The sequence below is a fragment of the Paenibacillus taihuensis genome, from assembly GCF_003386535.1.
Lineage (GTDB): Bacteria > Bacillota > Bacilli > Paenibacillales > Paenibacillaceae > Paenibacillus_Z > Paenibacillus_Z taihuensis.
The window spans coordinates 1-57,671 of record NZ_QTTN01000030.1 but is presented as its reverse complement, the minus strand read 5'-3'; the positions used below and the strand labels follow the sequence as shown (position 1 = coordinate 57,671).

The following is a 57,671-nucleotide window of genomic DNA, read 5'->3' as shown; positions in this document are numbered from 1 at the left end:
TTGCATCAGACAAAGAGTAGGGGAGAAACGTAATGAAAAAAGGGTTTTTGCTAGTAGCGGCACTTATTTTATTGTCTTCGTTGTTCGTCGGATGTTCCAAGAATGATAATTCTGCTTCCAATAATGGAGCGAAGAATGAAGCGGCGAATGCAAGCACGAATGCAGGCGGCGATGCAGGTAACGGGGCAGCTGACGCACCTAAGAAGAAGGTTGCGCTCGTGCTGCCGGAGAAGATCGGCGTTAACGCGTTCTTCGTACAGATGGACGAAGGCTTCAAGAAAGCCGGCCAAGAGTTTAATGTAGACGTGAAAACAATCGAATCGACAGACCCTGCCGCATTCGAGCAGAACCTTCGCGCTACGGTTGCTGAGAACTACGATCTGATCATTACAGCTACATTCCAAGCGGAAGATGCACTGAAGAAAGTGGCTGCTGAAAATCCGGACAAGCCGTTCGCGATTATCGATACCGTCGTTGATCTGCCTAACGTTCGCAGCGTTGTGTTCCGTGAGTATGAAGCTTCGTACTTGCTCGGCGCAGCTGCAGGCCTTGCGACTAAGACAAACAAAGTCGGCATGGTTGTTGCAATCGACGCACCGCTTCTGAAGAAATATACAGTAGGCTTCCAAGAAGGCCTGAAATATACGAACCCGAATGCAGAAATGCTCGTGAACTACGTTGGCGGCTTCACTGATCCAGCGAAAGCGAAAGAGCTTGCATTGCTTCAATTCTCCAAAGGCGCTGACTTCATCGCTGGCGCATCTGCAGTAGGCGACCTTGGCGTGTTCGAAGCAGCGAAAGAGAAAGGCTTCCACACTTCCGGCCAAGATATCGACAACACTGGCGTTGACCCAGATCACGTTGTACTCGCACAGCTGAAAAGTACAGATACAGTTGCATACGAAACGGTTAAATCGTTCGCAAACGGCGATTTCAAATTCGGTGCAGTTGACTACGGCTTAAAGGAAGACGGCGTTGGTCTTACTTACGTAACTCGTGACAGCAAGACTCCGCTTAACGCATTCATCGGTCAAGCGAACATCGATAAGCTGAAAACAATCAAGGATGATATCGTTTCGGGCAAGCTTGTTGTGAAGAACCCGCTCGCTCAATAAGTAATCGTTGCCGGCTGCGTGCATGATGTGATGCAGCCGGTTTCTTTCGATTTATAGATCTGCTAGTTTCGGGATATTTCGTTTGATAGAGATGAAAGGAGAGCGGGCGCATGTTGTTAAACATGGAGAACATATCCAAGTCGTACGGTCCTGTAAAGGCGAACTCGGACATCAATTTCACGCTCGGCAAAGGCGAAATTCATGCGCTGGTCGGCGAGAACGGCGCTGGCAAAACGACGCTGATGCGCATTCTCTACGGTATGGAGAAGCCGACGAGCGGATCCATTCTCGTAAACGGGAAGCCGCAGTCCTTCTCGACGCCGGCAGATGCGATTAAGAGCGGAATCGGCATGGTGCATCAGCACTTCATGCTGTTTCCGTCCTTCACGGTGGCGGAAAATATCGTCATCGGCCAGGAACCGGGCAAGTGGAACGGTTTTGACCGCAAAGCAGCGGTTGCCGCAGTTGAGGAGCTTTCGCGCCAATACGGCATGCCAGTTGATCCGAACCAGAAGGTAGAGAGCTGCTCGCTTGGCGTTCAGCAGCGAGTCGAAATACTAAAGGTGCTTTATCAAGGCGCAGACATCATCATTCTCGATGAGCCGACAGGCGTACTGACACCGCTGGAAGTAAAAGAGCTGCTTGTGGCGATTAAGCGTCTGGCGAGTCAAGGGAAGAGCTTCATTCTCATCAGCCATAAGCTGCAGGAGATTATGGAAGTGGCAGACCGCATCACCGTGCTGCGCGATGGTCGCGTAACAGGTGTTGTCGATGCGAAGCACACGGACATTGAACAAATTTCGCGGCTGATGGTAGGCCGGGATTTGGCGCAGATGCAGCGCAGCACTCCAAAGCTGGGCGCTCCGGTGCTGGAAGTGAAAGGCCTGACCATGCCTGGCGACCGAGGCAAGCCGCTTGTAGACGGCGCGACCTTCAAGGTGCATGCCGGCGAAATCGTCGGCGTCGCAGGCATATCGGGCAACGGCCAATCGGAGCTGATTGGCGCGATTGCCGGCTTGCAAGCCGCGAGCAGCGGACAGGTTACGCTGACAGGGCAAGACGTGACAGGCGCGCCCGTGCGGAAGATTCGCGAGCTTGGGCTTGCCCATATTCCCGAAGACCGCTACCAATGGGGCGCGGCGAAGGATGCCACGGTCGTCGAGAACGGCGTCATGGGCCATGCCCGCCGGCAGCAGCGTTTCGGCTTGATGCGCGGCCGCAGCATTCGCAAGATGGTCGAAGGCTGGGTGAAGCGCTTCGAGGTGAAGACAGGTTCACTCGATACGAAAGTGCAGTTCCTATCCGGCGGTAACCTGCAGAAGCTCATTGCTGCTCGTGAGCTGGCGCAGGGAACGCCATTTCTAATCGCGGCCGAGCCGACGCGCGGCGTCGATGTCGGGGCGATGGAGATGATTCATGGCGAGCTGCTGAAGCGCCGCGATGAGCAAGGGGCGATACTGCTCGTCTCCTCCGAGCTGACGGAAATCCTCAAGCTGTCCGACCGTATCCTCGTTATGAACGAAGGTCGGATCGTTGGCGAGCTGCCTTCCGATGAAGCGACGGAAGAACAAATCAGTCTATTAATGGCAGGAGGCAAGCGCCAGTGAACATCAGCAAACTTAAGAATGGCATAGGCGCGCTCGTTCAGCCTGTCGTTGCGATCCTGCTAGGTCTATTAATCGGTGCGATTGCGATTGCAATCGTTGGCGGCGACATCTCGCAGACGTATGCCGAGATGTGGAAAGGCGCCTTCGGAAGCTTCTACTTCTTCACGAATACATTGTCCCGCGCGACTCCGATCATCTTGGTCGGCTTAGGCACGACGCTCGCTTTCCGCGCTGGATTCTTTAATCTGGGTGCAGAAGGCCAGATGATTCTCGGCGGTCTATGTGCTGCGATCACAGCGCTCTATCTCCCAGGTCCAGGATGGGTAAAAATGATTGCCGCGCTCATCTCCGGTATCGTCGCAGGCGGCATCTGGTCCGCTTTCGCAGGCTGGATGGACGCGAAGTTCCGCATGAATTTGCTTATTACAACGCTCCTACTCAACTATATCGCATCGCTGTTTGCCGGCTATCTGGTTGCGTATCCGCTGAAGGATAATACGGGCTCGGCGGCGATGGCGCAGACGAAGATGATCGATCACAGCGCGTGGCTGCCGAAGCTGTTCCACGGCATGAGCCTCCATGCTGGATTCTTGATCGCCGTAGTTGGCGCGGTGCTGCTTTTCTTATATATGAGATTTACAGTCAGCGGCTATGAAGTGCGCATGCTCGGCAGCAATCCGCTGTTTGCCGCTTACGGCGGTGTGCAGCGCGGCAAACTCATGCTGTACAGCATGATTGCAAGCGGCGGCTTCGCCGGTCTTGCCGGCGCTGTCGAGGTGCTCGGCACGCAGTACCGTTACCTCGACGGCTCGCTGTCGACGCCAGGCTATGCGTGGTCCGGCATTATGGCGACGCTGCTCGCAGGCTCCCATCCGCTCGGAACCGTAGCGTCTTCATTGCTGCTTGCCGCACTGCAAACCGGCGGCATGGGCGTAGAGCGGAACACGGAAGTGCCGCTCGAGATCGCGAGCGTCATTCAAGCGACACTCATCTTGTTCGTCTCGGCGAAGATCAGCTATTCCTTCATTAAACGCAAGAAAGCGAGGGCTCAAGATGGATCAGTTGTTTGATGTGTCGCTGTTTAACTCAGCGCTGCGGATGGTTACGCCCATCCTGCTGGCCGCGCTTGGCGGCGCAATCTGTTCACGCGCAGGGCTGTTCAATGTCGGACTTGAAGGGCTCGTCCTCTTCGGGGCATTCTTCGCCATCGTTGGCAACTTTTTGACAGGCAGTGTATGGCTTGCTGTGTTGTTCGCTGTCGTGTGCGTCATGTTATTTTCGCTCATATTCGGTTATCTCAGCATTCATTTGAAGGCGAACGCCATAATCGTCGGTATATCACTGAACTTCCTGGCGCTTGGACTGACCTCGTTCTGCTTGCGGGCGATCTTCCATGTCAAAGGCGCTTACTACGATAAAGATATGAAGGGGTTGCCGCAGCTCGATATCCCGCTCATCAAGGATATTCCGTGGGGGGGCGGAGTGATTTCGGGACATTCGCCGCTCGTGTATCTTGCCATCATCCTCGTATTCGTGTTTCAATATTTCTTGTTTAGAACGGTTCGCGGCTTCCGCTTGCTGGCTGTCGGGGAGAACCCGGTGGCGGCGAAGAGCCTTGGCATTAAAGTAACGCGCATCCAGTACGGTGCCGTGCTGATCTCTGGCTTGCTGTGCGGCCTTGCAGGTGCGCAGCTGTCGCTCGGACAAGTAACCATGTTTACCGAAAATATGACGTCCGGACGCGGCTTCATCGCGCTCGTGGCGACGATGCTCGGACAGTCGAACCCGCTCGGCGTAGCGGCTTCGAGCATGCTGTTCGGCTTCATGGACGCGGTTAGCATCCGGCTGCAGGGGTTCTCGATGCCGACGAATTTTACGAACATGCTGCCCTATGTCGTGACGCTTGTGATGATGTTCTTCTTCAAGAACAAGAGCTATGTGCAGGAAGCGCGCAAAGCGAACGAAAGCTCCAGATAAAACGAGAAGCAGGAGGAATGCAGCTTGCATAATAAAGCGGAACGTTTGAAGAACGCGAGGGTTGTGGAAGTGGATCCGAATTTGGACCCGGAGCTGGCGCGTCGTCTGCCTCCGGGCCAGGCGCTGACTGAGCGTTTTCCTATTCTACATGAAGGTGAAGTGCCTCAATATGATCTCGATGCATGGACGTTCCGTGTATTCGGGGAAGTGGAGAAGGAGCTGACCTTCTCGCTCGAGCAGCTGAAGGCGATGAAACAAACGGATGTCGTCATCGACATTCACTGTGTAACGCGCTGGTCGAAGTTCGATACGAGGTGGGAAGGCATTCTGTTCAAGGACCTGCTGCCGCTGCTTGGCGTCAAGCCGGAAGCGCGCTACGTCATGGTTCATGCGGACAATGGTTATGAAACGAATGTACCGCTCGAGGATCTGATGGGTGACGAGGTTATGCTGGCGTTCGAATTCGACGGCAAGCCGTTGACGCCGAAGCATGGTTTTCCAGTAAGGCTGGTCGTCCCGCATCTGTATTTCTGGAAAAGCGCCAAGTGGGTGCGCGGTTTCGAGTTTATGAAGGAAGATCGGCTAGGCTTCTGGGAGCGTAATGGCTTCCATAATGTTGCTGACCCGTTCCGTGAAGAACGCTTCTCCGGCGAGGACCTTGGCCTGCCGGAAGATCTATGGGTGGATGTGGATTTTGACTAATGACACTTATGCCGATTTTGCAAATTGATACGGAAGACGCTGCTGAGTACGCAATCGTATGCGGCGATCCGAAACGCGCTGCACGGATTGCAGCCAAGCTAGAGCATGCGAGAGAGCTGGCGTTCAGCCGCGAGTATCGCACATTCACGGGCGAGATTGACGGCGTGCGCATTCTCGTGACGAGCCACGGCGTCGGCTCCGCTGGAGCAGCGGTCTGCTTCGAGGAGCTCATTCGCGCAGGCGTGAAGACGCTGATCCGCGTCGGCACAGCCGGCTCCTACTCCGAAGAGCATCCGGCCGGCAGCCTTATCGTCAGCACCGCGGCAGTTCGCGCGGAAGGGCTGACTCGTGCGCTCGTGCCGGACGGCTTCCCGGCTGTCGGCGACAGCGATGTGGTGAACGCGCTCTACGCGTCGGCGCAGGAGCAGGGCGGCATCGTCAAGAAAGGGCTGACCGTCTCGCTCGACGTCTTCTTCGCAGGCGTGGAGGAAGTGCCGCACAAGAAGTACAAACAAGCAGCCGTGCTCGCGGTCGAGATGGAGATCGCCGCGCTTTATGTGGTCGCTTCGCTGCGCGGCGCGCGCGCGGGCGCAATCGTGGCGCTGGACGGCTACGCGGACAGCGATCTCGCCGCCACGTACGATCCGCACACGAATGTCGTCGCGGATGCGGTCGAGCGTGAGATTAACGCGGCGCTTGGCGCGATTGTGAGACTGGCTAAGCAAGAGGCTTAGTCTCGGAGTCTATGGCTGAGACGTTCTGCTGTATATTGGATAAATCCAATATAGAAGTCCCTTTTTAAGCAAAAGTGGTGTCTATGTTGGATAAATCTACTTGCATTTGCTCAAAACCGCCATTTTTCGCCTATTTGCCCAAAAATGAGTGGAGAAATCCAATGTAGCTTAGCAAAAATGCTCATTTCGGATAATAAGAGTGGAAATATCCGACATAGCCAATATTGCATATGAGGAAGCGTACCTCTAGGTAAGACGAAGGTTGCTCCACTCTACAATCCAGAAAGGTATGTCCCCGCGGCCCGCGGGGCATACCTTTTTTTTAATAATTCGCCAAGGCATAACCGCCTGCTCAATCGGCAGCATGTCGGCATAGGATGATCACATTACTGGACAATGGAGCTGATAGATTTGGCCGTACAGATCGATGTGCTCATCCCGGCGATAGAGAAGGACCTTACGACGCTGCCGTATGTAATCAATGCCGTCCGCAAGCAAGTGAAGCATCCGATAGGCCGCATCCTCATTGTCTCGCCGAAGAAGTCCCGCATCATTGCGATGTGCAGGCGCAAGGGCTGCCGATTCGTCAACGAGAATACGGTGCTGCCGATCACGAAGAACGACATCAACTACCGATCCAAGCGATGGGAGCGCTCAGGGTGGCTCTTCCAACAGCTGTTGAAGCTGAGTGGCGATAAACTGTGCAGCTCGAAATACTTCCTGACGATCGACGCCGATACAGTGCTTATTCGTCCGCATGTCTTCCGGACCTCCAAAGGCCAAACGGTGTTTTACAGCCGCAATTGGAGCCAGCCGGAATATTTTCGCACCTATAGGAAGCTGATGGGGAGAAAGGAAACAGCGCCAAGATCGCTGGTCGCCCACTATATGCTGTTTGAGAAGACGAAGCTGCGGCAGATGAAGCGCATGATCGCGGCGAAGCACGGCATGAGCTGGTATCGCGCGATTATTCGCAAGATGGACCGCACGAAGCAGTTCGCGTTCTCCGAGTTTGAGACGTACGGGAACTACGTGTATACAGGCAACCCGAAGGCCGTGCAGCTGCGCAAGACGCTTAACCGCAGCTTTAACATGAGCATTACCCAGATGCCGCAAAAACGGATGCAGGCACTTTCGCGCAAATATCGCTCACTCTCCTTCCACAAGCGCAAAGGCTACTCCAGAAAGACGACTTCGAAGAAACGCCGTTAAGGGAGAGGGGGTGTGAGAGATGCGAATTGTTTTGCTGTGCGGCGGCTCGGGGAAGCGGTTATGGCCGTTGTCGAATGAGGTCCGTTCGAAAATCTTTCTGAAGCTGCTTCCTGCGAACGCTTCTAACGCAGGTAACGCGGAGCCAAGCAAGGAGTCGATGATTCAGCGTGTGTGCCGGCAGCTGGAGGAAGCCGGACTGCTGACATTCGCTTCTGTTGTGGCGCATCGAAGCCAGGCGGAGATTACGCTCCACCATATCGGCAACCGCATCCCGTTTATCGCGGAACCGCATCGGCGGGGGACGTTCTCGGCGATTGCGTTGGCCGGAGCATACTTGCATGCCAAGCAGCTGGCAGAGCTGGATGAGACAATTTGCGTCATACCGGCGGACCTGTATGCAGATGTCGATTTCCTGAGCACGCTGTGCCAGTTTCCGTCTGTCCTTGCAGCGTCGGGAGCAGAGCTCGCCCTCCTCGGAGTGAAGCCGAAGCATCCCTCCACTCAGTTCGGCTACATTGTTCCAAAGCCAACGAAACAGTCCGATCCCGCACTCGTATCAGATGCCGCTTCTGCCGCCCCATCAGCCGGTTATGCCATGGTCGAGCAGTTTACAGAGAAGCCGGACGAAGCGACAGCCGCCCGGCTCATCGACCGCGACGCCATGTGGAACTGCGGAATATTCGCATTCTCGCTCCAATTCCTATTAGATACGATGGTACGCAAAGCTCTGCCGACCGACTACGACGAGCTGCTCGCCTGCTACGAACAGCTCCCTGAGCAAAGCTTCGATGTTGAGGTGGTGGAGAAGATCGCAGCAGCGGCAGTCATTCCATATCAGAGAGAGTGGAAGGACTTAGGGGACTGGAACGTGCTCCCTCATTACTTGGGCAGTGGCGACTCGAATGTGGTAGGCGCAGGGAGCGTGTCGGATGATTCGACCGGCACGCACATCGTCAATGAGCTGCAGCAGCCGATCCATGTCATCGGCGTGCCGAATGTCATTGTCGCTGCCAGCGCAGACGGCATTCTTGTCGCCCACAAGCAGGCAGCGAACCGGATCAAGTCGCTGCGCCAGGATGGGCAGCGGCCGATGTACGGCGAAGAGCGGTGGGGCAGCTACAGCGTTCTCGATTATACGTTGCCGGGGCAGCAGCCTCAGACGGTGACGCGCATGATCGAGATGCTGCCGCTGAAGCATACAAGCTATCATGCGCATCAGCAGCGGGAGGAGTGCTGGACAATCCTCTCCGGCACAGGGGAGTTTATTATGGAAGCGGTCAAGCGCCAGGTGCAGGCCGGGGATATGCTGCGCATCCCGGCTGGGGCAAAGCATGCGATACGCGCAAGCTCGGCGCTTGCCTATATCGAGGTGCAGATCGGGACGGAGATAGCCGAAGGAGATGTGCTTCAAGTTACAGCAGACTGGGACAGCATATTGCGCAGCTGCAAGCAGGATGGGGACGATCCGTTCAGCACCAAGACATGAAGGGGAACTACGGCATGAGCCGCAGGTCCCTTTTTTCTTTTGACAAAGAAGATTCTCACATGCTATGTTAGGTTTAAATTGTTTAACAAAAAAGGGGGTTGCTGCCATGTTAGTCGTAACAACAGAAGGGATTGCCGGACACCGGATCGAGAAAGTGCTCGGACAGACGTTTGGTGTTGTTGTACGAAGCCGCGGACTTGGCGGGAATATTACGGCGTCATTCCGCAGTTTATTTGGGGGGGAAATTAAGGAGTATACGGAAATGATCGAGGACGCTCGGAAGGCGGCGATCGATCGCATGATTCAAAATGCGCATGCAATGGGAGCGAACGCGATCGTCATGATGCGCTTCGATTCCGGAGAGATCGGGCAGACGATGTCCGAGATCGTTGCATACGGTACAGCTGTAATTGCGGAGAAGGAGTAGCAATGTCGTACTTTTTGAGCATATATTTCGGCATTCAGCTGCTCATCGTCATCCTTGCCGCCGCAGGCACGATCTGGTTTCGGCGCAGACGGCTGGCCAAAAGGTCGAACCAGCCGCCAAGCGGATTTCAGCGCACGGCTGAAATCTTCATCGATCCGACGACCGGAATCAAGCAGCAGGTGTGGTTCAACCCGAGGACAGGCGAACGATTCTATCAAACACTCGAATCGTAGGCAATGATCTCGATCGGCACAGCTGTATGCCCATTGTTTGCGGCAGTAACGAAAATAAGCGACTATTCAACTGGAGCGTACAGATGGAATTCCTCATTTATTTTGCACAATGCAGCGCTATTATCGTTACTTATGTCTTTCTATTAAGGTGGATCTATCCATTCTTCGAGCGGCTCCCGGTGAAGATGCAGCCGATTCTGTCCGGTCTTATCTTTACGATTATCGGAGTCGTCATTATGCAGAAGCCGCTTGATCTTACGCATGGACTGCATATGGATGTGCGGCATGTCAGCATTATTTTATCAGGCGTGTTCGGCGGTCCAATATCCGTCCTTGTCACGACAGTTTGTATTGGTTTATACCGGCTATCGATGGGCGGCGAGCTGCTGACACCGCTTGGATCGCTCGTGGTTACGGCATTGATTAGTGTTGCTGCGTATCGAATTAAGCAGCGGCGCGGGGAAGCTTTTGACAAGTACATGTGGCTGTTCGGGTTTGCCATCGGCCTGCAAATTACGCTGTGGTTCTACTTCTTCTCTCCGGATGAGTCGTCTAGCTATTATATGAAGCATTTTGCAGCTACATTTACGCTGTTCCATGCCGTTGCGATTCCGCTTTATTATTCTTTAATTTCTCGGGAAATAAAACGGTTCTGGGCAGAAGAGACGCTTGTGCAATATAAGGATCATCTGGAGGAGCTTATTACGGCTCGGACGAGCGAGCTTGTAGCGAATAACGCTCAGCTCATTCAGGCGAAGAAGGCTGCGGAGGAAGCAAACCGGGCGAAGGGCGAGTTTCTGGCGAACATGAGCCATGAAATTCGGACGCCGATCAATGCGGTCATCGGCCTCAGCTATTTGCTGCAGCGGACGGAGCTTGAGTCCATGCAGAAGCAGTACGTCGAGAAGACGCTTATCTCCGCGAAGAACTTGAATACGCTCGTGAATGATATTTTGGATTTTTCGAAAATCGAGTCCAAAAAGGTTACTCTGGAGCAGGTCGACTTCGATCTGTACGAAGTGCTCAGCCAAATCTCGAATCTGATCAGCGTTCGCGCTTATGATAAGGGGCTGAAGCTGCATTTCTCCATCCATCATGAAGTGCCGCAAATGCTGGTGGGCGACCCGTTCCGGCTCAGTCAGGTTCTGCTCAATCATTCGAATAACGCGGTGAAGTTTACGGAGGAAGGGGAAGTCTTATTCGTGGTGTCTGTTGCACGGCGGTCTGAGCGCGGCATTACGCTTAAGTTTACCGTAACCGATACTGGTATCGGAATTACAGAGGAGCAGCAGAAACGGCTGTTCCACGAATTCAGCCAAGCGGATATGTCGACGACACGGAAGTATGGCGGTACAGGGCTAGGGCTTGTCATTAGCAAAAATCTTGTCGAGCTCATGGGCGGCACAATCGGTGTCGTGAGTGAAGCGGGGCAAGGCAGCAGCTTTACGTTCACAGCCAAGTTCGGCCATAGTACCGGCGCAATTTATTCCATGCATACGGCGAAGGCGCTGAAGTATTTGAGAGTGCTGCTCGTCTGCGAAGATTCGGATATGCGGCTTGTGTTGAAAGGACAGCTGGAGCAGTTCCAGTTCATCGTCACGGTGGCGGAATCTGGAGAAGATGTCATCGAGCTAGTTTATACGCAAGGCAGCCGCTTTGACCTTGTCATTCTGGACTGGAAGCCGACCAATGAAGCGGCGATTCCGCTTGCGGAACGAATTAAGCATGAGTTCGGGGGAGCGGTTCAGGTGATCGTCCTCGTGAACGCATACCATGATCCGGAGCTGACCCGAAGCTTGCATTCGAATGTAATCGAGAAGGTGCTCTATTATCCGATTAGCCATTCCAGTTTGTTTAATGAGCTGATGGGGCTGTTCCAGGAGCATTTCTTCACCAGCCAAGCTGCTGCTGCATTGGAAGGCGAGCAAGCGGGCGCGTTCGCTGCGCTTAGCCAAGCACGGATTCTGATTGTAGAAGACAATGAGATTAACCAGCTCGTCATCAAGGAGATTTTGCACGGGAAGCATATTAACGTTGAGGTAGCCGAAAATGGTGCCGAGGCGGTTGAGCGCGTGAAACAGCATCCGTTCGATGTGATCTTGATGGATCTGCAAATGCCGGTCATGGACGGCTACGAGGCGACTCGGCGAATCCGGGATATTCCGTACGCGATGCATACGCCAATTATCGCGATGACGGCGGATGCGATGAAGGGCGTCGAGGAGCAGGTGCTCGAGGCGGGCATGGATTTCTACGTGACGAAGCCGTTTGATCCGATGCAGGTGTTCAGCATATTGCAGCGGTTCATTCAGCGGAAGTAGATGTAATGGATTGTTATGGGATAGAGAAGAGAGCACCTTGAGTGAGGTGCTCTCTTCTGGTTTGTTGCGCGTTTGCGCGGATGATCATGATTTCATCTTCGTCTTCGCTGCTCTCTCGGACGGGGAAACCGCCGAAAACCGTGCCCGGGATTCGCAGAGAGAGCAAATACGTTCTCTCTGCGCTTTCCGCAGCAGGGAATTCCTGTCCCTGCGGTTAACTATATAGCGAGGTGATCGCGATGCAGGACAATGTATATAAGTACAACTTCGCGCGCTGGGAGTCGCTGGCGCGGGAGAAGGCTCTATTCACGCGGCCAAGGCTGGACCTGACGCCAGAATCGGCGCGCGAATATTTGGAGCTGGAGCGGCTCGGCATTGAGCCTGCGGGGAAGCGAGTGCTGTGCCTGGCGAGCGGCGGCGGGCAGCAGTCGGCGGCGTTCGCGCTGCTTGGCGCGGATGTGACCGTGTTTGACTTGTCGCCATCCCAACTAGAGCGCGACCAAGCTGCAGCAGACCATTACGGCATGAAGATCCGTACGCAGCAGGGCGACATGCGCGACTTAAGCTGCTTCGAAGCGGACTCATTCGATCTTGTCTGGCAGCCGTACTCGCTCAATTTCGTGCCGGATTCACGCGTTGTTTTTGCACAGGTGTCTCGGATTCTGCGGAGTGACGGACTTTACTACTTCATGTGCGCCAACCCGTTCTTCGCCGGATTGACTCATGAAGCGTGGAATGGTGAGGGCTACACGTTGAAGCATCGTTACGAGGATGAGCGTGTAACGACTTATCCCGATCAAGAGTGGGTGTATGACCAATCCGCTGCTGAGCGTCGAATCGAGCAGCCGGTGGAATATACGCAGACGTTAAGCCGGATGATGAACGCGCTTATTAAGGAAGGCTTCCAGCTCGCGTATTTCGGCGAAATCACGAGCGATTATCCAGGCTCGCAGCCGGGGGACTGGGGGCATTTCACAAGTATTGCTCCGCCGTGGATTGAATCGGTGTGGCGGTATGCGCCGCGTACTCGCTAACAAAAAGGTGTTTACCATTGCGCTCAAGCTCTGCAAAGGAGCGCGCAAACGGTAAACATCTTTTTTCTAACTTTATGGGCTTTAATCATGGGTCTGCGATTCCTCGCGGAACCTTGCAGGCGTGACGTGCATCAAGGCGCTGAACGTGCGTGTAAAATAGTGCACGGAGCCGAACCCGGTCTTCTCGGCGATCTCTTTGATCGACAGCTCCGAATAGCGCAGCATCTCTGCCGCTTTCCGCACTCGTTGCTTGCGGACGTAGTTCGTATACGATTCATATACGCCAGAGGAGAACAGGCGGGACAGATGGCGCGGCGATAGATTAATCTGCGCCGCGACCTTCTCCAGCGACAGCTCGTCATCGCTCAGGTTATCGGTGATGAACAGCTTCGCCTGCTTCAGGAGCGCCGATGAGCTGCGCCTCGGCGCCGTCCATTCAACTTGAAGCGAGTCCGCGAATACGCCAGGAAGCGCAAGCAGCAGCGAGCAGGCGATCTGCGGCAGCACTGCTTCTGGCAGCGATGGCGCATCGCCGCTGCGGCGAATGATCGACCGCCACAGCTGGGCAGCGGGGAGATTGTCTCCATCGTAGACGACAATCTGATCCGACACCGCCATCGCTTGAAAAGCAGCGCGGACCGTCTCCGGGCTGCTGCTTTCATCAAGCTCGAAAGCGACGTACAGGATCGCAAGCGTTGGGTCGCATTGAATCGTATGGTTAATGCCCGGACGCGAGCAGAACATCGTGCCGCTCCGAAGCTCATAAGTGGTGCCGTTATCCGTATAGGTGCCTTGACCGCCCAGCACATAGCAAATCTCGAAGAAGGAATGTTTATGAAGAAAGTTGGAGGTCAGCTGCTCGTTGACGCCCCAATAATGGACATTAAATACCGCGTCTGACGACTTTAACCGCAGCGCGTATTGATTAAGCCACGTGTCGCTCTCATTCCATAGATACATAGCTGGCATCCCCTTGTCCGTGTTCAGATGGCGTGAAAAGACAAAAAGCTGGCTTCTCTCTCTAAAGACCAGAACCCCTTGATTCTACTACAATTAAGCTATAAGAAAGTTACTAATCTTACGGAGGGTTGTAACATGATTACACCACAAGATGTAGATTTTTACAATGAGAATGGCTACTTGCTCGTTAAGGGAGTCTTCAATAAACAAGAAATTATAGAAATGCGCGAAGCTGTCGACAAGATTATTGACCGTGCCGCACGCGCGAACATGGACCAGAACCACCAATGGCAAGGCGACTTCCTGCCGCCGGAAGAGCTGAAGAAGCTCGTGCTGAAGGGCTTCCACGATGTGCAGTATCATGATGCCGCTTTCATGCGCGCAATGGTTCATCCGAACATGGTGGCTGTATTGTCGCAGCTGATCGGTCCTAACGTTCAACTCCACCATTCCAAAATGCTCGTGAAGCCGCCAGAGAACGGTGCTGCATTCCCGATGCATCAGGATCACCCGTACTTCCCGCACGATAATCACACGATGCTTGCGGCAAGTGTGCACATGGACGATGCCGATCTTGAGAATGGCTGCCTGCACGTCATTCCAGGCTCTCATAAGCAAGGGCCGCTGCAACATGTTGGCAGACACTATCTGAATGCCAAAGAATATCCGGTTTCTGAAGGCACGCCTTGTATTGCAGAAGCGGGCGACGTGCTGTTCTTCAACTATTTGACGATCCATGGTTCGCCTGCTAACAAGAGCGAGCGGACTCGCCGTAACGTGCTATACCAATATCGCAGCGCGACGGACTTCCCATCGAACAGAGAGCATATCAATTGGGGCAGCGGCATTATGGTATGCGGCGAGAACCCGAACTTCAATAAAGCAAGACCTGAGTTTAATCTTGTATCTTTGTAAACTCATACGGAACGTTTCCACCAAGCCGGCAAGCGCGCATGATGCGCCTTGCCGGCTTTTTCTATTTCACTCGCGCCTTGCGGGCTTCTTCACATGGATTTCATTTATGAATGCTATTGTGAAGCGTGTAACAACAAATAGAGAGGTGGAATTTCAACCTTATGGATCGTTCTAACATTAAATTAATGGCTGCAGCAATGCTGTTCTCTGTCATGCTGACGGGATGCGGCGCGAAGGACGATGGCCAGCCAGCAAATAATGGACAAGCGGCTGTCAGCAGCGTAAATGATGGTGGCAGCGGCCCTGTGCAGCCGGACCGTACGGCGGATTATTTTGCAAAAGTAGTCAGCGTCTCGGGTAACACCATTGTGCTTCAGAAATCGACGATGAAGCCGAGCGATATGCCCGGAGGCGGCGGATTCGGCGGCCGTGGAGGCGGTAAGGGACAACGTCCGAACCGGAATGGAGACGGGCAGCAGCAAGGCGATAACGGTGCTCCGCCGGCAGACGGCCAGCAGCAAGGCGATAACGGTGCTCCGCCGGCAGACGGCAGTCAGAACGGGCAAGCCGCAGGCGGCTATGGTAATGGCAAGGGCAACGGTGGCAACCGACAAGGCGGAGGCCGCTTCGGAGGCGGCGGCTTCATGAATCAGATGAAGTATGAAGATGCGCAAACTTCCTTGGCTGTTGATGGCGACACCCAGATTGTGTCCATCAGCCGCGGACAAGACGGCATGACAACCAATACGCTGCAAGCTGCCGATCTGAAGGCAGGCGATGTGCTGAGTGTATGGCTCGCGTCTGACAACAAGACGGCTCAATATATCATGCTCCGCTTTAATCCGGCGGCAATGCAAGGACAAGGAAAGGCAGGAAACGGACAATGAGAAAATGGTGGGTGCTCGGCATCGGCGTGCTGCTCGTTGCAGCAGCAGTTGTCGTCTATTTGAAGATGGACAAGAGCAAAGAAAAACCTTTGACGCAAGCCCAAGCGACAACTCGGGTTGTGAAAGGAACAATCGATGTCAGCGTCAGCGGCACTGGCAGCTTGGCGCCGGTTGACCGGCAGACGATTAAAGGAGCCGAGCAAGGCACGGTAGATAAGGTGTACGTGAAGGAAGGCGACATCGTCAAGAAGGGCGATGTGCTTGTCTCCATTGAAGGAGAAGACAACACTGACAAAATCAAGTCGGAGCAAGTGAGCCTCGAGAGCAAGCAGCTTGACCTGCAGGATATGCAGTCGAAGCTGAAAACAGCGACTGAGGAGAATGATATCGCCAGCATTAAGCTGAACCTCAAGAAGCAGCAGCTGTCGATCGATCAATCGGTAGAGACGATCGCTGACCTCGAAGATGCGCAGAATGGCGATACCATCATGGCACCAATCGGCGGAAAAGTAACCACATTGTCCGTTGCGGCAGGCGACTCGCTCAATCCTTCCACGGAACTGATGGAAATCGCTGACTTCCAGCATTTGCAGATCGCAGTTGGCATCGACGAGCTTGATATTGCGAAGGTCAAAGTCGGCCAAAGCGCGACTGTGACTGTCGAAGCGCTCTCCAATCAGGCATTCACAGGCAAAGTAACGAAGATTGCCGATGAAGGTACTTCGAGCAATGGCGTTGCATCCTTTGATGTAACAGTAGCCATTGATAAGCCGGGCGAGTTGAAGAGCGGCATGTCGGCAGAAGCGAACATCCAGATCGAGAAGAAAGAAAACACGCTCATGCTTCCGATCGATGCTGTTCAATCGCTAGGCGGCCGTTATATGGTTATTTTGCCTGAGGGCACAGCAGGTACTGGCACAGGAACAGGTACAACTGGACAAGGCAATGGTGCCAATACGCAAGGACAGACTGGCGCGCAAAGCGGCGGTGCTCAAGGCGACAAGGCAAGCCAAGGTACCCAAGGCCAAGGTCAAAGCGGTAGCGGCACGCGAGGCCAAGGTACTCGCGGTCAAGGCAATTTCGGCGGCGGTCAAGGCGGCTTCAGTGGCGGCCAAGGCGGAGGAACCGGCCGTACAGGTTCGAGAAACAATTTTGCCAGCCGTCTTGGCGGTGTTCCAACGATGGTTCAAGTTGGTATTCATAACGAAGATTATATCGAAATTCTTTCCGGCCTCAAGGAAGGCGATCGCGTCGTTCTTCCGACAGTCGTTTCTTCAACGAACACGAACCAGCAGCAGGTTGGTTTCGGAGCAGCCGGCTTCGGCGGTCTCGGCGGCGGAGGCTTCGGAGGCGGCTTCGGCGGTGGAGGCGGCGGCAACTTCCGTGCATCCGGCGGCGGAGGCGGTGGCTTCGGCGGAGGCGGTACCAGAACGAGCGGCGGAGGCGGCGGTGGAGGAGGTACGCGCTAATGGAAGCTAAACCTCTCATCCAGATCGAGACGCTATCCAAGCAGTACAAGATGGGCGGCGAGATTGTTCACGCCCTAGACGACATCTCGCTGCGTATCAACTATGGCGATTTCGTCGCCATTATCGGCCCATCCGGCTCAGGTAAGTCGACGCTGATGAACGTTATCGGCTGCCTTGATGCGCCGACCGCGGGTAAGTACTGGCTCGACGGCGAAGAAGTGAGCCGGCTCCGGGAGAGCAAGCTTGCCGAGATCCGCAACCGAAAGATCGGATTTATTTTTCAAGGCTTCAACCTGTTGAATAAGCTCAGCGCGCTTGAAAATGTCGAGCTGCCGCTTATCTATCGCGGGGTTCCGGCAAAGCAGCGCAAGGAGCAAGCGATTGAGGCACTGACAAAGGTCGGTCTCGGGGAGCGCGTGAAGCATAAGCCGAGCGAGCTGTCGGGCGGTCAGCAGCAGCGTGTTGCAATTGCCCGCGCGCTTGCCGGCAATCCTCCGATTCTACTTGCGGACGAACCGACAGGGGCACTCGATACACGCACAGGCGCAGAAGTTATGGAGCTTATGAAAGAGCTCAACAGACAAGGACATACAATCGTCCTCATTACGCATGATACGGCAATATCCAAGCAGGCCAAGCGCGTCGTGCGCATTCAAGACGGTCAAATCAGCGAAGAAGGCGGTGAGAGACGTGAACCTCAGTCAAGCCTTCAAAATGGCGGGTAAAAGCATACTCGCCAACAAGATGAGGTCGCTCCTCACGATGCTCGGCATCATCATCGGCGTTGCCGCCGTCATCGCGCTCGTTGGCGTAGGGCAGGGAACGACGAAGCAGGTTACCGATCAGGTCGAGAGCCTGGGCACGAACCTGCTTACCGTCAACATTACGGGCCGCGGCTCGAAGACGACGGTGGATTATAAGGAAGCGGAAGAAATTACGAACAAGGATGACATCGCCTTCGCAGCGCCGATTAACCAACAGAATGCGAGCGTGAAGAACGGCAGCGAAAGCACGAGCGTCAGCGTCGTCGGCACAACGGCTGATTACCTCGATGTTAAGGAATACGAGCTGGCGCAGGGCCGCTTCGTTGCTCAAATTGACCTCGATTACTATCAGCGGATAGCGGTGCTAGGCGCAACGACGGCGACGGATTTGTTCGGTACGACGAACGCGGTCGGTCAATCTTTTCTCATTAATGGCGTGCGGTACAAGGTCGTCGGCGTGCTTGCGTCCAAGGGCAGCTCGCTGACCGGCTCCAATGACGAAGTGGTCGTTATTCCGATCACGACCTCCGAGCGATTGTTTAAATCCAAAGGGGTTAAGACTATCAACGTGCAAGTAGCGGATGCGGACAAAATGGATCAGGTCGTGACCGAGCTCGAAACGGAGCTGAGCAAGAAGTTCCGCGGCGACACAAACAGCTACCGCGTCTTTAACCAGCAGGACTTGCTCGACTCGTTCAGCAGCATCTCCGATACGCTGTCGCTGGCGCTTGGCGGCGTCGCGGCAATCTCGCTGCTCGTCGGCGGTATCGGCATTATGAATATTATGCTCGTGTCGGTAACCGAGCGCACGCGGGAGATCGGTATCCGCAAAGCGATCGGTGCGAAGAAGAAGGACATTATGATCCAATTCCTCATCGAATCGATCGCGCTCAGCGGTCTCGGCGGGTTGCTTGGCATCGCCATAGGTATAGGAACTTCTCAGATTCTATCCCATGCGATGAAGATCACGGTCGTCTTGTCGATTCCGGTTATCGGACTCGCATTCGGCTTCTCGGTATTCATCGGCGTCGTGTTCGGGTTATTCCCGGCGAACAAAGCATCGAATTTGCGTCCGATCGAGGCGCTGCGATTCGAATAAGGACAGATGGAACAAGCACGGATTGGCGGATTCTACGCCATCCTGCGCTTGTTTCATTTTTTTTATATGTCATTGCTTATTTTTATATTTACGTTGCTGAGCAAAGTCCATTAAAGTAGCGATATAACGGTATTTTTATTCGAGAGAGGTGCTAGGCTTGAAGCAGAAATTTACTTATGTAGCGCCAGCAAACGGCTACCCGGAATGGAATAACAATCCTGAAGTGTTCGCGCTTAATCGCATGAAAGCACATGCGACGTTAATGCCTTTCGATTCCGTCGAAGAAGCGTTTAAGGGCGACCGTGCTGCTTCGCGCAGCTGCATGCCGCTCAACGGCATGTGGAAATTCGCCTTTGCAGAGTCTCCTTCTCAGCGGATTGTCAATTTCTATGAAGATGGGTTCGACACTTCCGATTGGTCGGAGATCAAAGTGCCTGCGCATTGGCAGCTGCAAGGCTACGATTACCCGCAGTACACGAATATTCGCTATCCGTGGGAAGAGTCGGAGCCTGAGCTCATGCCGCCTTTTGCGCCGACTAAATATAATCCTGTCGGCTCGTATGTCCGCAGCTTTACGGTGCCTGAGAATTGGGAAGGACAGCCGGTCTTTATCAGCTTCCAAGGGGTTGAATCGGCGTTCTATGTTTGGGTCAATGGCGAGCTTGTCGGCTATAGCGAAGATACATTCACGCCGGCTGAATTCGATCTTACGCCGTATTTGCGCGCAGGAGAGAATAAGCTTGCGGTTGAAGTTTACCGCTGGTGCGATGCAAGCTGGCTGGAGGATCAGGATTTCTGGCGGATGAGCGGGATCTTCCGCGATGTCTACTTGTACACGACGCCGAAGGCGCATATCTATGATTTCTTCGTGCTGACGGAGCTGGATGCCGCGTATCAGGACGCGGAGCTGAAGCTTAAAGCGACGATTACGAATTACTGGGAAGCGCAGCTTGGTACGGTGACGGTCGAGGCGCAGCTGTATGACAGTGCGCAGAAGCCGGTATTGGCTCAGCCGATTGTGGTGACAACGACGCTTGGCGCAAGCGAAGCGGAGGTGGAAATCGATGCGTCGGCTCATGTTGCGAATCCGCTTAAGTGGAGCGCTGAAGAGCCTAACCTGTACACGCTGGTCATCAGCTTGAAGGACCACGAGCAGCAGCTGCTGGAGACGATCAGCTCACGCGTCGGCTTCCGCAAGTTCGAGATCAAGGACGGCCTGATGCTCATTAACGGCAAACGGATCGTATTCAAGGGAACGAATCGTCACGAGTTCTCCTGCCATACGGGACGCGCGCTTGAGCTGCAGGATATGATTACCGACATTAAGCTGATGAAGTTATATAACATTAACGCAGTGCGTACTTCGCACTATCCGAACCAGGCAGTGTGGTACGAGCTATGTAATGAGTACGGCCTGTACGTCATTGACGAGACGAACCTGGAGACGCACGGCAGCTGGAGCTATGACCAGTTGGAGCTGGTGCCGAAGAACGTGCCGGCGAGCAATCCGGCGTGGACGGCGAACGTGCTTGATCGTGCCAATTCGATGCTGCAGCGCGATAAGAACCATCCGTCCATCGTCATCTGGTCACTCGGTAACGAGTCGTTCGGCGGCGACAACTTTGTTCACATGCATGATTTCCTGCGTGAAGCAGATCCTTCCCGAATCGTGCATTATGAAGGCGTTACGATGTGGAGAGACTCGGCGGCAGCGACTGACGTGGAGAGCTACATGTATGCGAAGCCGAATAAGCTGGTGGAGTATGCGCATGATTTCCGTCCGAAGAAGCCTTATATTCTGTGCGAATATTCGCATGCGATGGGCAATTCCTGCGGCGGTCTCCATATCTACACAGAGCTGTTCGACAAGTATCCGGTGCTGCAGGGCGGCTTTATTTGGGACTGGGTCGATCAGGCGATCTGGATAGCGGATGAGGACGGCAATGGCGGTCATATGGCTTATGGCGGCGACTTTGGCGAGAAGCCTCATGACGGCAACTTCTGCGGCAATGGTTTGATTTTCGCGGACCGTACCGTTTCCCCTAAGCTTGTTGAAGTGAAGAAGTGTTATCAAAATATAGACGTAAATGCCGTTGATCTAGCAAAAGGCATCATCAGCATCCGAAATAAGTCACTGTTCACGAATGTGGACCGCTACACGCTTCAATGGTCAGTGGCGGTTGATGGTGCGGTATCGGCTGCCAATACAGGAAGCCTCAATGTATCGGTGTCGGCAGGCGAGACGCAGGAAGTAACGCTCCCTCTGCCTACGATCGTTGAAGGCGAAGCGGTGCTGACTGTCAGCTTCGTGACGAAGGAAGCATCCCCATGGGCGGAAGCGGGCCATGAGGTGGCATTCGAGCAGTTCATTCTGCCAGCGGCTGAACAGGCAGCGGCAGCAGTGAAGCGCAAAGAGAGCAGCGGCGCTGTGCAGGTGGATGAATCGGCGGCAGCAGTAACCGTTAGCGGTGCAGAATTCTCTGCGACCTTCGACAAGGCGAGCGGGAGCCTCGTATCGTATCAAGTACGCGGCAACGAGCTGCTGAAGGAAGCGGTATCGCCGAACTTCTGGCGTGCGTATACCGATAATGACCGCGGCAACAAGCATCCTGAGCGCTGCGCAACTTGGCGCGGTGCAGGTGAGGAGAAGGTGCTTCGCGAGCTGAGCTACGATGTGCTGGCTGATCGTGTTATCGTTCAAGCATCGTATCTGCTTCCGACGACTTCGGCATCCGCATGCACTGTCACTTACACGGTTTCTGGCAATGGTGCAATTGAGGTTGGACTTCAGCTTGCTCCAGGCGCAGACTTGCCGGAAATTCCGGAAGTGGGCATCATGCTTGTCATGGACAGTGCTTACGGTGAACTGGAATGGTACGGCAAAGGACCTGAAGAATCGTATTGGGATCGTCAATCCGGCGTGAAGCTAGGGCTATATAAAGGGCAGGTCGCGGATCAAATCGTTCCATACCTTCGACCGCAAGAGTGCGGCAACAAGATGGCAGTACGCCGCGCTTCGATTACAGCAGCAACGAGTGGCGCTGGATTGCAGATTACTGGCTCGCCGACTTTCGAGCTGAATGTGCTTCCTTATACGCCGTTTGAGCTTGAAGCGTACGACCATGCTCATTTACTGCCTGCGAGCGATAAGACTGTCGTGCGGATCAACTACAGACAGATGGGTGTTGGCGGCGACGACAGCTGGGGCGCATTGCCGCATCCGCAGTATCTGCTGCAAGCGAACATGACTTATGCGTTCTCGTTTACGATTCAAGGCAAATAATTGGTTGTAAAATGAAATAAGCGTCCCGGCAGCAGCTGTATGGTTCACATACAGCCGCTTGCTGGGACGCTTATTTCTGTTAGAGGATCAGTTATCGACGATGACCTTCTGGCCTTCCGCGATGCCTTGAATAATCTCAACCTGATCATTCGTTTTCAGGCCGACTTCGACATCGACCTCTTTGACCCGGTCGTTCTCAATCGTTTCGATATAGTTGCGGCCGAACATGCTCTGAAGCGCGCCGCGCGGGATCGTAAGCACATTATCGCGCTTCTCGATGAAGAGCTTAATATCGGCTAGCTGGCCAATCTCGACTGGCGGCTTGGGTGCGTCCAGAGCGATGATGAGTGCACGTGCGTTGCGACGCTGGATGCTCTCGTTGTCGCTTTTAGGTGCTGTCGACGGCGTTTGGATGACTTTTCCTTTATACGTCTTCTTATCGAACGTGACGTCTACCTCGTAGCCCTTCTTCACCGCAGTGATTTTGGACGAATCGGTTGATTCATAGATGAAGTTCACCTTGCTCGGATCGGATACGACGGCCATGACGCGATTCGCTTCGACGGCTTCTCCTGGCTTCATGTCAATCAGGTACGTTACGAGACCGTCAGAAGGGGCGAGCAGCAGTGCTTTCGCGTATTGCTTCTCGAGTGCCGAGAGCTGAAGCTGCTCTTTCTCGAGATCAATCTTGGCAAATTGAATTTGATCCTTGTCCGAGCTGTTCTTCAGTGAGTCGGCATATTGGAGCGAGCGTTGCTCCACGGTAAGCTTCTGCAGCTTGATCTGCAGAGGGAGGTCACCGGTATCGAGCTCCGCGATCGGATCGCCTTTCTTCACTTTGTCGCCTTCCTGCACATGCATCATTTTCAAGATCCCGCCGGATTCGCTGAAAGACACATTGTTGTTCGTATCGGAGGAGGCAGTTGCGGTCGAGGTCAAGTACAGCTCCATGTTGCCGCGTGTAACGAGGGCGGTGTCATGGACTTCTTCCTTCTTCGATATGATTGGCGGTTGGAGCGACTCCTCTTCTGCTGGCAGCAAGGAGCACCCGCTGAGCAGCGAAGCCGCAATCGTGCCTGCTAATATGAGACGCAGCAAGGAGGTGCGTCTTGTGCGCTTTCTGGAATGTAGAGTTTGCACTATGAAATTCTCCCCTCAGTTGGGATTGCATTTAATAGGACGATCGCAAGCTGCTATATCAAAAGAATAACGGTCGTCTATAGCGATGTCAACGGTTACATTTCCAGTTATTAGTATGAAATGGAAATGACATTCTCTTAAATTGTTCCAGCGGCACATCTGTGCTAAGGTTGCTGTTAGATTCTATTTTACGGTAGTAGAAGGCTGAGGGGTAGTCTTGGCTGAAAAAAAGGAAGGTGACAGCAGGCATGACGACGGCTTCGGTTCGTTCTGCGGCGGTGCAGACAGGAACCATCTACGCCATTCTATTCGCAATTAGTTCAGTGCACTTAATGAATGATACGATGCAGGCTGTTGTCGCGGCATTGTTTCCTATCTTGCAAAAATCATTGACGTTGTCCTATGGCCAGATTGGCTGGATCGCGTTTACGCTCAATATGACGTCGTCGATCATGCAGCCGCTTGTCGGCTACTTCTCGGACAAGAGACCGGCACCGTGGATGCTGCCGGTCGGTATGGGGCTCAGCTTGATCGGGATGGCGGGGCTCGCTTTCGCGCCGGGCTTCTGGTTCGTGCTGCTCGCTGTCGTATTCGTCGGGCTCGGCTCGGCGATCTTCCATCCGGAGGGCTCGCGTGTCGTTTACTTCGCGGCAGGCGGTCGCCGGGGCTTGGCGCAGTCTATCTATCAAGTAGGGGGCAACGCAGGCAGCTCGCTGGCGCCGCTGATGACGATCTTTCTCTTCGTCCCGCTCGGCCAGTCTGGGGCGATTTGGGGCACACTGCTAGCGGCAAGTGCGATTCTCATTCTGCTGCGCGTCGTGCCGTGGTATCGGGAGCAGCTGGAGCAGCATGGCAAGCCGGTGAAGCGGGCGGCTAATAAAGCGAGTGCCACGTCGGAGAATAAGCTTAGCCGCTCCACGGTGACGATGGCGCTCACGATTCTCGTTCTGCTCGTGTTCGGAAGATCATGGTACATGAGCGGCATCTCGACATTCTATCAATTCTTTGCTGAAAATAAATACGGCTTGTCCGTTCGCGAAGCACAGGTGCCGATCTTCTTGTTCATGGCTGCAGGCGTGCTCGGCACGTTCTTCGGCGGCGTCATGGCAGACCGGATCGGTCGAAAGCGGATGATCGCGCTGTCGATGGGATGCGCGACGCCATTCGCGCTCATCCTGCCGCATCTGCCGCTGATGTGGATCTATCCGGTTACGTTTATTCTGGGCTTCGTTCTGCTGTCGGGCTACTCCGTCAGCGTCGTTTACGCCCAGGAACTTCTCCCGGGCAAAGTCGGGATGGCGTCGGGGCTCATCACCGGCCTCGCCTTCGGCATGGGCGCGCTCGGCGCGGTCGTTCTCGGCAAGCTCGCCGAGGCATGGGGGCTCGACCAGATGATGACGTCCTCGAGCTTCCTGCCGATCATCGGCATACTGTCGTTTCTATTGCCGCCGGATCGCCGGGATGCGGCTTGATGGCGTAGATGAACGCTTAAACTCGCCTGCGTCGCTGAATTCGTCGAAGTTTCAAAACTAGCTAGCTCCGCTGTCGCCGAGAGAGGATAAAGCCTCCTCAAACGCCAAAGTACCGCTAAACGCGGCTGAGTGAGGCAAAACCCGCTCTCAGAGCGCTCGATGTCGCCGATCCACCGCGAAAGTGCCGCGGAGGACCTCTGTTAAGAAAGTGGACACAAACTAAGACGTTTTTCTCTTATCAAACTGCGACTTCAGCAGACCAGCTACATGCGTGAGATTCGTCGAGATTTAGCTAAAGAAGTCCAGCAGACCGGCTACATGCGTGAGATTAACTGAAGAACCGCCAAATGAGCGAGAGTCCTCCAGGTATCTACATTGGCCGAAATCGGCCAAATGAGCGAAAGAGAGTCCCCCAGGTATCTACATTGGCCGAAAATCGGCCTAATGAGCGAAAGAGAGTCCCCCAGGTATCTACATTGGCCGAAAATCGGCCAAATGAGTGAAAGAGAGTCCCCCAGGTATCTACATTGGCCGAAAATCGACCAAATGAGTGAAAGAGAGTCCCCCAGGTAACTACATTGGCCGAAAATCGACCAAATGAGCGAAAGAGAGTCTTCCAGGTAGCTACATTAGCGGATGAACGGCGCGGAGAGAGTGAAAAGCCGCTTTCAGCGGCGAGAATCGCGAAAATGCCTTCTGAGAGAGGTGGAAACCCGCTCTCAGAGCGCCTTATATCGCTAAACCACCGCGAAAGTGCAGCGGTGGTTCAGCGATATAGGGCGCGAAGTCAGACACCGCGTTGCACCACCTGCACACCGCTGCAATCCCAACCCGGACTTGAACATAACCGCTCCCATCGCGTAAGCTATAAGAGACAGCACACAAGCACAAGCTGTCGATCAACCAACTAAGGAGCGTGCATATTGCATGGCGAAGAGTGAATCGAGGAAACGATTAGAGAAGAAGCTAAGGCAGGGCGGAATGGACCCGAGACTGCAGAGAGGAAGCTGGAACGGAGTGAAGCCGGTCACCCAGATTAAGCCGGATAAGCGCAGCAAATATGTACTTCCCAAGAATGACGATGATCGAGGCTTTAAGCGGCGGAACGAAGCGGCTTGAAGCTTGGATCATCGTCATTCTTCATTTTCACGGTTATTTCACCTCGATTACAAACACAACCGAGCTGTCGCCTTTCGAATATTTGCCATCATCCGTCTTCCAATACGCGGATATGCCATAGTGGTAGACTCCCCGAGCCGTCGGAGCCTTGAATGCCCCGTCCGCCAGTTTTACAATTTCATATCCATTATCATCAAGAAATTGCTGTGCGTTCAATATCGATGGTGCGGCCACGTCTTCAAGACCGATGTGAATCGTGCTCCCAGCTTCGACGATAGTTGGCTCAATCTGCTTCGTCATCATTTTACCCCATGCATAATCGGCACAGCCGCGGTTGCCCCAACAGTAAGTGCTCTGAGTTACGGGTATAACCGTTTCACCGGTCGTAACGACGAACACAGGAAGCGAGTCCTGCGCGAGTTCACGGACTTTCGATGATACTTGGGTTTTCCACTCTCTCGGATTAGGCAAGCTCAAAACCCAACCAATGGAACCGGCAACGACCAGAAGCAGCAGCCCCCAGCGCCACTGCAGCAGATTACGAAGTTTCATGGAATAACCCCCCTATTCTCTCTTCTCTCCAGACGAGCCGGATGGCTCAAATGTTCCAGCCAGATCGTGCCAATAGCGAGTTTCCACTCTAACCCGCCCCTAATCCAAATCACACTCGCTGTTGATAAATAACAAACAAATCGATATAATGTCTATAGTATAAATAAACTAAATACGGAGTTGTTTGACCATGAACATCCTGGACTCGTTCTACAATGCTTCTTTCTCAGAGCTCAAGCAAGGTTATGCTTATCATGCCGATACGGAAAGCTACTACTGCCTCGTATGCGGCGAACAGTTCGAGGAGGGCATTGTTTATCAGGTCGATACGCGCCTCATGGAAGCCCATAAAGCGGTTGCTGAGCATATCGCGAAGAAGCATGGATCAATGCTGGAATACTTGCTCGGATTAGATAAGAAGCTTACAGGTCTAACCGACCTGCAGAAGCAGCTCATCGGCGCATTCGCAGCAGGCACTTCCGACGCTGACACGGTTACACTGACGGGCGGCGGCAGCGCCTCGACGATCCGAAACCATCGTTTCGCGCTCAAAGAGAAGGCGAAGCAAGCGAAGCTGTTCCTTGCCATTATGGAGCTGATGGACGGCGGACTTCCAGCCGGCCAGAAATTCGTGCCCGTTCACCGTACCGCGCCGCTCGTAGACGAACGGTACGCGCTTACCAGAGACGATTACAATGCGCTGCTAGCCAAGTATTTGCCGCAGGGATTAGCAGGTCCGCTTACCGGACTGCCTCGCAAAGAGAAGCGCAAAGCCGCGCTGCTCCGCCATGTGGCGACAGCGTTCAAGAAAGGCCGCAAGTACAAGGAAACAGAGGTCAACGAGCTGCTCAGACGGTTCATGCCCGAGGAGTTTGTAACGTTAAGACGTTATTTGGTCGATTACGGGTTTCTTAATCGCGAGAGCGATGGAAGCACGTACTGGCTGAATGTATAACTGAAGGAGGATTACCCGCATGACAGTGAACAGACGCAAGGAATTGCAAAATGAATTCGGCATGAAGCAGCGCGCGATGGGCGTTTATCAGATTGTAAATGACCGCAACGGCAAGCGATATATCGCTTCTTCCTCGACGATCGAATCGGCCTGGCAGCGCGAGAAATTCACGCTCGACATGGGCGGTCACCCGAACAGCGAACTGCAGAAGGAGTACAAGGAGCAGGCTGGCGCAGATTTTCGCTTCGAAGAGCTGGAACGCCTGAAGCTCGGCGATGAAGTACGCAATGATTACAAGGATTCGCTTGTTCCGGGCACGTCAATACTTAACAGATCCGTCGTCCAGTCTTACCGGGAGGCGCTGAAGAAGCTGGAGCAGAAGTGGCTTCAGGAGCAGCAGACGTACATCCCGAACGGCTATAATAAGCCGCCCAAATAGAACAATAAAGGGGAATGAACATCTTGTTTCGCAATCGTTTTTTCCAAACCGTTTTAATGTCCAATATTTTGCTGCAAATCGGGATATGGGTCCGAAACTTTGCCATCTTGCTCTATGTAACGGAGAAGACGGACAATGATCCCATTGCCGTATCGCTTATCTCGGTCGCGGAATTCGCGCCGATCTTCCTGTTTGCCTTCATCGGCGGCACGTTCGCCGATCGCTGGCGCCCGCGCAGAACGATGATTTGGTGCGACTTCCTGTCGGCTGCGGCTGTTGGCGTCGTGCTGCTTGCGCTTATTTATGAATCATGGGCAGCGGTCTATCTGGCCACATTCCTGTCAGCGACGCTCTCTCAATTCTCCGCCCCTTCATCGATGAAGCTGTTCAAACGCTATGTGCCGCAGGAGCAGCTGCAAAGCGCGATGGGGATTTTCCAGACGTTAATGGCGCTCTTCATGATCGCAGGTCCGTCCATCGGAACGATCGTGTTCCAGAACTTCGGCATCCACGTCTCGATCGCCGTTATGGGCGTCGCGAGCTTGCTGTCCGCGCTCGTCCTCATCCGCATCCCGCGCGATGAAGTGATCGAGTCTTCGGCGGAAGCGAAGCAGACGACGGTCATCTCCGAGATGAAGGATGGTCTCCGCTATGTGTGGGGCAGCAGAGTCCTTCGCACGATGTGCATCACGTTCCTGCTTGCCGGATTGTCCGGCGGCCTCGGCCAAACGATGGGGATATTCGTCGTAACGGAGCGGCTCGGCCAGCCAAAAGAGTTCCTCCAATATGTGCTCATGGTTAGCGGAATCGGCATGCTCGTCGGAGGTGCAGGCGTTGCAGTGCTGGCGAAGAAGATGGCACCCGTCAAAATGCTCGCGCTCGCCCTGGCTGTCTGCACGGTCGGCACGATCGGCGTCGGCTATTCCACGAACGTTCCGTTTACGCTCGTTCTGCAGCTGTTCATGGGAATGATCTTCCCGATGATTCATATCTCAATCAATACGATAATGTTGAAATGGTCCGAGGCTGCTTTCATCGGGCGCGTCAGCGGTATCATGGGTCCGATGTATATGGGGGCAATGGTGCTGATGATGGCGATTGCCGGTCCGATGAAGACGATTTTGCCGCTCACCGTCATCTATACGATCTCCGCATTGTTCATGCTGGCGGGTACGCTTTCACTGCTGCCGCTCTTCAAACAGCAAGCGCCGGAGAAGCCGGCGACGAGCTTGAGCGCATAAATTTTTCCAAAAATACCTGTTGACATGGAAATGGTCAGCAGGTATTATCAGGTTAAATCATAGTAAGTCGATAGGGATATAATAATTAATCCACCGGATATCCGGAGAGAGACCGTTCATCAAAGAGATGAATGCGTCTCTTTTTTTTATCCTTCCGACGACGACCAAGAAGGTGGAGGTATCGCTTATGAAAACTTATTTTGCGAAGAAATCGGCTTTATCCGCTTTTGCTCTCATTATCGCTTCATCCCTTGTTTTATCCGGCTGCGGCGCCAAAACAACGTCGACGACGGCTTCGGCGAATCCGAGCGACAAAGAGGCTCTGGAAGTAACGGAGCTGCGCTATCAAGGCTCGGTCGGATCTGTCTCATTCCCCGAGCTGACGGAGGATCTTGGCTACCTTGCGCCGCTGAAGCTCAAGTTCATCGGCAATACGATCAGCGGTCCGCAGGATATTCAGTCCGTTGTGACGGGAGACACCGATTTTGGCGGGGCGTTCAACGGGGCGATCGTGAAGCTGCTGGCTGCGAAAGCGCCGATCAAGTCCGTCATCTCCTACTACGGCGTGGACGATCAGACGTGGACGGGATATTACGTGCTCGACGATAGCCCAATTAAGTCAGCGAAGGATCTGATCGGGAAGAAAATCGCGGTGAATACGCTTGGCGCGCACCATGAATTTGTCATTAAAGAGTACCTGCACCGTGCAGGGCTGACCAAGGAAGAGATTGATCAGGTGACGCTCGTCGTGGTGCCTCCGGTGACTACCGAGCAGACGCTCAGAGCGAAACAGATCGACGTTGCGGCGCTTGGCGGAATTCTTCGGGATAAAGCAGAGGAACGCGGCGGCATCCATCCATTATTCAAAGACAAAGATCTGTTCGGCACGTTCAGCGCAGGCAGCTATGTGCTGACGAACAAGTTCATCAAGAACAATCCGAACGCCTCCCGCAAGTTCGTAGAAGCGACGGCCAAGGCGATCGAGTGGGCGCGTACGACGCCGAAGGATGAAGTGGTGGCAAGGTTCGAGAGCATCATCGAGAAGAGGGGCCGCAAGGAGGATGCCGCCGCGATCAAGTTCTGGAAGAGCACGGGCGTTGCAGGCAAGGGCGGCTACATTGAAGATAAGGAATTTCAAACGTGGATCGACTGGCTGGTGAAGGAAGGCAACTTGAAAGAAGGGGAGCTGCAGGCGAAGGACCTGTACACCAATGAGTTCAACCCGTACAAGAACGACGCGGATGCCAAATAAATCAGGCGAAAGGAGCGGGCTGCGATGACGACAGAGGCGAAAGAAACACTAGAAGCGAATCTAGCGATTGCGAAAATCAGCCTTCAGCATGTACGCAAGTCTTTCCGCATCAAGCGGAATTTGACCCATCTCAAGGAGGATCATCAGCCGGTTTCGGCGCTACAGGATATCAATTTGGGCGTGAAACCGGGAGAGTTCATGGTTATCGTTGGGCCGAGCGGCTGCGGGAAGTCGACGCTGCTCGATTTGCTGGCTGGCCTCACGAAGCCGAACAGCGGTCAAATTCTTATCGACGGCAAGCCGATTACCGGACCGAATCTCGACCGGGGCATCGTGTTCCAGCAATATGCGCTCTTTCCGTGGAAGACGGCGCTGGCGAATGTTGAGTTTGGTCTTGAGGCGAAAGGGGTTCCCCGCAAGCAGCGCGGCGAGATTGCCCGCAAATATATTCATCTCGTAGGATTGGCGGGCTTCGAGCATCGCTATCCGCATGAACTCTCCGGCGGTATGAAGCAACGCATTGCCATTGCGCGCAGCCTTGCATACGACCCCGAGGTGCTGCTCATGGATGAGCCTTTCGCGGCGCTTGACGCACAGACGCGGGAGACGCTGCAGTCGGAGCTGCTGCGAATATGGGAAGCGACGAAGAAAACGATTATTTTCATCACGCATGGTATTGAAGAGGCGGTCTATCTCGGGCAGCGTGTAGCGGTCATGACGTCGAGACCGGGGCGGATTAAAGAGATTATCGAAGTGCCTTTCGAGTCGAGAACGACGGAAGAGGATCTGCGGTCAAATCCCGAGTTCGTGAGGATTCGCCATCAGATTTGGGATTTGTTGAAAGATGAAGTGTCGCGGGCACAAGAGCAGGAGAAGAGCAAAAGTCTGACTGCGCCGGGCAAGAAAACAGCAGGCAAAGGAGCGGGTATTGATGGCTAAGTCCTCAAGTGAAGTACTTGCGCGCTACGAGGTGGAGAAGAAGCGGGCGGGAAGCCAGCCTGCTGGAATTTTGCTTCGAGCGGCGGCAGCTAAAGTACAGCAATGGTTTCGCAACCTGATCGTCATTGCCGCATTCCTCGCGTTATGGGAAATCGCGCCGCGTTCAGGGCTCGTCGACATCACCTTCTTCCCGCCGCTCTCCACGGTGCTCAAAGCATGGTGGCACCTGCTCCTATCCGGCGATCTGGCTGCGCATGCGGAAGCGAGCTTAAGCCGCTCGCTAGGCGGATTCTTGCTGGCGCTCGTGATCAGCATCCCGATCGGCCTGGCAATCGGTTGGTGGAAGCCGGTCGCCGCCTATCTGAATCCGCTGCTCGAAGTGATGCGCAACACCGCGCCGCTTGCGATTCTGCCCGTATTCATCCTGCTCCTCGGACTTGGCGAGACGTCGAAGATTTCCATCGTCTTCTACGCCTGCTTCTTCCCGCTGCTTCTTAACACGATCAGCGGCGTGAAGAACGTCGATCCGCTGCTCATCAAGTCGGCGAAGTCGATGGGGCTATCCTCTATCGCACTATTCCGCAAAGTTATTATTCCGGCTGCAGTGCCAACAATCTTCATCGGTATCCGCCAGTCTGGAGCGGCTTCCATTCTTGTTCTTGTTGCTGCAGAGATGGTCGGGGCGAAGTCTGGCCTCGGATATCTCATCCAATATACGCAGTTCAGCTTTCAAATCCCTGAGATGTACGCAGGCATTATCTCGATTTCCGTCATTGGCCTCATTCTCAATTATGTCATCTTGACCATCGAGCGGAAATTAACGGCGTGGAAACAGACCTACGGCGATTAATTGATTTTGAAGAAATGAAAGGTGCGTGAAAGTAAGATGAGCAAGCAAAAGCAGCAGATGAACCTCAACGTATTCATTATGAACGCAGGTCACCACGAAGCGGCATGGCGGCACCCCGCAACGGAGCCGCACCGCATTACAGATATCGCCTACTTCCAGCGGATTGCCCAAATCGCGGAGCAGGCGAAGTTCGACTCGCTCTTCCTGGCGGATGGCCTGGCGGTGAGCAACAACATTAAGCACGGCGCGTTCGTGGGGCTGGAGCCGTTCACGCTGTTGTCCGCGCTCGCCGCGGTGACGCAGCAGATTGGGCTGATCGGCACCGTCTCGACGACGTACAACGAACCGTTCCATGTCGCGCGCAAGTTCGCTTCGCTCGATCACATTAGCAAAGGGCGCGCGGGCTGGAACATCGTCACGTCGGGCAGCGACTTCGAAGCCGGCAACTTCAGCAGCGCGAAGCATCTCGCTCACAACAAGCGCTATGAGCGGGCGCATGAGTTTCTCCGCGTCACGACTGGCCTGTGGGACAGCTGGGAGGACGATGCGATCGTCATCGACCGCGAAGCCGGCGTGTTCGCGCAGCCGGAGAAGGTGAGGGCGATCCAGCACGAGGGCGATACGTTCCATGTGCGCGGACCGCTGAACATTCCGCGTTCGCCGCAGGGCTATCCCGTCCTCGTGCAAGCCGGCTCGTCGGAGGACGGCAAGGAGTTCGCCGCGCAGTTCGCGGAGGCGATCTTCACGGCGCAGCAGACGCTCGAGGATGCCCAGCAGTTTTACCGCGATGTGAAGGCAAGAGTCGCCAAGTATGGTCGCAATCCTGACCAGCTGAAGATCCTGCCTGGCATCTGCGCAGTCATCGGCGCGACGGAGTCCGAGGCGAAGGAGAAGGAGCAGCAGCTCAACGAGCTGACGGTGCCGGAGTACGGGCTGACTCAGCTCTCCAACATGCTTGGTGTCAGCCTGTTCACGTATCCGCTGGACGGTCCGCTGCCGGAGCTGCCGAACATTACGGATATTAACGGCAACAAGAGCAGATTCCAGCTCGTTGCGGATCTTGCGGGACGGGAGAAGCTGACGATCCGCCAGCTCATTCACCGTCTTGCCGGAGGCCGCGGACACCGCGTCTTTGCCGGGACTGCCGTGCAGGTGGCCGATCAGCTGGAGGAGTGGTTCACGCAAGGAGGCAGCGACGGCTTCAATGTGATGCCGCCATATTTGCCGGCCGGCTTGGAGGAGTTTGCGTCGCAGGTTGTGCCGGAGCTTCAGCGCAGAGGATTGTTCCGCACCGAGTATCAGGGCAGCACGCTTCGGGAGCATTTTGGGCTTAGCCGCCCGGTTAATCAGTTCGCTGTGCAATCGAATAAGAACAGCCAAATTATCTAATAATAGGAGGCCAAAATCATGAGCCAAGTCGAGCGTAATGAAGCGGCCGAAACGAATGTCAATTTCGAGGTCCGTCCGGTAGCGGGCAGAATCGGTGCGGAAATTCGAGGCGTGACGCTGTCTGCGGAGCTGTCCGAAGAAACGGTAAGCTTCATTCGGGAAGCACTGCTGAAGCATAAAGTCATCTTCTTCCGCGGCCAGCATCAGCTGGATGACGCGGGACAAGAGGCGTTCGCTAATTTGTTAGGAAGTCCGGTGGCTCATCCGACAGTGCCGATCAAGCAGGGCACGGATTACGTGCTCGAGCTGAACTCGGCGCATGGCGGTCGCGCGGACTCCTGGCATACGGATGTTACATTCGTGGATGCCTATCCGCAAGCGTCGATTCTACGTGCAGTCGTCGTGCCGGAAGCGGGCGGCGATACGGTATGGGCGAACACGGCAGCGGCGTATGATTATTTGCCTGCAGAGCTGCAGAAGCTCGTCGACGGATTGTGGGCAGTCCACTCGAACGAATACGATTATGCTGCATATCGCAGCAAGGCGGTGGACGAAGAGGCACTCAAGAAGCACCGCGAAGTATTCGCATCCACGGTGTATGAGTCGGAGCATCCGCTCGTACGTGTACATCCTGAGACAGGAGAGCGCACACTTGTGCTCGGTCATTTCGTGAAACGGATTCTCGGCTTGTCGACCGCCGACTCGGCGCAGCTGTTCTCGCTGCTGCAGAACCATATCACGAAGCTGGAAAATACAGTCCGCTGGCGTTGGTCCGAAGGCGATGTCGTCATCTGGGATAACCGGGCGACGCAGCATTATGCGGTGAACGACTATGGAGACCAGCATCGTATCGTTCGTCGTGTAACGGTTGATGGCGATGTGCCGGTCAGCATCGATGGACGTTCCAGCGTAACTCGCAAGAGGGTACCGTCGGTTGTGTAACTGCAGCAAGCTGGAACAAGTAGAGAGCCTCTGGCAGCCGCTTCGCTGCCAGAGGATTTTTTTCCTTCTCTGGCGGATTATTTGCTATGATGGACCATAACGAATAAATCCGCGCGAAAAGGACGGTGAAGATTATCGTACCGCACGAATATGCTCCCTCCCATGAAGCCAATATCTATACACTCGTCATAAGTTATGGCCTGATGCTGATCGCGGCAGTTATTGCATGGGTGACCGGTCGCAAATCTCGCGCGACGGAGCCGTTGTTTTTCTTGAAGCTGCTCGGCTATGTGTTTCTGTCGGTGTTTACTTTCCGCATCGATCACTTCGCATTGCCGCTCGGCTTGTTGATCGCATATATGATGATGCGGCGAACGCAGCACAATCGTCCGGTTAAACAAACGGCAATACTGTTCGGCGGCATGCTGTTTCTGTTCAGCTTCTACCCGCTGGCGGAACGGCTTGACGAGCTGGTAGACCCGCCGCATAAGATATCCACTTACTTGAATCGTAACCTTGATCCGACGAAGCAAGGCTTTAATATGACGGTGCTGGACTACGACAATAAGGTGCGGGCTTTACTTGTGGAGAAGGAGCCAGAAAGTGTGGAGTTGTACAAGGAGCTTGCTGCTTCAAGCTCAATCGAGTCCGGGTTCGGGATCGTTCCTATGCTGTCGGAACCGAACATCACCATCGAGCTCAGGCAGAGTCATAAGCAAGCTCGATTCAGCGAGCTGCAGCTGCAGTTTGACCGAGAAGGCCGCTACTTCACCTTATACAACGGCGGAAATATATATAATTTTGAAAGTACGGAACAATTTCGGAAGCTGTTCAAGCAGAAAGTGAAACCTCTCGTCGAGCCGCAAGCCTCTGTAACAACAGACCGCAGTTCCCTTAAAGGGGATAGCGGTCTTTTTTTTCGTGGCATAGCTGGTGCGCCTGGCGCGAACAACATCTCCATCGACCAGCTCCGAAGCTGGAAGGATGCCGGGCTTCGCATGGTGCTTGCGCATTTCTTCTTCCCGCAGCTGAACATCCCATACGTCATCGTGGACAATTTAACCGGAGGTTATTTGGCGACCGAGCATCTAGTCTCACTGGGTCACCGGCGGATCGGCATCATCGTAACCGGCAACTCGCTTATCGATATTAATCAGGAATTCTCGCTGCGGCTTCAAGGTTACAAGCTTGCGCTTACGCAGCACGGCATTGCTTTTGACGAGTCGCTAGTCTCCGTTATGGCAGGCAACGAGGAGCTGGAGGAGATGGGCTACGAAGGCACGAAGCAGCTGCTTGCGCTGCCGGATAAGCCGACGGCTATCTTCGCAACCAGTGATTATAAGGCGTTCGGAGCGATCCGGGCAGGGAAAGAGCAAGGCATTGCGATTCCTGGGCAGCTGAGCATCGTCGGCTATGATAATGTCGTGCAAAGCCGCTATACGTCTCCGGCGCTGACAACCGTTAACCAGAATACGGAGCGGATGGGCAAGCGGGCTGTTGAGTTACTGCTGCGACCGTGGAGTGAGAAGGACATGCAGGAGCATTGGGTGAAGGAAGAGATTGTGCCGAAGCTGCTCGTACGAAATAGCACGACTGTTGTCGGAATAACGGTATAAAAGTATACATTTTGTTAAAATGCTTATTTACTGCGGTTCATGCCCGCGCTGCGTTCGCGGGCAGACGAATTTGTGCGATCGCCGGCAGATTATCGGCATCCACAGGCCAGGCGCTTACGCGGAGAGGATCGCGGCCCCGGCCTCGCAGGTGACGCGCATCCCGGATTCGCTCTCCTATAAGCGCCGCCTTAACGGAGCGGCTTGCCTGTTCGCTGCGCGCTGCGCGAAGAGCGATGGCGACCGTGCCGCTCGGCAACGTCGCGGTCATCGGCGCTGGCGCAATCGGCTTGCTGTGCGGTTTCACCGCGCGCCTGCTCGGCGCGAACCATGTCTACTTGCTGGATAATAATCCTCTCCAGGTGGCGCAGGTGGCTGCGCTTGGCTTCGATGGAGCGGTTGACAGCACGAGCGAGTCGTCGATCGCCGCGATGAAGGCGGCGACGCGAGGCAAGGGCATCGATATCGTGATCGATGCCGCAGGCTTTACCGTCACGCGCGCGCTGGCCAAAGCGATCGTGAACAGCGGCGGCACGATTATGAATATCGGTCTCGGCCATGCGGAAACGCCGCTGCCGATCAACGATATGATCCGCAGCGAGACGAATGTGCTCGGCTCGTTCTGCTACACGCCGCAGGATTTCGCCGATGCGCTGCAGCTGCTGACTGCGGGCAAAGTGACCGAGGAGGGCTGGACGATAGAACGTCCCCTCGAAGAAGGACCGCTTAGCTTCCAGCGTCTGGTGCGGGCTGAAATTCAGCAAGGGAAGATTATTCTCGCTGTCTAGTTAATGAACGTGCAAAGGGGCTGTACCTCCAGTAGGTACAGCCCCTTATCCATGTTTCTGGCAACCGTTAGCGTGCACGCTGCAGCTAGATTTAGCTGGCAGCTAGCTATCCTTCATCTTCACCAGAAACGCCGATATCGCGTAATGCGCAGCTCCGCGCACGGCGGACTTGTCGCCAAGCTCCGCATACAGAATCCGCAGCTGTCCGCGGTGATACGCCAGTGCGCGTCTTTCGACGCTCTCGGCGATCGATTCGCGAATCCAAGCTTCGGCGCGTCTCATCCGGTTGCCGATAATGACGACGTCCGGATTGAAGATGTTGACGATGTTCGCGATCCCTACCCCGATCCATTCGCCAATTCCCTTGAACAAGGCGATGACATCCGCATTGCCTTTCTCGGCTGCCTCCAGCAAGCTGTCCAAGTCGTCGAAGCCAAGCGACGCAGCCTGCGCCTGAGCAAGCAGCGCATTCTCCGAAGCATACAGCTCCCAGCAGCCATGATTGCCGCATCGGCAAGGCTTGCCGCCGGCTTCGATGGACAGATGGCCGAGCTCGCCGGAGAAGCCGGATGCCCCTTTATACAGCTCCTTGTCAAGAATGATGCCGCTGCCGATACCGATGCCGATACTAACATAGATTTGTGTCGCGATGCCCCGGCCCGCCCCGTATTTCTGCTCGCCTTGAGCACCGGCATTCGCTTCGTTGTCGATCATTACCGGAACGCCGAACTGTTCCTCGATCATGGCGCGCAGCGGCACGTCCGACCACGACAGGTTCGGCGCGAACAGAATCGTCCCCTCGTCGTTGATGATGCCTGGCACGCCGATTCCGATACCGACCAATCCGTACGGGCTGGTCGGTATCGCGGTTTTCAGCCCTTCGATGCAGGCGATGAGCTGATTGATAACTTTATCCTGCTGCTGAGTATGGAGCGGCAGCGTCCGTTCTACGATGACCTTCCCCTCGAGATCGGTAAGGATGCCGCGAATATAATTGACGCCGAGATCGATGCCGACCGCATAGCCCGCTCTAGCATGGAACAATAGCATGTTGGGCTTGCGCCCGCCGCTCGATTCACCAGGACCGATATCGATGACGAGATGGCGGTCAATCAAATCCTGAACCAAGCTGGATACCGTCGCTTTATTCAGTCCAGTGAGCTCCGAAATTTGCGCGCGTGAGAGAGGCGCGTGACGCAGCACCGCCTCCAACACGATGGCTGTATTGATTTTTTTGACTAGCGTCAGATCTCCTGTCTTCTTAATCGCCATGCCACTACTTCCCCCGAATCCGCCTCTTGCGATGATTTGGAAACGATTTTACCACGAGGAAGTGGAACTTGCATCTTTTTATTCCTCTTCGTCAAAGACGCGGACAGTCCAGATGTTCGACAGTGATGTGCCGCTGACCGTTGTTGTACCGGCTGTGAACGTAAAGCTGGCATTCGCTTGATTATCCAGCTTGCCGCCCGGCGGCTCCTCCTTCAGCCTCGCTTTGAACGACACGGTTGTATAGGCACCGGCTGCGATGGTGCCAATCGGAATGCCGGCAGCACCTGGCGAAGCATCGACCAGACGTTCACCATTCACCCAGACACTGCCAGATACGAACACCGCTTCGCCCGGCAGTGGGTCGCGGAGCACGACATTTTGTGCTGGATATGGGGTTGGGTTACGCACGATCACATTGTACGTGATGGTATCACGGACGTTGACGGATAAGGAGCTTGAAGACTTCTCGATTAGGAGCCCTACAACGTTGACAGTCTGACTTGCTTCAACTGGTGCCGTTTCATTCGACGTGATGACAGCGGTATTCACAATCTGTGAGCCTGGCTGTGCATCCGTCGGAATGCTGAACCAGAGCTGACCGATCTCGCTTGCCCCTGGCACCAACTCCTCCAGATGGAATCTTAGCGGTCCATCGACCAGAAGTATGTTATGCAGCGTGAGGTTACCGGAGTTAATAAAAAACAAAGTCATGTCAAGCTGCTGGCCCGGCAGTCCGATCGGCGGCAGCAATTTGGTAAGACTGAGCCGAGGATCAGGCAGGACGAGGACGGAGCTGCTTGTTGTCGATGGCGGCGTCTCGCTCGAATTGGCTGTGACGACGTTAGTGATGAAGCTGTCGGCAGGCGTCCTTGCCGGAACGGTATATTCCGCTACGAGAGTGAAGGACTCGCCGACATCCAGTGTCGTTACCGTCTCGGAAATAGAGAGCAGAGGATCGCTAAGCTCCACATTCGTCAACACGGTATTCGAGGTGTTCGTAACGGTAGTTTCGAACGTGATGACTGCACCTGGCAGCGCTTCGGCCGGAGTGGCCGTTTTGAGGACATCAATTGAGTAGACCGGCAAGATCGTCAAGTTCGTCGTCGCGGAGGCGGGATCGGACTGATCGGAGGTTGCGACGACGGTGTTGAACACCCTCGCACCGGCAGTAAGTCCGGATGATGGAACCTCAAACGGCACATCCATCGTGAAGGTGTTCTGCGGGTTCAGAAGTGTGACCGTTTGGTTGAGACCGAGCAGGGAATCCGTTAGATGAATGTTCGTCAACGGCTCGTTTCCGGTATTCGTGACGATGATCGTATAGTTGACCGTCTCGCCAGGGAAGGCCGTCGACTGGCTCTCTATCTTCCGCACCGTGAGGGCAGGCGCTGGCGTTACTGTCACAGATGCCTCTGACGAGGCTGGCAATGTCTGATCGCTCGTCACCGTCACCGCATTCGTAATGACGGTGCCTGCTGGCGTTTCCGGCGGAATCGTGTAGTCAACCACAATCGTCCTGGATAAACCTGCCGGTACGAGCGGTGCCTGGATGAACAAGCCGAGCAGCTCATCAACAATCACAACATTCGTCAGCGTAATTCCCGAGGTGTTGACTGCTTCGATGGTGAAGACAACCGTCTCGCCAGGAGCGGCGAAGCTTGGCGTTACCGTTTTCTCAAGGAATATGCTCGCCGGTGTATCGACGCTGATCGAAGCGGATGCCGTGACAGGAGTCGGCACCTGATCCGCGGTGGCGGACGCCGTATTCGTAATGATCGTGCCAGGCGGCAGGGCAGGCACGACGAACGGCACAACCAGCGATTGGCTGGCGCCGATGGCAAGCTCGGGAATGACAGTAGAGAAGCCTAGCGCGGCATCGGTTACCACTACGTTCGTTAACGGCACGTTGCCCGCGTTTTGCACCGTAATGGTGTAATTGACGATATCGCCTGGCGAGGCTGTCACCGGATCCGCGGTTTTCGTGATCGCCAGGGCTGGCACGTCGTTTACCGTCACGCTTACGCTGGCCTGCTGCGTCTCGCCGAGCGCTGCCACAGTTACGGTGTTCGTGATGACCGTTCCGCCAGGCGTCCCTGCAGGTATGACGTATGTTGCACTCAACGTATACAAGCTGTTGGGAGGCAGTTCGGCGACGGTTTCGCTTACGCCGATGACCGGATCGTTAATTTGAATATTGGTCACGAGGCCGGACGAAGCGTTGTACACGAGTATGGTGTAGAAAATCGTCTCGCCAGGGCTCGCCGTTAACGTGCTGACGAGCTTCTGGACCTTGATTTCACCGGGCGGAATCGGCACAACGACAACAGATGCACTAGCGGAATGGTCTCCGGTCTCGGCTGTGCTCGCGGTAATTGTATTGGTGTAGGTCGTTCCCGGAACGGCGTCCGCGGGAATGGTGAACGGCAGCATGCAGGTTTGGACGCCTCCTGGCTGGAGCTCGGCAATCACGGTTTGGAAGCCCAGGAACGGGTCGCTGACGGTTACGTTAAAGAGCGTTGTATTGCCTGTATTGGCGACTTCGAGCGTAAATTCGACGGTCTGCCCTGGCAGTGCCGTTGCGAAGTTAACGGTCTTGGCAACAGCCAGATCGAAGAAGCCTTCGGTTGTGATCGAAGCATCGGCCGATATCGGCGGCGTCTGGTCGGAAGATACGGTTGCGACGTTGGTGAATACGGTACCCGCAATTGTGCCTGGCGGAATCGTGAAATCGGCTTCTATGATTCTCGAATCACCGGCTTCGAGCGAATCAAACGTATAGTCGACGAAGAAGAAAGGATCGACCAGATGGACATTCGTCAATGTGATGGCAGACGTATTGACCAGCGTGATGGTGAAGGTTACCGTTTCTCCCGGCAGAGCCGTCGCATCGCTTACCGACTTCGTTAGCGTAAGTGTCGGCGGGGTGCCCACTGTAACATAAGCATCGGCCGATACCGGTGTTGGCGTCTCCGCCGAAACGGCAGTTGCTATGTTGTGAACGATTGTTCCAGGCGGCAGAGCCGGAATGTTCGAAGGGACGTCGAAGCTGGATTGCCCGCCAATCGGGATGCTCGGAATGGTCGTATCAACGCCAAGGAGCGGGTCTTGCACGCGCACCGCAGTGAGCGGTGTGTTGCCTGTGTTGACCACGGTGAAGGTGTAGGTAATCGGAGTTCCTGGCAGGCCGCTGGTTGGCGTGACCGTCTTATTCAATGCGAGTGATGGCGCTGAGCCGATAACGACTTGAACGGAAGCTGATTGCGGCTGTGTCTGATCGGAATCGGCGGTTACCGTGTTGATCAGCAGCGAGCCAGCCGGCATACCGGCCGGTATGGTGTAAGGGATATCGAAGATTACCGAGCCTTCTGCTTCAAGGACCGGAATCGTCTCGTTCAGCAGCAGCAGCGGATCGGTGATAACGACGTTCGTCAGTATGGTATTGGAAGTATTCGTGACGACAATGGAGAACAGTACCGTTTCACCCGGCAGTGCCGTCGTAGGGTCGACTGTTTTCAGGACCGACAAGCTGAAGACAGCCGCGACGCTCACTTCGGCCGTAGCCGTAGCAGTCGACGTCTGGTCCGTCGTGACAAGCGCAGTGTTGAATAGCTTCGTGCCCGCAGGGGTACCGAGCGGAATGACGAACGGGACGACGGCCAGATGCTGTACGCCAATAGGCAGAACTGGGATCGTTTCAGAATAGGACAGCTCCGGATCGCTAATCGTGACGTTCGTCAACGGAATATTGCCTGTATTGGTGACCACGATGGTGTATTCCACAACAGAGCCGGGGGGGACGAGCTGCGCGCTCGGTGTTTTCGTGATCGTTACCATCGGTGCCGGCGTGATGAGCACGTTCGTGCTTGCCGTTTCCGTACCCAGCGTGGATACGAGTGTTGCCGTGTTATGGATGACCGCGCCTGCAGGGGTTAACGGCGGTACCGTGTACATGCCGTTAAAGACGACCGAGGTTTGCGGATCCAGCTTGGTAATAGTCTGAGACAGCTGAAGCAGCGGATCTGTCAGTGTCAGATTGAATAACGTTGTCGCTTTGGATGTATTGGTGACCGTGATCGTATAGAATATCGTTTGCCCAGGGATCGCAGTGGCGGTATCGGCTTCTTTGGACAAGGTAACGGAGGGAGTTTCGGTAATGAATACAGAGGCGGAATCCGTTAACGGCGCAGACAGGTTGCTGGCAGTCACTGTGGCGGTATTGACGAAATTGCTGCCGATCGGAGCATTGGCCGGTATCGTAAAAGGCACTTGCAGCAGCTGTCCGCCTGTAAACGAAGGGAACGTCATATCGATGCCGAGCGTCGGGTCGACCAGGCGAACGTTGTTCAGCGTGGCGAATGGCGGAATATCGACGGTGAAGGTGTAGATCACTCCATCCCCGGGCATAGCTTCCGAAGGCTGAACAGACTTGTGAAAATCGGCGATGATGGTTCCTTGTTCGATCGTGATTGTGACGGATGCCGATTGTGGAGGGGTTAAGCTGCTTTGCGCCGTTACGGTATTCTGATAGCTGCTGCCCGGAGGGCCTTGTTGAATTTCGGACTGAATGGTGAACTGCATCGATTTCCCGGCAGGGAGCTGAGGGATCGTCTGCTGGAAGTTTAGCAGAGGGTCATTGACCTGGATGTTCGACAAGGTGCCGATGCCTGAGTTCGTTACGGTGATCACATAAGTGAGCGGCGTTCCTGGAAGGCCCGTGACGGAGCTTCCGCCATTGACCGTCTTCGCAAGCGTAAGCCTCGGCGTGCAGGCTACTTCCGGCAAACAACCGGTGAACGGCACGTTATGCTCTTCGATGGAGCCGGTCGTATTGGCGAGCGAGGCAGCGACAAGCGTGCCGTCGATGTTGCCATAGCCGGAAGCGCTCCAAGCTGCAAAAGGTGCGAGCACGGAGCCTTTGATCGATAGATTGAGGTTGAACGCGTTCGTCGCTTGGAAGAAGTTCCACAGAATAAGCGCACCATGGGCCGGCGTTGACTGACCTCCGTTTCTGAAGATGGCATAGCTGCCGAACCCGACGCTTGTGCCAGTAATGTTGATGAGTATCGTGGAGTTAAGCGGGGCAACGATATTAATGCCATTCGCAGAGGTGAGCGACACGCCAGAGCCGGCTACATTGTTCCCGTTAATCGTGAATATGTTCAGTGCAGAACTGCTCCCGGTCAGTGTGATTTGGCCAAAATTAACTTGAGCAGTTCCGTTTGGACTGAGGCTGCCCCATGAGGTAGATGCGCAAGTCAAGTATTGGCGAGCGGCTGCGAAGTCGACAGGCGTACCCCGGAGAGGCTGGCCAGTTACATGGTTATTGTTCGTCATGGTGTATTTTATAATTGTTCCAGTAGGGCTGATGACGCTATTGCCGGAGAAGTTCGTGCCGCTTGTAATATCCATAGAATCACCGACAATCAGATCCGCTCTTGTCTGCGAGACGGGCAGTGCTGAACCAATTCCGTAGCTGTCATAGGTTGCTTTGCCGCCAACAGCGACACGCCCGCCCGAGTCAACGAACGATTGTTTATGATTGCCGAACACGAACACATTAAAATCGTTTGCTACGCCTAAGTTGCCGCAGGCCATAGTTGCTGTTCGCCTCCTGAATGAGTGTCGAAATAAGCTACATACAAGGTATGCCTAGGTGTGTCTGCGAATGCTTGTATGCAAATAAAATTGGATGAAAAAACATACTTTGTTTAGTAGACAAACAAAGTTTCTTGATGCTACAATAGCTGTAAGAACGTTTACATTACTTTTTAGGAGGCTTTTCTTAAATGGCATATTTCAAGAACGTCGGCAAAATCGCATTCGAAGGCAAAGGCTCGGACAATCCGCTCGCATTCAAACATTACAACCCTAGCGAAGTCGTACTCGGCAAAACAATGGAAGAGCACCTGCGCTTCGCAGTTGCTTACTGGCATACATTCACTGGCGCTGGCTCCGATCCGTTCGGCGTAGGCACGGCTGTTCGCGGCTGGGACAGCGCTAACGAGATGGATCAAGCGAAGCACCGCGTAGAAGCGAACTTCGAATTCTTGAACAAGATCGGCATCCCTTACTACTGCTTCCACGACCGCGACATCGCACCAGAAGGCGATACGCTGGCTGAAACGAATAAGAACCTCGACGTTATCGTCGGCATGCTTGAAGAGAACATGAAAGCAACTGGCGCGAAGCTTCTCTGGAACACAGCGAACATGTTCACTAACCCGCGCTTCGTGCACGGTGCAGCAACGACTTGCAACGCAGACGTATACGCATACGTTGGTGCGCAATTGAAGAAGAGCCTTGAAGTTGGTAAGCGCCTTGGCGCCGAAAACTATGTATTCTGGGGCGGCCGTGAAGGCTACGAAACGCTTCTGAACACAGACATGGGCCTTGAGCTTGATAACCTTGCTCGTTTGTTCGAAATGGCGATCGCTTACTCGAACGAAATCGGATTCGACGCTCAATTCCTGATCGAGCCGAAGCCGAAAGAGCCAACGAAGCACCAGTATGATTTTGACGCGGCTACTACGATTTCGTTCTTGCAGAAGTATGGCTTGAAAGACAAGTTCAAGCTGAACCTTGAAGCCAACCACGCTACGCTTGCAGGTCACACATTCGAGCACGAAATCCGCGTTGCGGCATTGAACGGCATGCTTGGCTCGCTTGATGCGAACCAAGGCGACCTGCTGCTCGGCTGGGATACAGATGAATTCCCTACAGACCTGACTTCGACAACACTTACCATGTATGAAGTGCTCAAAGCCGGCGGTATCGGCCGCGGCGGTATCAACTTCGACGCGAAAGTACGCCGTGGCTCGTTCGAAGACCAAGACTTGTTCCTCGCTCACATCGCAGGTATGGACACTTATGCTTGGGGCTTGAAAGCGGCTGCGAAGCTGATCGAAGAGAAAGTGCTCGACAACATCGTTGACAACCGTTACCGCAGCTTCCGCGACGGCATCGGCGCAGAGATCGTTGCTGGCCGCGCTACACTGGCATCCCTTGAGCAATATGCATTGCAAAACAACGTCATCAAGAACGAGTCCGGCCGTCAAGAGCGGATTAAATTGATGCTGAACGAAATCATCTACAGCGTATAGGAGGCTAATCCCGCATGTCCTACGTCATCGGTATTGACCTCGGTACCAGCGCGGTAAAGGTGCTGCTTCTTGATCGAAGCGGCACTGTGGCCGCTGAGGCATCGCGCGACTACCCGCTTTATCATGAACATTCCGGCTGGAGCGAGCAAACGCCGGAAGATTGGGTTACAGGCACGATCGGCGCGCTTCGCGAGCTGGTCCTGAACGCAGACGTTCCAGCTGACGCGATCGAAGGCATCAGCTTCTCCGGTCAAATGCACGGACTTGTGCTGCTCGATGCAGCAGGCAAGCCAGTGCGCAGAGCAATGCTGTGGAACGACACGCGCACGACGGCGGAATGCCGCGAGATCGAATCGCTTGTCGGCCAAGAGCAATTGCTCACTGTAACGCGTAATCCGGCGCTGGAAGGCTTCACGCTGCCGAAGATTCTGTGGGTGCGTAAGCACGAGCCGGAAGTCTTCGCCCAAGCTGTTTCGTTCCTGCTGCCGAAGGATTATGTGCGTTACCGCCTGACAGGCGCGCTTCATATGGATTACTCCGATGCGGCAGGCACGCTGTTGCTTGACGTAGCGGGCAAACGCTGGAGCAGCGAAGTGCTGAACGCAGTGAATCTGCCTGCATCGTTCTGCCCGCCGCTTGTCGAATCGCACGAGCTTACGGGCACGTTGCTGCCAGAGCAAGCAGCGGCTTGCGGTCTAAGCGCAGACACGAAAGTGTTCGCAGGCGGCGCGGACAATGCATGCGGCGCGATCGGTTCGGGCATTCTGCAAGAAGGGCTGACGATGTGCAGCATCGGCACGTCAGGCGTTATCCTGTCCTATGAGCAAGGAAGCGGCAATGACTTCCGTGGGAAAGTCCATTTCTTCAACCACGGCAAAGAAAATGCGTTCTACGCGATGGGCGTAACGCTCGCTGCAGGCTACAGCCTCAGCTGGTTCAAGAATACGTTCGCGAAGGGCGAGTCTTACGATGAGCTGCTTCAAGGCGCAGGCGATGTGTTGCCAGGCTCGAACGGCCTATTGTTCACACCGTATCTCGTAGGCGAGCGCACACCGCATGCGGATTCCGTTATTCGCGGCAGCTTCATCGGCATCGACGGCTCGCATGAGCGGATTCATTTTGCACGAGCGGTTATGGAAGGCATTACGTTCTCGCTGAATGAATCTGTCGATATGTTCCGTCAAGCAGGCAAGACCGTCGACACGATCATCTCGATCGGCGGCGGCGCGCAAAATCCGGTGTGGCTGCAGATGCAAGCTGATATCTTCAATGCAGACGTGGTTGCGCTTGAGAACGAGCAAGGCCCAGGCCTTGGCGCAGCAATGCTCGCAGCCTATGGCTGCGGCTGGTTCGAAAGTCTCGACGCTTGCGCGGAGCTGTTCGTGAAGCGCTCCTCGGTTTACAAGCCGAATCCGGCTGCCGTGGATGCATACGCAGGCCTATTCCGGATTTATCAGGATATTTATGCACAAACGCGCGGCATGAATGCAGCGCTTCAGCCGTACCGCAAATAAAACGCTTCTATTAATAAAGCGCAGCAATCCGCTGACTTTCGTCTATAACGGGAGTCAGCGGATTTTTTGTTATTTATGCGACTATTTAATTATTTAAACTTCTGTTAAGAGATGGTAAAATGGACGAGTTAATATGTCGATAGCACTAGATTGGAAGAAGTTACAAGCGGGATTTGCCCGGATGGATGCTGTATCTGGGGACTATTCCAAAGTATACTAGTGTTGGACTATATTACTAGATTATTGCAATCTACATAATCGATGGCAGAGGCGGAGATCCATAAGATGAAGAAAAAATTGAAGCTAAACAACAAGCCTAACTCGCAACTTAACTCGATGAATGTGAAGCTCAAATGGACGGTTGGCGCCAAGCTGATGGTGTCGTTTATAAGCGTTCTCCTGCTGCTCGTCGCTAATGGTGCCATTAGTACTACGATGATGTTCAAGCTGAACGATAATTCGAAGGTCATCGCCGACAGATGGCTGGCCGGCGTAGAAACGATCAATAATATCAACTATATGGCAGACCACGTGCTGTCCACGCAGTACAAGCTTCTCATTGAACAGAACGACAATTTGAAGAAGCAGTATAAGGCGGACGCAGATGCAACGATTCAGAAAGTAAACGACAGCTTTGCTTCCTATAAATCGATTATTACCGATACGGATTCCGAGGATTCTAACCTGCTCGCGAATCTCGAAGAAGCTTGGAAGACGTATGAGGCGACATATAATAAGACGATTGAGCTTTCCAAGCAGAACCTGTCCGTCGACCAGGTTTCCAGCTTCATGAAGCAGTCCGAGAAGTCGTACATGGCGATTCAGGCGAATATCGACTACCTCGTTCGCAATAATCATAGCGGTGCAGAGGATGCGAAGCAGGAAAACCTTGATCTTAGCAAGCAAGCAACACAATGGATTCTCATTGCGCTAGCGGCTGGCGTCGTACTCGTCGTGCTGCTGACCTGGTACGTACGCAATGCAATTTCGAAGCCGATTAAGCAAGCGGCCAAGGTCGTCAACGAAGTGGCGGACGGCAATCTGCTCGTCACGATGCCGAAGATTCGCAACAAGGACGAGATTGGCGCGTTGTTCGCATCGCTTAGCCTCATGATCGGCCAGCTGCAGACGGCGATGCGCGGCGTGCAGGAAGCGTCCGCAAGCATTGCTTCTTCTTCGCAGCAGATGCTCGCGATTTCGGAGCAGAATGCAAGCGCGTCGCAGCAAGCGGCGGAATCGGTATCGCAGATGGCTGAGGGCACGGAAGTGACGCTTCAGCGCTTCGAGGAAGTGAGCAAGACGACGCAGGATTTGGGCGAAGGCATCAACCGTATCGCGGAGTCCACTTCGGTCGTAGCAAGCTTGTCGGCGGATGCGAGCCGTGAAGCGGCTGTCGGTCTCGATGCCGTGAAGCAGGCGATGGTGAAGATGACCGGCATTTATGAAACCGTTCAGAAGACGGTGGAACAAGTCAACCAGCTCGAGCTGCATACGCGCAATATCGGCATGATCTCGAAGCTGATCGGCGAAGTGTCCAAGCATACGAACTTGCTTGCGCTTAACGCTGCGATTGAAGCAGCGCGTGCAGGCGAGCATGGCCGCGGCTTCGCAGTCGTTGCCGATGAAGTGCGCAAGCTTGCGCAGCAGACGTCCGAGGCAGTTGATGAGATTGATAGCGTGGTCAAGCAAGTAACGGACGATACACTCGTCGCGGTACAGTCCATGCACGCTACAGCAGTTGAAGCGGAAGAAGGGCTTCGCAGCGTCCGTGAAGCAGGCGAATCATTCGCAGGCATCGCCGCCGCATCGGAGCGGGTATCCGGCCAGGTGCAGGAGGTTGCTGCAGCTTCGGAACAGATGGCAGCAGGTTCGGAGCAGGTCATTGGCGCAATGAAGCGTCTGAAGGAAATCGCAAGAGACAGCTCGGAGACAGCGATGACGGTAGCGGCGACGTCCGAGGAGCAGACGGCATCTGCGGAGCAGATTGCATTGTCCTCGCGCTCGCTCAGCGAAATTGCGCAAGGCATGAACGAAGTCGCTTCGAAATTCAAACTATAAGTTATCGTTATAAAAACAACCTCCAACCCACTTGGAAAGAAAGTGGAATTGGAGGTTGTTTTGTTTTGGCTTCATGATGGCATGTCTTGATTGTCTGAAATGGTGTCTTAGAACGATGGCTTATGCTTCAAACTATAGCGGACCCCAGATATCATCTGGCGATACGCCGAGCTGTTCCGCAATGAGATGGGCGGTGAGCCGCTGCGGTTTTTTGATTTTGCCATTGCGGATGTTGGAGATCGTCGTTAACGAGATTTGTGTACTCTCCGCGAGCTTCGTCACCGTCATGTTCCGCTTCAGCATAAGCAAGCGCAGCTTGAAGGACGGGTCGCTCGTCTCATCCTGACTGTACTCTTCCATGGCGATCTTCATTTTCTTAGAAGGCTTGCCGGCCTCAGTCTGCTCGATCGCTTCGACCGTTAGAATGAGAATGGCGAAACAGCGGAATGTACCGTCTGCATAGAAGAAAGGCTTAATAAGTGCATAAGCGTTATACTGGTCTTCAAATAGCTGCAGCTTAAACGTAAGCGGCCGCGGAGCTGTATCGCCCCGGCTGCGGAGCGTGCTTAAGAATGCTCGAACGCGATCGCGATCACAGTCAGCGACGAATCTCTGGCCTGGCACCATGGAAATTGTCTGTCTGTCAAAGGGCATCGGTTCATGGTAGCTTCGCATCGAAGTAATGGAGCCTGTACTTGTCAAGATAAGTGACATCTCAATTCGCTGTTGGAGAAGAAAGTCATGAATCCACTTATGTTCCGAGCGGTCCTTGAGTGTAAGCAGATAATAGCTTTCATTCGCGTACCGAAGCGTCTTCAAATGTATCTCAGCGAATATATGGAAATCGCCCGGCATGACTAAGTCAAATTCAGCTTGCACTTCAGGCTTTCTGCCTGAAATGGTGACGCACATCCGGTCAATTAAAGGCCAAAAATCATTCGAAGCACTGTCAGGCATGTCCATCAGTTTACTGCCAATGAGATCTTCCTGCTTAAATCCTGTTGCATGGCAAAATGATTTTGTGCAATCATGAATGTATCTTGTGTTCTGCTGCTCGCGGATAATCAATATCGCATTTGCAGTATTTGCGAACATATCAACCATCATTGTGCATCGCACCCCTGCATGTGTTGTATGCCTATTATAACATATATTTATGTAAAGTGAGTGAAGTTAACATGATGCTCCATGTGACAAATGGCGACAGCACAGCGCAGCTTCTGCAAAAGTCCAGCATTTCTGGAACAATATTGCCTTGGCGCGAGAGCTGGATCGACGGTCCTGCCGCGCTGGATTGGTGGGAGGAGCAGGCTCAGCAAGCTCGTGCCGAATGGTTCGAGCGAGAGCTCGGCGTCCCTCAATTTCTGTATATTGAGCAGTGCAAGTCGCAGCAAAGCCAGCTCACGCAAGCCGTGATGGGCGGCGAAGAAATCGTTCTGTGGTTCGAGTATGATCTCTTCGATCAGGCGATGCTGGCAGCACTGCTTTATTGGTTCTCTAAAGCATTTGAATCTATTCCGCTGAACCTATCCTGGATTGTCGCGACCGAGGTGCCTGGCGTTGCGGATTTCCGCGGCTTAGGCCAGCTAAGTCCGGAGCAGGTGGCAGCGTTCTGGCCGCAGCGCAGGGAGGTCGCGACCGATGAGCAGGCTGCGGCAGCGCGTGCTTGGGCAGCTTATTCAGCTGCAGCTGATGCTTCCGATATTGACGGCCGCGAGGCGATCACGCATTGGCTCCGGCTAGACGGGGAGAAGCTGCCGGTGATGGCGGAGGCGCTTGCCTTCCAGCTGAAACGGCTGCCTTCTGAAGCGGATAGCCTCGGCATCGTGGAGCGGCTGACGCTGCAGGAGCTTGAGTCGGCGCTGAATGTTTCGCCTGACGCGGATGGCGTGACGCCGGATAAGCTGTTCGGCGCGGTCTCGTCGGCGCTGCCGATGCTAGGCATGGGGGACCTGTCGTACTGGTCCATGCTGAATGCAATGGCTGCCGGCGATGATCCTCTTATCCAAGTTAGCGGTGATAGGCCGCTGCCTGGCTTTGCTGCCGCGCATCCGATTAATTGGAAGCAATGGGCGATCCGGCTTGCACCAAGGGGGCAGAGATTGCTGGATTAAATTATCGTGAGTCGGGCATTCTAGCTAAGAATGGATGATTTTAGCAACCACAGAGGATGGATGTGCACGATATGCAGGATACAGCGTTATTGTTTCAGTTCGGGGATGCGAATGCAGCGCAGCTCGCAAGCTCGACATTGCAAGAGCTCGGCTATGATCCCGTTATTCAGCAAGGATCAAGCGTACATATTCATATCGAAGGCAGCGATCTGACCTCGGCGCTCGAGATCGCCCAGTCACATGGCGGACAGTTGGCGGTGCAGTCCTCGATTCCGGATATTGAGCTGACGAATGATGCTTACAATATGGCGAACATTACGATCCCGGCGCATGTCGTGAATGAGGATCTGGTCGCCCAAGACGAGACGCAGAGCGGTTACAAGAATTGGGATGATGATGCGCCGGCAGAGGATGACTACTTCCCTGACGACGGTTCGTACGGTTACTTCTCAGGCGACGTACATACGTAAGCAGAAAAAGCTGACAAGCGATACTCCATCGTCTGTCAGCTTTTCTTATTGAAGTGCGGCATTCGTGCCGGCTGTATAGCCTGTCGTGAATGCGGCCGTAATATTGTATCCGCCTGTATAGCCGTGTATATCGAGCACCTCGCCGCAGAAGTAGAGTCCTCGCTTCAGCTTCGATTCCATCGTCTTCGGATCGATTTCCTTCAAATTCACGCCGCCGCCAGTGACAAAAGCATCCTCCAGCTTCAGCGTCCCGTATGCGCGTAGAGGGAATGCCTTGATCAGCTTCGCAAGCCCAAGCCATGCTTGCTTCGGAATGTTGTCGTATGTCAGCTGCTCGTCGAGCTCCGAGGCTGCTAGCAGAAGGGGGATCAAGCGCTCCGGCAAGTAGCCCTTCAGCACGTTCTTGATCGACTTCTTATGCTCGGATTTGGTTAGCTGCAGCGATTCGGTATACACCTCGTCGGCGCTTTTGCCCGGGAAGAGGTCGATGGTCAGGAGGACATTGCCGCCGCCGGCTTGTTTCAGCTGCTTCACGACAAACTGGCTGCAGCGCAGCGCAATAGGGCCGGATACGCCGAAATGCGTGAAGATCATATCGCCTTCATGCGAAATGAGCTTCTTGCCCTTCGCATTCCAGACGGAGAGGCCTACATCGCGAAGCGACAAGCCTTGCAGCTCCTTGCTCGCGATGAACGGCTCGTTCACCGTAATCGGCACCTCGGTCGGGAACAGCTCCGTAATCGTATGCCCCGCTGCTTCCGCCCATGGATAGCCGTCGCCGGTCGAACCGGTATGCGGTACCGATTTGCCGCCGACAGCCACAATGACGCTTCGGCTGAAGATGACTTCGCCGGATGCGGTTGTGACACCTTGCACGCCGTCCTCGGTGAAGTTTACCTTTTTCACAGGTGTATTCACACGAATGTCGACGCCTTGCCTCCGCACCTGATTAATGAGGGCATCGACGACGGACTTCGCTTTGTCCGAGATCGGGAACATGCGGCCGTTATCTTCTTCCTTCAGTCGAATGCCAAGGTTCTCGAAGAAGGCAATAATGTCCTTGTTGCCGAAGTTTGCGAGCGAGCTGTGCAGGAACCGTCCGTTCCCTGGGATGTTCTTAATAAGCTCGTCGATGTCTTTGTTATTCGTTACGTTGCAGCGACCTCCGCCGGAAATGCCAAGCTTGCGGCCAAGCTTGTCGCCTTTATCCAGGAGCAGGACCTTTGCGCCATTCTTGCTGGCTGCAATGCCTGCCATTAAGCCTGCAGAGCCGCCGCCTATTATAATTACATCATATGTCATAGGTATTAACCCCCTATTGGTGCTTTTTGTAGAACGATGCAGACTGCCGCTACCTATCATACTATCCAGCAAATTCCCCGTCTACACGGCAATTGGAATGAAATCTTCTAACTCGCTACATTGTCAAATAGCGCCACCTGTGCTTTAATCGGGATAACAGGTAAAATTTGAACTAATAACTGGATATTTGGAAGGGTGGGATACTACTTTGTGTGGAAGCTAATGCTCCTGCAGATTCTTGTCGCATTATTGCCAGTCTTCGTCTTCCAGATCTGGTTTGACTACTCAAAGCCACGCAAAAACATCCTGCTCCTCATCACCTCGGTGTGCGCATCAAGTATGATTATGGCACTGTGTATTTGCTCGGAAGTGAAAGATTTTGATCTGGATTACCGCTATGTACCTATGATTATCGGCTCCTTGTATGGCGGTGTTGGCATAATGTTTACGCTAACCGGGATTTTCGCCGCATCGGAACTGTTCTTCATGCATGGCGACTGGGGGTTCATCGAGATTGGCGGCGCAATGCTCTTAATGCCTTTGATCTATAAGTATCATAAAGGCTTTCTGGATTTGTCGAAAAGGCGCAAGCATACCATAGTGCTTGGCATAACGGCAGGCATTCTTGTCATAAGGGCTTCCTCATTCATATATTACTATCATGTGGAGCATCCTCAGCTTACCACTTCCGAAATCACTCACCTCATTCTTCATGAGCTTGCTTACTTCTTAGTTATGTGGCTGTTTGTCGTATTCTCGGAAAGTCTGCTCCGCAGAGAGGTGATCGCTCACCAGCTCAAAGGAGTAACGAATAATTACCGCATCGAAGTGCAGAAGCTGCAGCAGTTTATCGACGAGACGCCGCTTGGCGTTATTTTCGTCGATTCAGACGGGGTCATTACTCATATTAACGAGATGGCGATTCATCTGCTGCGGGACAAGTTTGGCGGCAAATTGCGGCATGAGCTCCTGGGGCAGCATTTTACGATTATGTACGATCATATCGAGAAGGATGTGCTCGGGCGGATGCTGCATCAAGCACTCAATGGGCATAAGCTTTCGACGGAATATGTGGAGGAGCAGGGTAAAATCTACCTGAACTCCGGCATTTGCGTGCGCGATATTCAAAATAACGTCATTATCGGTGCGGCACTCATCGCGCATGATATTACCGAGCTTAATCGGCTGCGGGCGGAGCTTGGGCGGATGGAACGGCTTAGCCTCGTCGGACAGATGGCTGCCAGCATTACGCATGAGATTCGAAATCCGATGGCGGTTATCCGCGGCTTCGTTCAGCTGATGAAGGAACGCAGTCCGGGTGAACAGCATGAGTATTACCGGATCGTCATGGAAGAGCTGGACCGCGCGAACAGTATCATTAACGACTTCCTGTCACTTGCGCAGAACCGGATCGTCGAGAAGGAGAATTGCTCGCTGCACGAGATTATTAATGAAATTATGCCGCTCTTGATGGCGGATGCGAATATGCGGGGCCAATCGATCGAGCTGCATCTAGCTGAACGGATTCCTACTCTTATGCTGAATGAGAAAGAGATGAAGCAGCTGATATTGAATTTGGCGCGGAACGGAATGGAGGCTATGGACCAGCATGGTGTGCTCCGACTGGAAACGACGGCCTATCCGGATTATGTAGAGCTGTGCGTTACAGATAACGGCAGCGGCATTCCGTCGGAGCAGCTCGGTCGGCTGTTCGAGCCATTCTACACGACGAAGACGCGGGGAACCGGTCTTGGCCTGCCTCTGTGCCTTAGCATAGTAGAAGGTCATGGCGGCGAGATCGCGGTCGACTCGACGGAAGGGACGGGCACCACGTTCAAGGTAAAGTTTGATCGGACCCGGAATTACTATGGAGCAGCAACTCCGATTGCTGCTGGAGTGCATCTTGCATAGAGGGAGCGTGTGCGCTTGCCTGAAGTTATTGCACTTGGACCACTGCGGCTAGATGCCGTATTGCTTGCTGCTCTGATTGCTGGAGCTGCAGGGTTTCTAGCTTTTAAAATAAGACTCCGGAGGCTTGCAGGTTCGGAGCAGTCGGAGCAGTCAAAGCAGTCGAAGCAGGCGGAGCTTTGGGAGCGCCTCTATGTGAATACCGCGATAATAACGCTGCTTTGCTGGAAGCTGCTGTTTCTGCTGCGCGCTCCTTCCATGCTGTGGGAGCGACCAAGCTCCCTAGTGATTGTGCGCGGCAGTGGCTTCGATGCGTTAATCGGTCTAGCCGCCGCAATCATCTATGTCGCTTATGTGCGTTACCGTACGCGGATTGCTGGCTTGCTGATGCTCGATATGTGGCCTTTTGCCATACTTCCGGCTTGTCTCGTATGGACATTGCTGACGAATGTGCCGTATGGACTTGGTTATACGGTGCTGTATGCGATTCTGTATGTTGTTCTGCTGCGGGTTGATGCCGAAGCGGGGAGCGGCAGATTCGCTTCCATTGCGCTGCTGGGCTCTGGCATCGGCGGGCTTCTCGTAAGCTTGTTTGCCCCTTATCCGCCCGGTGTCGTGCCGAGTTTAACGTTTGGACTTACCTCGCTGCAGTGGCTTTTTATCGGGGCTGGCTTGGTCGGCTCGCTCTTGCCTGTGAAGGATAAGGAGACGGAGAGCCGCGCATACTAGCCTTGGAAGGGGGTGCCAGCAATGGTAAACAACAATCAAGGTTCGCGCGGGATTTCTGCAGAACAGAAGTCTCAGGCGAGCAAGAATCAGAGCGGCAATGGAAAAGCACCGGAGTCGGAAGGCTACGATAAGAAGTTAGACGGCCCCAATCGTCCTTCAATCTAAGGAGGTTAGACGGGGATGAGCGATCAAGATAAGATGGGCAGCGCTGATGATCCGGCGCTTGATCCGTATGAAATTAATTTCCTGCCGGGCTTTCGGCAGGGCCGCGGACCGAGCGCGCCATTCGTGAATGAATTCGGCGTGACGATCGGCGATCATCAATATGAGTCGCCGGAATCGCCTCTCAACCAGTGGTCGGAGGAGACTGATCCAGCTGTCATGGCAGGCGATCAGTGGGTCCATCCGTTCAAGGACATCGGCTTTCTGACGAGCGAGAACCGGGACTATTTTGAGCAGGGGATCGCGCCTCAGAGCGGCATCTTCACGCATCCCGATAAGAACGTCGCGACGGGGGTTGAGGATGGCGTTGATCCGGCGAAAGGTGAACAATCCGGTAATTGAGAGAGCAATCGGGCGATAGCCTGGTTGCTTTTTCTTTGCTTTCATTTTCAGCGAGCAGTATAATAGAAAGAAAATGAACTCATAAGGAGCGATTACACATGTCGATGTCTTTTGAACGATACATGCTTGATATGGTACAGCCGATGCGCGATGATCTTACACGTCTTGGAATTGAGGAGCTCCGCACGCCTGAGGATGTTGAGGCGAAGCTGCCGGGCGCGAAAGGAACTGCGCTTGTTGTTGTGAACTCCGTTTGCGGCTGTGCTGCAGGCCAATGCCGTCCAGGCGTGGCGCAAGCGCTGCAGAACGATCTTACACCAGACCACCTGTTCACGGTATTCGCAGGTCAAGATAAAGAAGCTACGGCAAAAGCGCGCGAATATTTCGCACCGTACCCGCCATCCTCGCCTTCCATCGCACTGATGAAGGATGGAGAGCTGGTACACTTCATCGAGCGCCATCAAATTGAGAACCGTTCAGCTGCCGATATCGCTGCAGATTTGACTTCTGCCTTTGAACGGTTTTGCCGTTAAGAGGTGAATTGCTTACGATGAGTCTACAAGGGGAAATCATCAAGCAATTAGGCGTGAAGAGCGAGATCGATCCGCAGGCGGAGATTCGCCGCCGGGTGGATTTCTTGAAAGAGTATGTGCTGAAGTCGGGCACGACCGGGCTGCTCATCGCCATTAGCGGCGGTGTGGACAGCGCGGTTGCTACTGGGCTTTGCAAGATCGCGACTGACGAATTGTCCGCTGAGACGGGCAGAGATTATATGACGCTTGGGGTGTTCCAGCCTTACGGCGAGCAAGTGGATATCGCAGACAGCTACGCGGTAGCGGATGCGCTTGGTTTGAAGCACCGCGTCGAGACGAACATTCAGGAAGCGGTCGATGAGATTGCGCTTGAGGCGGAGCATAGCCTGAAAGCAATCGGCATCTCGCGCCACCTGAGCCGCGGCGGCAAGGGCAACGTGAAAGCCCGCATGCGGATGGTGACGCAGTACGCGCTCGCGTTCGAGCTGAACCTGCTCGTTGTCGGCACCGACCATGCGTCCGAAGCCATTACCGGCTTCTACACGAAGTGGGGCGACGGCGCGGTTGACATCACGCCGCTCAGCACGCTGAACAAGCGGCAGGTTCGCCAGCTGGCAGCCGTGCTCGGCGTGCCGGAGACGGTCATCACGAAGGCGCCGACCGCTGGCCTCTGGGAGGGCCAGACCGACGAGACGGAGCTGGGCATCACGTACGATGAGAACAGCGACTACCTCGAAGGCAAGCAAGTAAGTGACGCCGCGCGTGAGAAGCTCGAAAAGCAGTTCGTGCGTACCGCGCACAAGCGGGACCCGATCCCTGGTATTTAAGATTTGGTGGTGAACCCCCTCCGGTGGATGGAGGGGGTTTTTGTTGTGTGCCACGCATGGCGATTAACTAGGCGGTGAAAGTCCGCTGTGGGGGCTTGTAGTTGCCAACCACTAGCCAAGAGCAAGGGTGTCCATTGTGAGGTGGAATCTGAAGGAAGCTGGAGGCAAAATTCCGACCCGAGGAACACGAATATCATCAGGCATAGGACACGGGACGAGTTTGCAACACATAACGAAGTCCAATTAACTACACGGACGTGCCAATGTAAATGATGCGGGTGCATGGAAGGAAAGTGAATCGTCTTACCGTGGGAGGTCTCATGGACGTGAGGAGATTCATTTCGAATTACGGTTGAAACAAGAT

General features: G+C 54.3%; 49 protein-coding genes. 42 read left to right on the top strand and 7 right to left on the bottom strand.

Going from position 1 to position 57,671, the window contains the following annotated elements:
* Positions 1 to 32: 32 nt before the first annotated feature.
* From A8990_RS21705 to A8990_RS21650, 12 genes are all read left to right on the top strand, one after another.
* Positions 33 to 1,115 (top strand): BMP family lipoprotein, encoded by a 1,083-nt coding sequence (locus A8990_RS21705; protein ID WP_116191149.1) that lies wholly within the window; start codon positions 33 to 35, stop codon positions 1,113 to 1,115.
* Positions 1,116 to 1,225: 110 nt separating this feature from the next.
* Positions 1,226 to 2,722, top strand: coding sequence for an ABC transporter ATP-binding protein (locus A8990_RS21700; protein WP_116191148.1), 1,497 nt, complete (start codon positions 1,226 to 1,228; stop codon positions 2,720 to 2,722).
* 2 nt (positions 2,723 to 2,724) lie between these two features.
* Positions 2,725 to 3,792: an ABC transporter permease gene (locus A8990_RS21695; RefSeq protein ID WP_116191170.1), complete on the top strand. Its 1,068-nt coding sequence runs from the start codon at positions 2,725 to 2,727 to the stop codon at positions 3,790 to 3,792.
* Entirely contained in the window at positions 3,776 to 4,699 is a 924-nt protein-coding gene (locus tag A8990_RS21690; RefSeq protein WP_116191147.1) for an ABC transporter permease, read from the top strand. Before A8990_RS21695 ends, A8990_RS21690 begins: the two co-directional genes overlap by 17 nt.
* 24 nt (positions 4,700 to 4,723) lie before the next feature.
* Positions 4,724 to 5,401: a sulfite oxidase-like oxidoreductase gene (locus A8990_RS21685; RefSeq protein WP_116191146.1), complete on the top strand. Its 678-nt coding sequence runs from the start codon at positions 4,724 to 4,726 to the stop codon at positions 5,399 to 5,401.
* Positions 5,401 to 6,135, top strand: coding sequence for a nucleoside phosphorylase (locus tag A8990_RS21680; RefSeq protein ID WP_116191145.1), 735 nt, complete (start codon positions 5,401 to 5,403; stop codon positions 6,133 to 6,135). The genes A8990_RS21685 and A8990_RS21680 overlap by 1 nt, the downstream gene beginning before the upstream one ends.
* Positions 6,136 to 6,546: 411 nt before the next feature.
* Positions 6,547 to 7,347 carry a DUF6492 family protein gene (locus A8990_RS21675; RefSeq protein WP_245996143.1) on the top strand — a complete coding sequence of 267 codons (801 nt, stop codon included), beginning with the start codon at positions 6,547 to 6,549 and terminating at the stop codon, positions 7,345 to 7,347.
* Positions 7,348 to 7,366: 19 nt separating this feature from the next.
* Positions 7,367 to 8,833: a sugar phosphate nucleotidyltransferase gene (locus A8990_RS21670; protein ID WP_116191143.1), complete on the top strand. Its 1,467-nt coding sequence runs from the start codon at positions 7,367 to 7,369 to the stop codon at positions 8,831 to 8,833.
* A gap of 106 nt (positions 8,834 to 8,939) precedes the next feature.
* Positions 8,940 to 9,260: a heavy metal-binding domain-containing protein gene (locus A8990_RS21665; protein WP_116191142.1), complete on the top strand. Its 321-nt coding sequence runs from the start codon at positions 8,940 to 8,942 to the stop codon at positions 9,258 to 9,260.
* A 2-nt stretch (positions 9,261 to 9,262) separates the two neighbouring features.
* On the top strand, positions 9,263 to 9,493 hold the full coding sequence (locus A8990_RS21660) for a hypothetical protein (protein ID WP_116191141.1): 231 nt from the start codon (positions 9,263 to 9,265) through the stop codon (positions 9,491 to 9,493).
* Between the two features lie 83 nt (positions 9,494 to 9,576).
* Entirely contained in the window at positions 9,577 to 11,814 is a 2,238-nt protein-coding gene (locus A8990_RS21655) for a response regulator (protein ID WP_181909706.1), read from the top strand.
* A 239-nt stretch (positions 11,815 to 12,053) separates the two neighbouring features.
* Positions 12,054 to 12,848 carry a class I SAM-dependent methyltransferase gene (locus A8990_RS21650; protein ID WP_147306845.1) on the top strand — a complete coding sequence of 265 codons (795 nt, stop codon included), beginning with the start codon at positions 12,054 to 12,056 and terminating at the stop codon, positions 12,846 to 12,848.
* Positions 12,849 to 12,929: 81 nt separating this feature from the next.
* Here the strand turns inward: A8990_RS21650 and A8990_RS21645 are convergent, their stop codons facing one another.
* On the bottom strand, positions 12,930 to 13,808 hold the full coding sequence (locus tag A8990_RS21645; RefSeq protein WP_181909705.1) for a helix-turn-helix domain-containing protein: 879 nt from the start codon (positions 13,806 to 13,808) through the stop codon (positions 12,930 to 12,932).
* A 135-nt stretch (positions 13,809 to 13,943) separates the two neighbouring features.
* Here A8990_RS21645 and A8990_RS21640 point away from each other — a divergent pair, with 135 nt between their 5' ends.
* The 6 genes from A8990_RS21640 (at position 13,944) to lacZ (ending at position 22,225) form a co-directional block, all read left to right on the top strand.
* Positions 13,944 to 14,723, top strand: a complete 780-nt coding sequence (locus A8990_RS21640; RefSeq protein WP_116191137.1) for a phytanoyl-CoA dioxygenase family protein — start codon at positions 13,944 to 13,946, stop codon at positions 14,721 to 14,723.
* 161 nt (positions 14,724 to 14,884) lie between these two features.
* Positions 14,885 to 15,610: a hypothetical protein gene (locus tag A8990_RS21635; protein WP_116191136.1), complete on the top strand. Its 726-nt coding sequence runs from the start codon at positions 14,885 to 14,887 to the stop codon at positions 15,608 to 15,610.
* Complete coding sequence (locus A8990_RS21630) at positions 15,607 to 17,079, top strand: efflux RND transporter periplasmic adaptor subunit (protein WP_116191135.1); 1,473 nt, start codon at positions 15,607 to 15,609, stop codon at positions 17,077 to 17,079. The genes A8990_RS21635 and A8990_RS21630 overlap by 4 nt, the downstream gene beginning before the upstream one ends.
* A complete protein-coding gene (locus A8990_RS21625; protein ID WP_116191134.1) occupies positions 17,079 to 17,804 on the top strand; it encodes an ABC transporter ATP-binding protein in 726 nt (241 codons plus the stop codon). Before A8990_RS21630 ends, A8990_RS21625 begins: the two co-directional genes overlap by 1 nt.
* Positions 17,770 to 18,942, top strand: a complete 1,173-nt coding sequence (locus A8990_RS21620; RefSeq protein ID WP_116191133.1) for an ABC transporter permease — start codon at positions 17,770 to 17,772, stop codon at positions 18,940 to 18,942. The genes A8990_RS21625 and A8990_RS21620 overlap by 35 nt, the downstream gene beginning before the upstream one ends.
* A gap of 157 nt (positions 18,943 to 19,099) precedes the next feature.
* The gene (lacZ, locus tag A8990_RS21615) at positions 19,100 to 22,225 is read left to right on the top strand and encodes a beta-galactosidase, LacZ type (protein WP_181909704.1); all 3,126 of its coding nucleotides are present in this window, start codon (positions 19,100 to 19,102) and stop codon (positions 22,223 to 22,225) included.
* An 87-nt stretch (positions 22,226 to 22,312) separates the two neighbouring features.
* Here the strand turns inward: lacZ and A8990_RS21610 are convergent, their stop codons facing one another.
* Complete coding sequence (locus tag A8990_RS21610; protein WP_116191132.1) at positions 22,313 to 23,365, bottom strand: efflux RND transporter periplasmic adaptor subunit; 1,053 nt, start codon at positions 23,363 to 23,365, stop codon at positions 22,313 to 22,315.
* 248 nt (positions 23,366 to 23,613) lie between these two features.
* Here A8990_RS21610 and A8990_RS21605 point away from each other — a divergent pair, with 248 nt between their 5' ends.
* Positions 23,614 to 24,837 (top strand): MFS transporter, encoded by a 1,224-nt coding sequence (locus A8990_RS21605; protein ID WP_116191131.1) that lies wholly within the window; start codon positions 23,614 to 23,616, stop codon positions 24,835 to 24,837.
* A 927-nt stretch (positions 24,838 to 25,764) separates the two neighbouring features.
* Entirely contained in the window at positions 25,765 to 25,956 is a 192-nt protein-coding gene (locus A8990_RS21600; protein ID WP_116191130.1) for a hypothetical protein, read from the top strand.
* A gap of 33 nt (positions 25,957 to 25,989) precedes the next feature.
* Here the strand turns inward: A8990_RS21600 and A8990_RS21595 are convergent, their stop codons facing one another.
* Positions 25,990 to 26,508 (bottom strand): hypothetical protein, encoded by a 519-nt coding sequence (locus tag A8990_RS21595; protein WP_116191129.1) that lies wholly within the window; start codon positions 26,506 to 26,508, stop codon positions 25,990 to 25,992.
* Positions 26,509 to 26,698: 190 nt separating this feature from the next.
* Between A8990_RS21595 and A8990_RS21590 the strand changes: the two genes are divergently transcribed.
* The 11 genes from A8990_RS21590 (at position 26,699) to A8990_RS21540 (ending at position 36,916) form a co-directional block, all read left to right on the top strand.
* On the top strand, positions 26,699 to 27,463 hold the full coding sequence (locus A8990_RS21590) for a DUF2087 domain-containing protein (RefSeq protein WP_116191128.1): 765 nt from the start codon (positions 26,699 to 26,701) through the stop codon (positions 27,461 to 27,463).
* 19 nt (positions 27,464 to 27,482) lie between these two features.
* Positions 27,483 to 27,902: a GIY-YIG nuclease family protein gene (locus tag A8990_RS21585; protein ID WP_116191127.1), complete on the top strand. Its 420-nt coding sequence runs from the start codon at positions 27,483 to 27,485 to the stop codon at positions 27,900 to 27,902.
* 14 nt (positions 27,903 to 27,916) lie between these two features.
* A complete protein-coding gene (locus A8990_RS21580) occupies positions 27,917 to 29,143 on the top strand; it encodes an MFS transporter (protein WP_116191126.1) in 1,227 nt (408 codons plus the stop codon).
* A 187-nt stretch (positions 29,144 to 29,330) separates the two neighbouring features.
* Positions 29,331 to 30,395: an ABC transporter substrate-binding protein gene (locus A8990_RS21575; RefSeq protein ID WP_116191125.1), complete on the top strand. Its 1,065-nt coding sequence runs from the start codon at positions 29,331 to 29,333 to the stop codon at positions 30,393 to 30,395.
* A gap of 24 nt (positions 30,396 to 30,419) precedes the next feature.
* On the top strand, positions 30,420 to 31,334 hold the full coding sequence (locus tag A8990_RS21570) for an ABC transporter ATP-binding protein (protein ID WP_116191124.1): 915 nt from the start codon (positions 30,420 to 30,422) through the stop codon (positions 31,332 to 31,334).
* A complete protein-coding gene (locus tag A8990_RS21565; RefSeq protein WP_116191123.1) occupies positions 31,327 to 32,184 on the top strand; it encodes an ABC transporter permease in 858 nt (285 codons plus the stop codon). The genes A8990_RS21570 and A8990_RS21565 overlap by 8 nt, the downstream gene beginning before the upstream one ends.
* A gap of 36 nt (positions 32,185 to 32,220) precedes the next feature.
* Positions 32,221 to 33,573 carry an LLM class flavin-dependent oxidoreductase gene (locus A8990_RS21560; protein ID WP_116191122.1) on the top strand — a complete coding sequence of 451 codons (1,353 nt, stop codon included), beginning with the start codon at positions 32,221 to 32,223 and terminating at the stop codon, positions 33,571 to 33,573.
* Positions 33,574 to 33,591: 18 nt separating this feature from the next.
* Positions 33,592 to 34,515, top strand: coding sequence for a TauD/TfdA dioxygenase family protein (locus tag A8990_RS21555; RefSeq protein ID WP_116191121.1), 924 nt, complete (start codon positions 33,592 to 33,594; stop codon positions 34,513 to 34,515).
* 125 nt (positions 34,516 to 34,640) lie between these two features.
* Positions 34,641 to 36,131: a substrate-binding domain-containing protein gene (locus A8990_RS21550; RefSeq protein ID WP_116191120.1), complete on the top strand. Its 1,491-nt coding sequence runs from the start codon at positions 34,641 to 34,643 to the stop codon at positions 36,129 to 36,131.
* A gap of 19 nt (positions 36,132 to 36,150) precedes the next feature.
* Positions 36,151 to 36,477 carry an alcohol dehydrogenase catalytic domain-containing protein gene (locus A8990_RS32810; protein ID WP_116191119.1) on the top strand — a complete coding sequence of 109 codons (327 nt, stop codon included), beginning with the start codon at positions 36,151 to 36,153 and terminating at the stop codon, positions 36,475 to 36,477.
* Positions 36,365 to 36,916 (top strand): zinc-binding dehydrogenase, encoded by a 552-nt coding sequence (locus A8990_RS21540; protein ID WP_116191118.1) that lies wholly within the window; start codon positions 36,365 to 36,367, stop codon positions 36,914 to 36,916. The genes A8990_RS32810 and A8990_RS21540 overlap by 113 nt, the downstream gene beginning before the upstream one ends.
* A gap of 102 nt (positions 36,917 to 37,018) precedes the next feature.
* Here the strand turns inward: A8990_RS21540 and A8990_RS21535 are convergent, their stop codons facing one another.
* Together A8990_RS21535 and A8990_RS21530 are read right to left on the bottom strand one after the other, a co-directional pair.
* Positions 37,019 to 38,188, bottom strand: a complete 1,170-nt coding sequence (locus A8990_RS21535; protein ID WP_116191117.1) for an ROK family protein — start codon at positions 38,186 to 38,188, stop codon at positions 37,019 to 37,021.
* A gap of 78 nt (positions 38,189 to 38,266) precedes the next feature.
* Positions 38,267 to 43,783, bottom strand: a complete 5,517-nt coding sequence (locus tag A8990_RS21530) for a DUF7507 domain-containing protein (protein WP_116191116.1) — start codon at positions 43,781 to 43,783, stop codon at positions 38,267 to 38,269.
* Between the two features lie 191 nt (positions 43,784 to 43,974).
* Between A8990_RS21530 and xylA the strand changes: the two genes are divergently transcribed.
* The 3 genes from xylA (at position 43,975) to A8990_RS21515 (ending at position 48,860) form a co-directional block, all read left to right on the top strand.
* On the top strand, positions 43,975 to 45,288 hold the full coding sequence (gene xylA / locus A8990_RS21525) for a xylose isomerase (RefSeq protein ID WP_116191115.1): 1,314 nt from the start codon (positions 43,975 to 43,977) through the stop codon (positions 45,286 to 45,288).
* Between the two features lie 14 nt (positions 45,289 to 45,302).
* Positions 45,303 to 46,802, top strand: a complete 1,500-nt coding sequence (xylB, locus tag A8990_RS21520; RefSeq protein WP_116191114.1) for a xylulokinase — start codon at positions 45,303 to 45,305, stop codon at positions 46,800 to 46,802.
* 285 nt (positions 46,803 to 47,087) lie between these two features.
* Positions 47,088 to 48,860 (top strand): methyl-accepting chemotaxis protein, encoded by a 1,773-nt coding sequence (locus tag A8990_RS21515; protein WP_181909703.1) that lies wholly within the window; start codon positions 47,088 to 47,090, stop codon positions 48,858 to 48,860.
* A gap of 132 nt (positions 48,861 to 48,992) precedes the next feature.
* On the opposite strand, the gene A8990_RS21510 is transcribed toward A8990_RS21515, so the two are convergent.
* Complete coding sequence (locus A8990_RS21510) at positions 48,993 to 49,967, bottom strand: helix-turn-helix domain-containing protein (protein WP_116191112.1); 975 nt, start codon at positions 49,965 to 49,967, stop codon at positions 48,993 to 48,995.
* A gap of 71 nt (positions 49,968 to 50,038) precedes the next feature.
* On the opposite strand from A8990_RS21510, the gene A8990_RS21505 reads away from it, so the two are divergent.
* Complete coding sequence (locus A8990_RS21505; protein WP_116191111.1) at positions 50,039 to 50,974, top strand: hypothetical protein; 936 nt, start codon at positions 50,039 to 50,041, stop codon at positions 50,972 to 50,974.
* 71 nt (positions 50,975 to 51,045) lie between these two features.
* The gene (locus A8990_RS21500; RefSeq protein WP_116191110.1) at positions 51,046 to 51,444 is read left to right on the top strand and encodes a hypothetical protein; all 399 of its coding nucleotides are present in this window, start codon (positions 51,046 to 51,048) and stop codon (positions 51,442 to 51,444) included.
* Between the two features lie 45 nt (positions 51,445 to 51,489).
* Here the strand turns inward: A8990_RS21500 and A8990_RS21495 are convergent, their stop codons facing one another.
* The gene (locus tag A8990_RS21495; protein ID WP_116191109.1) at positions 51,490 to 52,746 is read right to left on the bottom strand and encodes a BaiN/RdsA family NAD(P)/FAD-dependent oxidoreductase; all 1,257 of its coding nucleotides are present in this window, start codon (positions 52,744 to 52,746) and stop codon (positions 51,490 to 51,492) included.
* Positions 52,747 to 52,956: 210 nt separating this feature from the next.
* Between A8990_RS21495 and A8990_RS21490 the strand changes: the two genes are divergently transcribed.
* The 6 genes from A8990_RS21490 to nadE all read left to right on the top strand — a co-directional run bounded on the left by A8990_RS21490 (position 52,957) and on the right by nadE (position 57,307).
* A complete protein-coding gene (locus A8990_RS21490; protein ID WP_116191108.1) occupies positions 52,957 to 54,657 on the top strand; it encodes a two-component system sensor histidine kinase NtrB in 1,701 nt (566 codons plus the stop codon).
* Positions 54,658 to 54,672: 15 nt separating this feature from the next.
* On the top strand, positions 54,673 to 55,383 hold the full coding sequence (locus A8990_RS21485; protein WP_116191107.1) for a hypothetical protein: 711 nt from the start codon (positions 54,673 to 54,675) through the stop codon (positions 55,381 to 55,383).
* Positions 55,384 to 55,404: 21 nt separating this feature from the next.
* Positions 55,405 to 55,548, top strand: a complete 144-nt coding sequence (locus A8990_RS31650) for a hypothetical protein (RefSeq protein WP_181909702.1) — start codon at positions 55,405 to 55,407, stop codon at positions 55,546 to 55,548.
* Positions 55,549 to 55,563: 15 nt separating this feature from the next.
* Complete coding sequence (locus A8990_RS21480) at positions 55,564 to 55,947, top strand: DUF3905 domain-containing protein (RefSeq protein ID WP_245996142.1); 384 nt, start codon at positions 55,564 to 55,566, stop codon at positions 55,945 to 55,947.
* 98 nt (positions 55,948 to 56,045) lie between these two features.
* Positions 56,046 to 56,480: a BrxA/BrxB family bacilliredoxin gene (locus tag A8990_RS21475; protein WP_116191106.1), complete on the top strand. Its 435-nt coding sequence runs from the start codon at positions 56,046 to 56,048 to the stop codon at positions 56,478 to 56,480.
* A 17-nt stretch (positions 56,481 to 56,497) separates the two neighbouring features.
* On the top strand, positions 56,498 to 57,307 hold the full coding sequence (gene nadE / locus A8990_RS21470) for an ammonia-dependent NAD(+) synthetase (protein ID WP_116191105.1): 810 nt from the start codon (positions 56,498 to 56,500) through the stop codon (positions 57,305 to 57,307).
* Positions 57,308 to 57,671 lie beyond the last annotated feature (364 nt).

Bases quoted from the DNA above. Each gene is read 5' to 3' on its own strand.
- A8990_RS21705 (WP_116191149.1), top strand. From the start codon at position 33: ATGAAAAAAGGGTTTTTGCTAGTAGCGGCACTTATTTTATTGTCTTCG.
- A8990_RS21700 (WP_116191148.1), top strand. From the start codon at position 1,226: ATGTTGTTAAACATGGAGAACATATCCAAGTCGTACGGTCCTGTAAAG.
- A8990_RS21690 (WP_116191147.1), top strand. From the start codon at position 3,776: ATGGATCAGTTGTTTGATGTGTCGCTGTTTAACTCAGCGCTGCGGATG.
- A8990_RS21680 (WP_116191145.1), top strand. From the start codon at position 5,401: ATGACACTTATGCCGATTTTGCAAATTGATACGGAAGACGCTGCTGAG.
- A8990_RS21670 (WP_116191143.1), top strand. From the start codon at position 7,367: ATGCGAATTGTTTTGCTGTGCGGCGGCTCGGGGAAGCGGTTATGGCCG.
- A8990_RS21665 (WP_116191142.1), top strand. From the start codon at position 8,940: ATGTTAGTCGTAACAACAGAAGGGATTGCCGGACACCGGATCGAGAAA.
- A8990_RS21660 (WP_116191141.1), top strand. From the start codon at position 9,263: ATGTCGTACTTTTTGAGCATATATTTCGGCATTCAGCTGCTCATCGTC.
- A8990_RS21655 (WP_181909706.1), top strand. From the start codon at position 9,577: ATGGAATTCCTCATTTATTTTGCACAATGCAGCGCTATTATCGTTACT.
- A8990_RS21650 (WP_147306845.1), top strand. From the start codon at position 12,054: ATGCAGGACAATGTATATAAGTACAACTTCGCGCGCTGGGAGTCGCTG.
- A8990_RS21645 (WP_181909705.1), bottom strand. From the start codon at position 13,808: ATGTATCTATGGAATGAGAGCGACACGTGGCTTAATCAATACGCGCTG.
- A8990_RS21640 (WP_116191137.1), top strand. From the start codon at position 13,944: ATGATTACACCACAAGATGTAGATTTTTACAATGAGAATGGCTACTTG.
- A8990_RS21635 (WP_116191136.1), top strand. From the start codon at position 14,885: ATGGATCGTTCTAACATTAAATTAATGGCTGCAGCAATGCTGTTCTCT.
- A8990_RS21630 (WP_116191135.1), top strand. From the start codon at position 15,607: ATGAGAAAATGGTGGGTGCTCGGCATCGGCGTGCTGCTCGTTGCAGCA.
- A8990_RS21625 (WP_116191134.1), top strand. From the start codon at position 17,079: ATGGAAGCTAAACCTCTCATCCAGATCGAGACGCTATCCAAGCAGTAC.
- A8990_RS21605 (WP_116191131.1), top strand. From the start codon at position 23,614: ATGACGACGGCTTCGGTTCGTTCTGCGGCGGTGCAGACAGGAACCATC.
- A8990_RS21600 (WP_116191130.1), top strand. From the start codon at position 25,765: ATGGCGAAGAGTGAATCGAGGAAACGATTAGAGAAGAAGCTAAGGCAG.
- A8990_RS21595 (WP_116191129.1), bottom strand. From the start codon at position 26,508: ATGAAACTTCGTAATCTGCTGCAGTGGCGCTGGGGGCTGCTGCTTCTG.
- A8990_RS21590 (WP_116191128.1), top strand. From the start codon at position 26,699: ATGAACATCCTGGACTCGTTCTACAATGCTTCTTTCTCAGAGCTCAAG.
- A8990_RS21585 (WP_116191127.1), top strand. From the start codon at position 27,483: ATGACAGTGAACAGACGCAAGGAATTGCAAAATGAATTCGGCATGAAG.
- A8990_RS21580 (WP_116191126.1), top strand. From the start codon at position 27,917: ATGAACATCTTGTTTCGCAATCGTTTTTTCCAAACCGTTTTAATGTCC.
- A8990_RS21575 (WP_116191125.1), top strand. From the start codon at position 29,331: ATGAAAACTTATTTTGCGAAGAAATCGGCTTTATCCGCTTTTGCTCTC.
- A8990_RS21570 (WP_116191124.1), top strand. From the start codon at position 30,420: ATGACGACAGAGGCGAAAGAAACACTAGAAGCGAATCTAGCGATTGCG.
- A8990_RS21565 (WP_116191123.1), top strand. From the start codon at position 31,327: ATGGCTAAGTCCTCAAGTGAAGTACTTGCGCGCTACGAGGTGGAGAAG.
- A8990_RS21560 (WP_116191122.1), top strand. From the start codon at position 32,221: ATGAGCAAGCAAAAGCAGCAGATGAACCTCAACGTATTCATTATGAAC.
- A8990_RS21555 (WP_116191121.1), top strand. From the start codon at position 33,592: ATGAGCCAAGTCGAGCGTAATGAAGCGGCCGAAACGAATGTCAATTTC.
- A8990_RS32810 (WP_116191119.1), top strand. From the start codon at position 36,151: ATGCTTATTTACTGCGGTTCATGCCCGCGCTGCGTTCGCGGGCAGACG.
- A8990_RS21540 (WP_116191118.1), top strand. From the start codon at position 36,365: ATGGCGACCGTGCCGCTCGGCAACGTCGCGGTCATCGGCGCTGGCGCA.
- A8990_RS21535 (WP_116191117.1), bottom strand. From the start codon at position 38,188: ATGGCGATTAAGAAGACAGGAGATCTGACGCTAGTCAAAAAAATCAAT.
- A8990_RS21530 (WP_116191116.1), bottom strand. From the start codon at position 43,783: ATGGCCTGCGGCAACTTAGGCGTAGCAAACGATTTTAATGTGTTCGTG.
- xylA (WP_116191115.1), top strand. From the start codon at position 43,975: ATGGCATATTTCAAGAACGTCGGCAAAATCGCATTCGAAGGCAAAGGC.
- xylB (WP_116191114.1), top strand. From the start codon at position 45,303: ATGTCCTACGTCATCGGTATTGACCTCGGTACCAGCGCGGTAAAGGTG.
- A8990_RS21515 (WP_181909703.1), top strand. From the start codon at position 47,088: ATGAAGAAAAAATTGAAGCTAAACAACAAGCCTAACTCGCAACTTAAC.
- A8990_RS21510 (WP_116191112.1), bottom strand. From the start codon at position 49,967: ATGATGGTTGATATGTTCGCAAATACTGCAAATGCGATATTGATTATC.
- A8990_RS21505 (WP_116191111.1), top strand. From the start codon at position 50,039: ATGATGCTCCATGTGACAAATGGCGACAGCACAGCGCAGCTTCTGCAA.
- A8990_RS21500 (WP_116191110.1), top strand. From the start codon at position 51,046: ATGCAGGATACAGCGTTATTGTTTCAGTTCGGGGATGCGAATGCAGCG.
- A8990_RS21495 (WP_116191109.1), bottom strand. From the start codon at position 52,746: ATGACATATGATGTAATTATAATAGGCGGCGGCTCTGCAGGCTTAATG.
- A8990_RS31650 (WP_181909702.1), top strand. From the start codon at position 55,405: ATGGTAAACAACAATCAAGGTTCGCGCGGGATTTCTGCAGAACAGAAG.
- A8990_RS21480 (WP_245996142.1), top strand. From the start codon at position 55,564: ATGAGCGATCAAGATAAGATGGGCAGCGCTGATGATCCGGCGCTTGAT.
- A8990_RS21475 (WP_116191106.1), top strand. From the start codon at position 56,046: ATGTCGATGTCTTTTGAACGATACATGCTTGATATGGTACAGCCGATG.
- nadE (WP_116191105.1), top strand. From the start codon at position 56,498: ATGAGTCTACAAGGGGAAATCATCAAGCAATTAGGCGTGAAGAGCGAG.